This window comes from Kribbella sp. VKM Ac-2569, assembly GCF_004216905.1.
In the GTDB taxonomy this organism is placed as follows: Bacteria; Actinomycetota; Actinomycetes; order Propionibacteriales; family Kribbellaceae; genus Kribbella.
Genome location: NZ_SGXJ01000001.1, coordinates 1,371,476 through 1,428,531 on the forward strand (window position 1 = coordinate 1,371,476; position 57,056 = coordinate 1,428,531).

The following is a 57,056-nucleotide window of genomic DNA, read 5'->3' on the forward strand; positions in this document are numbered from 1 at the left end:
TCTCGGCCCTGTTCGACGCAGCGGGCACCAATCTCATCCAAGGCGAGTACACCTTCGGCGGCCGCGACCGGATGGACGAGCAGCGCGACTCGTCGCGTACCGTCCGGGACGCACGTTTCCGTTACGTCCGGCACCGGCACCCGGACCGGTCTCCGTTCCAGTACCAGCACTACGCGGACCAGTTCCCGACGTGGAAAGAACTGCGCCGAGCCGTCAACGACGAGGCACGCCAGCGCGCCGCCGGCCAAGCACCCGACGCCTTGTCCACACTGCAGCGCCGAGTAACCGCCGAGCGAAAGCCCCGCCACGAGCTGTACGACGTACAAGCAGATCCCCACGAGACGACCGATCTGGCCGCCGACCCTCGGTATGCCGACACCCTGCACAGACTCGAGGCGGCGTTGGACGACTGGCTCGCGCGGGTGGGAGACCTCGGCACCGTCGACGAGGACCTCCTGATCGAGACCTGGAGGCCCGGCGGCACCTGGCAGGTCACCGCAGATCCCGTCTGCACGATCACTCCGGACGAGACCGTGACCGTTTCCTGTTCGACGCCGGGCGCCCTGATCGGGTGGAGTCGCGACGACCCGGCCCCGCATCGGGAACTCACGCTCCAGGAGACCATCACCGGCGATCCCGAACTCGACGGGCAGACCTGGCACATCTACACGGATCCACTGAAAGCCGGCACCGAGGGTCCCCGATGGATCCGCGCCTGGCGCCTCGGCTACGCGCCGAGCTCACTCGTCGAGATCCCTCGGACCACACCATGACGCCGACCGACCCGCCGTCCGCGGAGCCCGCGCACTCCTGCTGCGCCCCATCTCCGACAGACCTCGGCGCCGACCGCAGCGGGCTGCCCTTGGCCGGCCGGAAGGTTGCCTCAAGCATCGGAACCGACCGTCACCGGATCGAGCAATCCTTGGTCCCGGCAGGCGACTACCTGATGGGCGACGGGTTCGGAGACGGATTCCCCGGTGACGGCGAAGCCCCGGTCCACCAGGTCGAAGTGTCCGCGTTCTCCATCGATGCGACCAGCGTCACAAACACGGACTTCGCGCGCTTCGCGGACGACACCGGCTACCTGACAGAGGCCGAGCGCTTCGGCTTCTCGGCGGTCTTCCATCTCGCGGTCGAGGCACCCCCGAAGGACATCATGCGCGCGGCCCCCGGCAGTCCCTGGTGGCTCGGAGTCCGCGGCGCGGACTGGCGACACCCGGGCGGCAGCCGCTCCGACCTCGAAGGGCGCGACGATCACCCCGTCGTCCACATCAGCTGGAACGACGCCACCGCCTACTGCGAGTGGGCCGGACGCCGCCTCCCCGCCGAAGCCGAGTGGGAGTACGCCGCACGTGGCGGCCTCGAAGGACGCCGCTACCCCTGGGGCGACGAACCTCTCGACCCGCACACCGACGCCTGGCGGTGCAACATCTGGCAAGGCAGATTCCCGACGGCCAACGACCTGTCCGACGGCTATCTCACCACCGCTCCGGTACGAACCTACGCGCCCAATGCGCACGGTCTCTGGCAGACAGTCGGCAACGTCTGGGAATGGTGCAAGGACTGGTTCAGCCCACGCACCTACGAACTGGACGCCCGACAAGGCACAGTCACCAACCCACAAGGCCCACGATTCGGCACCACCCGAGTGATGCGAGGCGGCTCCTACCTCTGCCACGACTCCTACTGCAACCGCTACCGCAACGCGGCCAGAACCGCCAACACCCCTGACTCCTCCATGGGCAACACCGGCTTCCGCACAGTCTCGCTGCGGTTCCCCGCCGCAGATGCCACGTGATCGGCGAGTGTCTCGGTCAGCCAGCCACTGCCTTCCGGGACCCCGCCTCGCCACAACCAGAACAACTAGTCGCCAGAGCGCCCGGCGTGGATCATGTCGAGCAGCCAGCGGCGCGCACTGCGCAGGTGGGGCAACTCGACGTCGGGCCGCAGGTGGGCGCGGGCGTCGGCATGAGCGTGAAGGCGAAACGACGGTCAACTGCAGCTTGCCCCAATTGGGAGCAGGCTGACGACGTCAGCAGCCGCGACGATCACCGAGAGACGCATCATGGGCGCCGTCGCCGGCGCCGCCATCCAGCGACTCAACACACCTCTTTACGCACCTCAATCATCGCGTGAGGATGGTTGCCGATGAGAACTTACGTGCAACAAGAAGCCTCGGAATCCTTTACCTGTAAGGGATCCCGAGCATCGTTGACAACTGATGATTCAGTCTCAGCTGGAATTCAGCGGGTTCGGGGTTCGAGTCCCTGGCGGCGCACAAAAGCCCAGGTCACCAAGCAAGGTGCCCTGGGTTTCTTTGTGCCCGTCGCGCACCACTTACGCACCACTTTCCCCGGATCTCCGCACCGATCTGACCCGTCGGCACTCACCCCAGCTCTTCCTTGCGGGCTTCATCTGATCGTGACTGTGCGTCACATCACATCGCTTCGCATCGTTGCCGACTTCTCGGATTCTCCAAGCCGACAAGCGTTGAGCAGCCAACCGTCGTACCGGTTGGAGGCCTGACATGCCGAGAGCACCACTGCCCATCGGAACCTGGGGTGCGATATCGACCTGGGTCGTGCAGACCGACGACAAAGGCCGCGCCGTCAAGCACAAGTCACAAGCCAGATTCCGCGACCACGACGGCCACGTCCGACCGGTCTCCGCCTACGGCAAGACCAAGACCGCCGCCGAGCGCGCCCTACTGAAGAAGCTTCAGGACCGCTCGAAGACAGGCCACCACGCCGGCGAACTGACCGCGATGCACAAGATGAACGACCTCATCGACCTGTTCGAGGAGAAGTTCAAGGAATGGGTCAAAGACGGCAGGCGCTCACCCACCACGATCGACAACTACCAAGGCGCGATCAAGAACCACATCCGCCCCGCCCTGGGCGAACTCCGCATCGGCGAAGCCACCACCCCCCGCATCGACACCGTCGTCGCGCAGATCAAGCAACGCGCCGGCGCCCCAAGAGCGAAGACCTGCCGCGCCGTCTTGTCCGGGATGATGAAGCTCGCCGTCCGCTACGGCGCCATCACGGTCAACCCGATCCGCGAGATCGAGACCATCGAGGCCCAGCCGAAGAGCCCTCCACGAGCCCTGAGCAACGACGAAGTCAACCTGCTCAGAAGAAGCCTCGCCGCCGACGAACGCGCCGCCGAAGCCGACCTCCCCGACCTGGTCGCGTTCATGCTCGGCACCGGCGTCCGCATCGGCGAATCCCTCGCCGTCCTCTGGTCCCAAGTCGACCTCGAAGCCGGCACCGTCGGGATCACCCACACCATCGTCCGGGTCAGAGGCGAAGGTCTGATCCGCAAGAGCACGAAGTCAAGAGCCGGCGTACGCCTCCTCCACCTCCCGAACTGGGCCCTGGCCGTACTCCGCGCCCGCCACGCCGCAGGCATCCGCCTCGACAACCCCATCTTCGCCGACACCCACAGTGGCGCACGGTGGTTGAGATGCTCGCCAACAAGTGGGCTCTGTACATCCTCGGGGCCCTTCGCCGACATGACCGACCGATGCGGTTCAGCGAGCTTCGGCGACTCCTCGACGGGATCACGCAGAAGATGCTGACCCAAACCCTCCGGGCGCTGGAACGGGACGGACTCGTGAAGCGCAGCGTCTACCCCACCGTTCCGCCGCGCGTGGAGTACGGACTCTCCGAGCTCGGGATCGAGGCCGGCCGGTTGACCAGCGCCATCGCCGAATGGTCCGTGCAACACGCAGGCGAGGTCCTGTCAGCTCGTCACGATTTCGACGATCGCGCCAGCCAGGGCCCCGCAGCCCGTTCAATGACCACCCGCCGTCCAAGACCCTCATCCGGCGACCAGTAACCCGGTGAACCAGAGCCGCTCAACAGGCCACCGACAAGCCCGCGGTGCACGTCGTTCATCGTCCAGCGGTTGACTCCGCTACCCGGCCCGCATGGACAGCAACGTCGACTGGAAGTCAGATCTCGAGAAGCAGTGGCCGGTGGTCGGAAACCTCTGGCTGGGCAACGATCGTGAAGCTCTTGACGGCTGCCGGGTCGGAGACCAGGAGATAATTGGCGTGGCGGCCGGGTTTCTCGTACGCCGACGTGCGAGTGTCGGCCGTGCCGACCAGGTCGGTCAGCCCGAGTTTGGCCAGTACGGCGAAGGTTTCGCTGTCCGGCAGGAGATTGAGGTCGCCGCCAACCACGGTGAGATCGCCTTGAGAGCGGGCTCGTTCGATCAGGTCGGCGAGGCGTTCGGCCTGGGTACGTCGGGCTGGCGTGTCATGCTTGCCGGCTGGGTCGCGGAGGCCGTGGAGCTGGACGACTGTCACGCGGCGAGGCCCGTCGATGACACTGACCGCCAAGGCCGCTCTTGGGCGCACCTCGATCGCCCAGTCGTCATGATCGACGTATTCGCCGTGCACGAACGCGGTCTGTACGCCGACCACCGGCACGTCCTCGGTGACGAAGGTGGCGATGCCAAAGTCCTGGCGTCGCCGTACACCGGACTCGTCGGCGACCGGGCCTGCGTTGCTGACGACCATGACGCTCTGATCGGTGAGTCGCAGTGATCGCACGTCCTGGAAGAGGTTCGCACGTTGTGGGAGGGATCGCTCGCCTCTTCGAAGCGCGTCCAGCCGGAGGTGCCCGGCGTACGGGTGACTTCTTGCAGGCAAAGAACGTCTGCGTCGACCGTCGTGAGCCAGGGGGCGAGCTGGTCGAACATCGCACCGCCCCACGCATTCAGGGAGACGATTCGCATGACGGGCACCCTAGCTGGTTGAACCTGGCGAGGCGTCCGGTGGCTGCAGCCGGTGCGCCGGTGATCGGGGCCCATTTAGCCATGGTCGGTGGCACGGCGCGCCAGTACGCCGCTGACTCGTACAGCTCATCGTCGGCGCTGGTCGCTGTGCCAGGACCAGTTCACCGCGCTGCCCGGCGGTTGGGTGCGGGCGCGCCCAGGATGTCTCCGACGACGACGGGGAGTTCGACGCGTCGCGGCTTCTTGGTGATCTTGGCGCCGTCGAGTCTTTCGAACAGCATGCGTGCAGCTTGAGCGCCGAGCTCTTTCGGATCATGGGAGACAACGAGGAGAGGTACCTGCATGAGGTGAGCGAGTTCTACGTCGTCGAAGGCTATGAGGGTGGGTGGCGGCGGGGCTGCAGACCGCAGGCGACGCTGGCCGATGGCTTCCAGCGCTCCGATGGTGTTGCGGTTGTTCGTGCTGAACACGGCCGTGGGCGGATCCGCGAGATCCAGCAGGGCCTCCATGGCCTTCTGCGCGTCGGCCGCGTCCTGCTGACCTCGCATGATGAGCTCTGGATCCGGCTCGAGGCCGAACTCGGAGAGCGCCTGGCAGAACCCTTCGTAGCGCCGGCTCGCGGTGGCAACGGAGATGACGTTGCCCAGAAACGCGACTCTGGTGTGCCCGGCTTCCAGGATCCGCTTCGTGCTCTCATAGGCTCCGCTGATGTCGTCGATGAGGACGGTGTCGGCCTTCAGCCCGCGCACGGTTCGCGACGCGAGAACCAAGGGGATGTCTCCCAGGCGTGCGGGTCTGAGGTGATCGGCTGCAGCGCCGGTCGGTACGACGATCAGCCCTTCTACCTGCCGTCCGACGAAGTCCTGGACGAGCTGCTTCTCCCTGGCGACCTGCTCGCCCGTGTTCCCCAGGAGCATTCGGCGGCCGTGCTGAGCGGCCACCTCCTCGACACCTAACGCGAAATTGCCGTAGTAGGGGTTTGCCAGGTTGGTGATGGCAACACCGATGAGGTCCGATCGGTGCCCGGGCCGGATACTGCGGGCGTTCTCGTTGCGGTGGTAGCCCAAGGTGGCAACAGCATCCATCACCCGCTGCTGTACCTCGGGACGTACGTACTTTCCGCCGGACAATGTCCGGGAGACCGTCATCGGGCTGACCCCGGCGAGCTCGGCGACCTCGCGCACGGTCGGAACAACATTCCTCTCAGGACCCGAGTTCACCAACGCACTCCTGACCAGCGCAATCCAGTGTCACCACCTCGGCCACCAGATGTCGGACCTTTCGCTCACAGTATCAAGTCGAACTCTTTCCACGGTTCGTCTCCGTGCCGCGGACGGATGCCTTCACAGTTCCCAGCCGCTTTCCGATGCCGGCACCGTGAGGGCGGATGCGGTACGGGCCCACGCCGGCGGGGACGATGAACGTCTCCGCGTAATGGACCACGAAGGGCCCGAAGGCACCGGTGGGGCTCTCGACAACTGCTTCCGGTCCTTCGACGAGGTTGAGCACGTTGACGGTGCCGCAGGTGTCGTGATCGACAGCCTCGGTGAACCAGTGGCGACGTACCTCGATGAATTCAAAGCTGTGCAAACCGGTTCGTTCCTCCACCCATCCAGGTCCGGCGGCCAGTCGCTCTACCTGACCGACGAGATTCTCCCGGGTCCATTCGGTGTCGCGGTTCCACTGGATGTTGCGTCGGGCATGATCGAGGTGAACAGGTCGTGGGACTCCGTCCAGGCCCACCCGGCCCCAGTCCCACATCTTGAAGGTGAACAGGTACGGCGTCGCCGAGATCTCCAGGACCATGGAGTTCGCGCCGGAGCAGTGCACGGTCCCGGCCGGGATCGAGAAATGATCGTGCTTCTTCGCCGGGAAGGCGTTCACGAACTGCTCGACGGGGAACGTCGACTCGCCGCGCGAAGCCGATTCCAGCGCCTTGACCATCTCGGCCGGATCTGTCCCCGTCTTCAGGCCGAGATAGACAACGGCATCCTCGGCCGCGTCGAGCAGGTAGTAGCTCTCGTCCTGGGTGTAGTGCATACCGAAGGTGTCGTTGATGTAGTCGGTCAACGGATGGACCTGTAGCGACAGGTTGCCGCCGCCAACAGTGTCGAGGAAGTCGAACCGGATCGGGAACTCGGCGCCGAAGCGCGCGTAGACCAGCTCACCGAGCAGATTCCGAGGTTGCGTGAAAACCACATCGATGGAAGGCAACTCGACGATGTCGCCGCCGAAGTCGAGCAGGATGCTGTTCTCCTCCGGGACACAGTCGAAACACCACGCATAGTTCTCGACGTCGGGATCGAGGTCGAAGGCCTGCTGCATCCAACGACCGCCCCAGACGCCCGGGTCGAAGAACGGCACCACCCGAAAGGGCGTGCTCACGGCCGCGGCCATACCCGCTCTGAAAGCGTCCGCCGAGATCAGCTTGGCGTCGCGTGCAGACCTGTTCGTATCAAGGACATAGTCGATGGACGGGAACAGCGAGCGCTTGTGCCGGTCCGCGATCCGCCACTCCACGAAGAAGCCCCGCTTGACCTTGCGGAGGTTGTCCTCGTCGCCGTTGTTGCATCTCCAGTTCGGTGCGCCACGCCGTTGCCGTTGCTGGATCTCCCACCGCGCCAGATCCGCCAGGACGCGGGTCGACCGATGCAAGGGCACGAGCGCGGCGCCCCAGCCGATCAGCACGGTCGGCTGCGTGGACTCCAGCACCCGGTCCGCGAGGCCTGCCAGCCGGTCCGTCTCGTAGAACTCCTCGAGGCTGTGGTGGCTGATCACGCCGAACACTCGATCGTTGGTCAGGTTGGCCCTGATCAGCGCGTCGATGTCGTCGATGGGCTTGGCAGCAGCATCCTCGACGTTGATCACGACATACTCGGGCAGGGCGCCATGAACGGCCGCCGTGAGTTCCACCAGATCCGTGCCGGGATAGGTGTCGACGACGATCAACGGCGTCCGTCGCCCGCCGTTGCGAGCATGCCGGTCGACCTCCGCCCAGGCCGCGGCGCCGTCGAAGACCTGATGCCCTTCAACCCGGACAGCCGGCTGCTTGTCGTAACGATGCGACGGCCCAACGATCATCCCCGAACTCCCTATTCCCCTCATCGAACAAGGCTGATAACGTTACCAGATCTACGGCCCCGTGGAGGAGAAACGTATGAAGAACCCGAAGAACTCCGTTGAACGAACGGTGTCGCGGCGTAGCTTTCTGAACTCGGCAGCCCTCGCGAGTCTCGGCGTGGCAGCGTCCAGCACGTTGCTGTCGGCATGCGCCGGAGGAAGCAGCGGCGCCCCCGCCGGCGGGGGCGGGGGCGGCGGCAAGGGCAGCGGTTCGGTGACCTGGGCCAGTTGGGTCGCGACACCGGGCGAGGTCGGTCTGCTGAAGAAGTTCTCCTCCGACTATCAGGAGAAGACCAAGGTCAAAACGACCTATCAGACCGTCACCGGCGACTACCTCGCCAAGATGCTCACCCAATTGCAGGGCGGCAAGGCGCCGGACGCCTTCTACGCCGACCCGGCCTGGCTGAACAAGTTCGTCGACACCAAACAGGTGATGGACCTGGAGCCGTACCTGACGTCGGCTGACGCACCGGTCAAGTTCGACGACTTCTTCCCCGGACTGGTGGCCTGGGCGAAAGGGGCCGACGGCAAGGGAGTGTACGGCCTGCCTGTCGACTGCAATCCATCCGTGTTCTGGTTCAACAAGAAGCTGCTGTCGGACGCCGGTGTGACACAGGATCCTGCGAGCGCCTTCGAGGCCGGCGCGTGGAACCTCGACGCGGTCACCGACCTGCTCGCCAAGGTCAAGGCGACCGGCAGGCGCGGCATGGTGTTCGAAGCCAGTTGGGGACAGCTCTTCAGCTGGGTGACTTCACTCGGCGGCAAAGCGTTCGACGACGCGGGCAAGGCGATCTTCGACACCGACCCGAAAGCTCAGCAGGCGATCGAGTGGTTGTTCGATCAGATGGGCTCGGGCACCATCGCGTACGGCGGCTCGCTGCCGAAAGGGCAAGGCGTCGATGCCCTGTTCTATGGTGGCCAGCTCGCAACGGTTCCCGGCTATGGGCGTTGGTTGTTGCCCAACCTGAAGAAGCTCAAGGGCAAAGTCGAGTACGACATCGCGCCCTACCCCTCCGAGGACGGCAAGACGGTCGGACCCGTGGCCGTGTACACCGCGGCGATGGCGGTCAACGCCAAGGCGAGCAACGCGGACGCGGCACGAGCATTCGCCGGGTACTACGTCAGCCCGGACGGTGTGAAGGCCCGCCTGGCGGGTGGAGGTAACGCCGTGCCGGTCCTGTCCGGACTCGAGGAGATCGTCACCGAGAACAACGACCCGCCCCACGGCAAGTGGTTCATCGACATCGCGAAGAACGGCTACGCCCTGCCGAACGCGATGGCGCGTGATGCGAAGAAGAACACCGACTTTCCCTTGCAGATGGACACGCTGCTGAAGTCCAAGAAGGAATCGCCCAAGTCGTTCAGCACGAAGCTCGCGAATCTGCTGAACGGGTGATGCGGTGACCACCGCGACGCGACATCGGGCGCGAGGGACGGCTCAGCCGAGACTCGACGAGGCGGCGCGAGCGCGGGCGAAGCTGGGACAACGCCGGGACAACGTCGCCGGGTATCTCTTCCTGGCGCCTCAACTGATCGGCCTGCTCGCGTTCATGCTCGGGCCGCTGATCTTCGCCCTCATACTCAGCCTGTCGCACTGGGACGGCTTCGGCACACGGTCCTGGGCCGGCTTGTCCAACTTCACCGCCGTACTCAGGGATCCGCAGCTGCGGACATCCGCGAAAAACACCGTCTGGTACACCGTGGTGTCGGTGCCCGCGACGATGGTCTCGGCGTTCGCCGTCGCGTACATGATGCAGAAGGTGAAGCACAGGTCCTTCTACAGGACGTTCTACTTCGCGCCGGTCGTGACCTCGACGGTGGCGGTGGCTGCCATCTGGCTGTGGCTGTTCAATCCGGAGATCAGCCCGCTCAACTCGCTGCTCCGGCGCGTCGGGCTGCCGGCTCCGGACTGGCTTCAGGACGCGCGTTTCGTGATTCCGGCCTTCGCGCTCGTCGGTATCTGGCAGGGCCTCGGCTACCAGGTGGTCATCATGCTGGCCGGTCTGGAGAACGTTCCCAGAACACTGCTCGAGGCCGCCGACATCGACGGCGCCTCGGAGTGGCAGAAGATGCGGCGGATCACGATCCCGCTGTTGTCGCCGACCATTCTGTTCCTGTCGATCACGTCGATCATCGGGTCGTTCCAGATCTTCGACTACATCTACGTCTTCATGGGCTCGAACGCGCCGTCGGCATCTCGCACCGTGGTGTACGAGATCTACCAGAAGGCCTTCGTCGAGTTCAACTTCGGACTCGGTTCAGCCATTGCTGTCCTCTTGTTCGTCGCTCTGCTAGCCCTCACCGGCCTGCAACTCCTGGCCCAGAAGAGATGGGTGCACTACACAGAATGACCACCTCACAGCTGGACGACAACAGAGCCGCCACGGCCGCTCGGCCCGACCCGCCGTCCCGACGACCTCGGCTTCGCTGGCAGCGGGTGGTGCTACATCTCCTGCTCCTGGCCGGAGCTGTCGTCATGGCGCTGCCCTTCGCCTGGATGGTGCTGAGTTCGTTCAAGCCGTTGGACGAGATCTTCGTCCAACCGCCGAAGTTGTTCCCGCAGGTCTGGCAGCCGCAGAACTACCGCGACGCCCTCGAAGCTGCCGACTTCCTCCGGGGCTTCCTCAACAGTCTGTACATCGCCGTGATCGTCGTCGTCGTGTCGGTCTTCACCTCGGCCATGGCGGCCTATTCCTTCGCCCGGATCAAGTTCACCGGGCGAGGTCCGCTGTTCATGGTGTTCCTTGCGACCCTGATGGTGCCCGTGCAGTTGACGGTGATTCCGCTGTACATCATTCTGGGCTGGCTCAGATGGGTCGACACACACCTGGCCCTGATCGTGCCGGCGGCGTTGTTCAACGCGTTCGGCGTCTTCCTCCTGAGACAGTACGTTCGCGGGATCCCGATCGAGCTGGAGGAAGCCGCGGCCATCGACGGAGCCAGCAGGGTGCGGATCTTCCTGACCATCGTCCTTCCGCTCCTGCGCACACCGATGGTGGCCTTGGGCATCTTCACGTTCCTCGGCCAGTGGAACAGCTTCTTCTACCCGCTCATCTTCCTCAACTCCGACAGCAATTTCACGCTGCCGCTGATCGTCAACCAGTTCAAGGGAACCTACTCGAGCGACTGGACCGCGCTGATGGCCGCGGCGACCCTTGCCGCCGCTCCCCTGCTGATTCTCTTCGTGATCGCCCAACGGCAGATCGTCGAAGGCATCGCGCTGTCCGGCTCGAAGACGTAGTACGCCCTCACCCCCACCGCCCAGACGCAAGCCTCTGGGATCCCCCTTCCCGAAGGAGCGAGACCATGCATTCTGACCGTACTGCGCTGTCGCGCCGTGCATTCACCATCGGCCTCGGCGGACTCGGACTGTCCGCACTGTTGCCGACGACAACCGGATTGGCCGCCGCCGCTCCCGGCAAGACTCAGTGGGACAGCCGTGCACGGGCCAGCTACGCCGCACTCCAGCGGTACCTGTACCTGCCGGACAGTGGCCTGTACAAGGAGAACCACCCCACGCAGCCAGGAGAGAACCCGTTTTCCTACGTCTGGCCGCTCCGCGAAGCCACCGCGGCGACCATCGACGTGAACCAGCTCCCGCCGGCCGGAGCGACGTACGACGACGATGTGAACCGTCGGTTCCAAGCTCTCGCGCTGTACTGGGACAGCGAGCGAGGCGCCTACGACTCCTACCCGCCGGAACCTCTGGGCACCAGAGGTGACCCGTTCTACGACGACAACGCCGTCATCGGCCTCGAGTTCGTCCGCCGCTACCGGCTGTCCGGTGACCGACGCATGCTGACGCAGGCCGGGCGGGTGTTCGACTTCGTCGCCGAGGCCTGGGACACCGACCCCAACCGGCCGATCCCAGGAGGTATGCACTGGGTCGACGCATCCTGGAACCCTTACCGGGGTGCCGCCAACGTCACCAGTCTCGCATCGGAACTCGCCGCGCACCTCTACGAGGAGACAGGAGAGCAGCGCTATCTGGACTGGGCGCTTCGTACCTACAACTGGGTCCGGGCTGCCCTGAGCCGCGGGCCAGGCCTGTACGCGAACGGTATCCGATTCGACGAGACCGTCGAAGAGACGCTGTGGACCTACAATTCCGGTTCGATGATCGGTGCGGCGGCCCTGCTGTACCGATCGACGAAGCAGGAGGCCCATCTGGTCAGGGCGGCGCAGGACGCCGAAGGTGCCATGGCCCACTGGACCCAGAGCGACCGCCTCTACAACCAGCCGGCCATCTTCAACGCGATCCTGTTCGCGAACCTTGTGCTACTGGAGTCGGTCAAGCCCTCATTGACCTATCGCGACGTCATCACCGAGTACGCCGATCGCATCTGGCGGTCGAACCGCGATCAGGACACCGGGCTCTTCCGATTCCAAGGTTCTGGTGGTGGTGCACCGGATCCGGCACTGCGTCCTCAGACACTGCACCAGTCGGCAGCAATCCAGATCTTCTCGCTGCTGGCATGGCGCCCGAGCGACTACAAGCACGCCGCCTGACTGTTGATCATCAGGCAAAACCGTACTCGGCGATGGTGGTAGGTACGACGACTCGCCGCATGGGGCCCTGATAGCCGTGCTCGCCCGGTCGAAGCCGATCCAGGAGAAGCTGGGCAGCGCGGCGCCCCAGCTCGTCGGCGTCGTAGTCGACGATGAGCGTCGGCACGCTGAGCATGTCGGACAGTTCGAAGTCGTCGAATCCGGCCAGTGCGACGGACGCCGAGGCCCGATGCACTGCGCGATAGGCACCGAGCGTGTTGCGGTTCGTCGTACAGAAGATGGCATCGGGCGGTTCTCGCAGCGCGAGAAGCCGCACCGTTGCCTGTTCTGCGGACGAAGGGTCGCGGGCGCGCTTGACGTAGCTGTCGCGCACCGGCAAGCCGAAGGATTCGAGCGCGGCGCAGTACCCCCGAAAGCGTTCCGAGCCGGTGTACACCGATGGCGGGTTCCCCACGAACGCCACCCGCGTCCGGCCGCGCAGGACCATCTGTCGAGTTGCCTCGTACGCACCACCGAAGTCGTCGACAAGCACACAGTCCGCGTCAACGCCCGACGGTGGCCGAGCCACCATCGTGACCGGTATGTGCTGCGGCACGTCCGCAGCCAGGTAGGAGTGGTTCGTCCCCGACGGTACGACGACAATGGCGTCGACCTGCCGCGAGACGAAGTCACGCACCGCCTCACGCTCACTCTCGGGGTCCTCGTTGCTGCTCGTCACCATCAATCTGATGCCATGTTGCGTGATGACCGATTCGATGCCCAGCGCAAGGCGGGCGTAGAACGGGTTGGCGAGACTGGTGACACTCAGCCCCACGGCGCCCAGCCGACGTCCCTGGCTCAGCACCCGCGCTACATCGTTGCGGCGATATCCAAGCTCCTTGACCGCCGCCAGAACGCGTTCGCGATTCTCCGCCGACACCGTCGGGTGGTCCTGCAGAACGCGGGAAACAGTCATCGGACTGACCTTCGCGAGCGACGCGACGTCGCGCATGGTGGGGACCGAACTGTCCGCGGATCGTCGGCGGGGCATGGGAATCAGCCTAGGCCTTCGGTACGGCGCAACTCGTGGACGGCACCGACCAACGCCGCACTGGCCGGGTGCGCGGCACGAGCCAGCACCCCCGGGGTCGCGCACGGCCCACTGAGCCCGGACCAGATCGCAGGCTCGACGAGATCCCACGAACCGATCATCGAACCACCGACGACGACGGTCGTCGGCGCGAAACGGAGCAGCCATGGCTCCAGTGCCCTGCCGAGCGCGTGGAAGGCGTGATCGAGAATCGTCCTTGCCACAGGCTCGCCGCCGCGGGCGCGCGCCGCGATGTCGTGAACATCCAGCGCGACGCCGGTACGGTCCCGGTAAGCACGCATGATGGCTCGTCGGCTGACGGTCTCCTCCAGCGGACGCCGATCGTAGGACAGCAGATCCACGCAACCCTGCGGTGGCACCAGAGGACCGTCCGCGACGATCTCACCGTCGGCAAGGAACGCACTTCCGACACCGGTGCCCAGCGTGATGCCGATCGCGCGGCGATGCCCGGACGCTGCTCCGTCACTCCACTCGCCCAACAGGAAGGCTTCAGCGTCGTTCACGAACGTGAGCGTACTGGGCCACGCCCGGATACGCGCACGCAGTTCTTCTCCCACCGCGACACCTCGCAGTGAGTCGAACTTGCCGACGGACTCGTACAGCGCCACGCCGCGAGCATGATCGAACGGTCCCGGGACCGCGACTCCCCAATCCAGCCCAGCAGGGCAGGCAAGGGAGTCGGCGCACGACGCGATGGCCGACAGCAGATGTTCGGCGGGGCCATCCGCGCGAAGAGAGGTCCTCACCATCTCCCGAACGACGGGGCGGTGGTCACCGAACTCGACCAACGCCCCGGTCACATGGGTGCCGCCGATGTCCAGGGCGCCGTACAAGCCGGCCCTGCTCAGATTCTTGTCAGCTGTCATCGCCACAATCCAGGACTTGGTGGTACCGGTACCTTACTGTGGATTCTCACACTTCGGACGTCAAGAGCGTTGATTACAAGCGTATTCGGCAATCGAGCGCTGCGGAACGTTGTGGCGCAGATCAAGTTAGCGGTACCTTCACGCCATGAGAGGCTCAACTCGATCGTCCTGGTGGGACAGCACGATCGCCCGGGACGGCTTGACAGACCGCACAGCCGAGACGGCTCGGGACAGCAACGGCGGATCGATCCGCTTCTGGCTGGAACCGCTGTTTCGCGCCGCGACCTCCGGCGGTCTACTGCAGGCGGTCCGCGTCGAGACTCCAGGCAGTCTGAGGCCTGATGCCGTCACCGTACGGACCGAAGGCGGGACCAGCCTGCCGTGCAGCGTCGAAGCCGCGCCGGCCGGGACCGTGAGGCTGCTGCTCCCGGCGGTCGACGAGGACACAACCGTCCTGGTCGCGTTCCCCGAGATCGATCCGGACACGGAGTTCACCGTGCGCATCCGGCCGCAGCGACGGTGGACGCTCCATCTCGTGCAGCACTCCCATCTCGACATCGGCTACACCGACCCCCAAGGCACAGTCCTGGCCGAGGGGAGGTCGTACCTCGACGCCTGCCTCGAGCTGGCACGGGCGACCGACGACTGGCCGGAGGAGGCTCAGTTCCGGTGGTCCGTCGAAGGCCTGTCGTCCTTCGAGCAGTGGGCTGCCTCCCGGACCCCGCGCCAGGTCGAAGACTTTGTCCGCCGCGTCCGAGAAGGACGGCTGGAACTCACCGCGCTGCCGTTCAACCTGCACACAGAGACTTGCTCGACCGACGAACTGCATGAACTCCTCCGGTCCGCACGTGATGTGAGCGCGCGGTACGACCTGCCGATCGTCACCGCGATGCAGACAGATGTCCCGGGCCAGGTGGTCGGACTGCCGGATGTGCTTGTTGCGAACGGCATCAAGTACCTTTCAGTCGCTCACAACTGGGCCGGACGCGCGGTACCGCACCTGGTCGGCGGAGCCAACCTGCCCCGGCTCTTCCGTTGGCGTGCGTCGGACGGCCGCAGCGTGCTGGTATGGCGGACCGACACACCCCACGGCCTTGCCTACATGGAAGGTTCGATCATCGGTTTCGACGAGTCGTACGCACAAGTGGACGAACTGCTCCCCGCCTACCTCACCTCGCTGGCCGCCAATCCGTACCCGCATGCGGGCAAGGGGATCCCCGGGTTCCCGATTCTCGATGCGCAGTTCGACCGCGAGCCCTACCCGTGGGACATCCTGCACCTGCGGGTACTGGGCACCTTCGCGGACAACGGGCCGCCTCGTCACGTGGCCGCGGAGACCGTACGGCAATGGAACGAGACCTGGGCCTATCCCCGGATGCGGCTGTCTCGGCACGAGGACTTCTTCCACGATGCCGAGGAGCGGATCGGCGGTGCGTTGGAGACGTTCGAAGGCGACTGGACCGACTGGTGGGTCGACGGAGTCGGCGCCGGCGTGGTTCCGATGGCGCTGAACCGGGATGCCCAGTCGACGCTCGCCGATGCCCAGACAGTCAGCACCCTGAGCGGAATCCTCGGCGCGGACGACGTCCAGGACGACACGGAGTACGCCGGTCCGGTGTACCGCAGGATCTCGCTGTTCAACGAGCACACCTGGGGAGCCGGCGACCCCTGGACGCACGGTTGCCAGGCGCACCAGTCCGGCGAACGTCAATGGATCTGGAAGTACAGCCAAGCCGTCGAAGCCTACGATCAAGCCAACCTGCTTCTCGAGCGCGCGTGCGCCAAGTTGTCCGAGCGCATGCCCGCGACTGCGGACGCGCTCGCCACCTATGCGGTGGTGAACACCACGAGCTGGGCCCGGACCGACCGAGTAGAGATCTTCCTGCCCGACAGCGTGGTCCACCTCGACGAGCAAGTCCAGATCGTCGACAGTCGCAACGCGGAGGCGATCCCCTTCGTCGAACGGCCCCAGACCAACCCATTACATCGGTCGGCCGGTCGCTTCGTGGAGTGCGTCGTTCCCGACATTCCCGCGATGAGCACGGTCCGGCTCGACGTGCGGCGAGCGGCTGAGCAGGCACAGGTCTCGACCGACTACGAAGCGACCTCCAAGGTTCTGGAGAACGAGTTTCTCGTCGTCCGAATCGACCTCGCACGCGCCTGCATCAGTTCCATCCGGGACAAGGCCACCGGCCGGGAGCTGGTCTCGGAGACGTCTGCCTTCGGGTTCAACAGCTACATCTATGACCAGTACGCGACGGCGGGCGGATTCAACCATCAGTCGAGCAAGACAGTCGCCGACGAATCGATGCACCTCCTGGCAGGTCGATGGGAAGCACCACCGGCGGCGCTGCTCGGCCGCGAGTCCACGGCTGTCGGCGAAACGATCTCCTACGAATGCGTACCAGCCGGCACCAGCAAGCTGCGAACCACGATCACGCTGCCGCGAGGAATCGCCCGCGTGGACATCGTGAACCGCATCGTGAAGCCGGCCACGCTGGTCAAGGAAAGCGCCTACTTCGCCTTCCCGTTCAACACCGACAACCCGAGAGTTCGTACCGAGACAACCGGGGGCATGCTGGGAAGCGACCTGCCGGTGGTTCCCGGATCCGCGACGCATATGCGAGCTGTACGGCGGTGGGCCGCCCTCGACGACGCCCACGGAACGATCGCTTGGGCCACGCACGATGCGGCCCTGGTCCAACTGGCCCGCATCAGCATTCCTTACGTTCCTTATCCGTCCTCGATGACGATCGATGAGCCAGGGACCATCTACTCCTGGGTGCACAACAACATCTGGGACACCAATTTCCCGAGCGAGCAGGCCTTCGACCAGGAGTTCCGCTACAGCATCGCCTTCGATCCGGCTGCGTCCGGGACCGATCCAGCCACCCACGGAATGAGACTTGCCGCGACAGGCAGCCGTCCGCTGCGCGCAGTACGGTGCACTGGCCAGCCCGGGGCGGCAGCGGCGACCCAACCGCTGCTGGAACTCAACGACCCCCGGGTCCGCGTTGTCGGTCTGACCTCGCCGGACGACCGAACCGTCCTGGTCCGGCTACAGTCATTCGCCGACGAGCGGATCGACTGCAGGATCCGTCCGTCCTTCGACTGGACGAACGCGTTCTCGGCTACCTACCTGGGCGAACGCCTCCAGCAGTTGCCGTCGATGCCAGACAATTCGGCTGCCATCTCATTGGCCCCGCGGGGCACAGCCGCGCTGGCACTGACACGGTGACCGCCTGCCCACACAGACAACATCGATGGCGCCTGGCGTGCCCTCGGGCGAGAGATAGTGACGACCTGGTGACTTCCTCCTAGCGAACATGACCGACTCGGAGAACCGGCATCCGGTGCGCGACGGGATGAGCTGCGTCCAGCTGCTGCCCTACGACTGGCGATCGTGACTCTCCGGCAAAACAACCCGCAGGCCGAGGACGTGCTGCGAGACAACCGGCAGCTGCTCACCACACGGGCTACGCCCCTGGTGGAATGGCGCGACTGCCCGCCTGGCATCTGGTGGGCCCGTTCACGCGCGAGGCTTCGACGATTGCCGGGGCAGCGCGCGGGCACTCCGAGCTAGCGAGTTGCCATTACATGATCGTGGCCGGTTGCACGAACGACGGAAAGCGTGTGGTGAACTCGTCCGATGCTGTGAGGAGGTCGCGGGCGTAGCCGGGTGCGTTTGAGGCAGATGCGTCGACGTCGAGTTCGAGGATCGTGCGGACATCGGCGGGTCCTTCGATCAAGGACGCTTCTACGCGGAGCCCGTCTTGGTGGATCTCGTCGACGAGGTCGCGGGTCAGTTCGCGGAAGGGCATCAGGACTGTGGACGCGCCGATTCTGTTGACCTCATCGCGCCAGTTGCTGTCTGTGTTTGGAACATGCAGCCCAACTCCTCGCTGCAGGCCCGGGTTTGCCGCGACGAAGTCGGCGAGTGAGAGCGAGCTGAAGCTGGTCACGATGCATCGTGCTTGATCGTGCTCAGGGCGCTGACTCAGCAAGGCGGCAAGGGGCCGTGCCGCGGCGAGCGCCTTGATCTCGACCCGGAGCAAGGCGGTCGTGGAGTCGAGTACCTCATCCAGCGTTGGGATCCGCTGGCTCTGGCCCAGGTCGATACTGCGGATCTGTTCGAGTGTCAGGTCCTCGATTGGCGTTCGCAGATGGGGCGTCGAGGTGGCGGCGGTGCGTTCGACAGTGCGGTCATGGATGACGACCAGGGCATCATCTCGTGTGAGCTGAACGTCGAGTTCGATCTCGTCGACGCCGACGCTTTCCGCACTTGCGAATGAGAGCAGCGTGTTCTCCGGCGCAGCAGCCATGTTTCCGCGATGCCCGGCGAGGACGAAGGTCCGTGGTGTGGTCAAGATATCTCCTTGAGATGCGGCGTGATCGTGTCTGCGAGCAGCGGATGGGCGGCCAGGAGGAGGGGTGTTCGTGGTGAGTCCCTCCCACCTTGGACTCGGGCGCCGGCGCGGGTGGCGATGAGTGCGGCTGCCGCGTAGTCCCAGATGGGAAGGTCCCAGAGGAAGACGGCGTTGAGCCGCCCGTCGGCGACTGCGCAGATCTCCAGAGAGGCGGCGCCGTTGAGCCTGAAGTCGCGAATCTTCGGTGCGAGCCCTGACATGGCGGCAAGGACTCGGTCTCGCCTGCCGTGGTCATAGGGGAAGCCGGTCGCGACCAGGGCGTTGTCGAGGGTGACTTGGTCATCGACGTACAGTTCGCGTCCGTTGAGGAGGGCAGGCTGATCGGTGGTCGCGGTGTACTCGGCGTCGAGTTCGGGTGCGAAGACGCAGCCGGCCAATGTACGGCGGCGGCCGTCAGGCTCGAGGATCGTTGCGGCGATCGAGACCGCGTAGTACGGCGATCCGTACAGATAGTTCACCGTCCCGTCGATCGGGTCGACGACCCAGGTAATTCCGGAGGTTCCATCACTCGGGTCGCCCTCCTCGCCGAGAAATCCGTCGTCGGGGCGGGCGACCGCGAGGCCCTTCCGGATCAGCGACTCGACGGCGGTGTCTGCCTGGGTGACGATGTCCAGCCGATTCGATTTCGTCGACTCGACGCTGATTCCATCAGCGCGCATCTCGGCGGCCAGCTGGCCGGCCCGTTGGGCGCTGCTTCGGGCGATGTCCAGGAGGTGTTGGGTGTCGAAGTTCGTCAAGTCGGCTACCGTTTTCGCATAGTTGATCGTGCGGACTTGTTGCGGGGATGGCGAAGCAGACCGGTGGTCACCACACCGGCGAGCACCGCGGGATTGCGCTGTCAGGCTTGGACATGTACTCAGCGCTGGACAGTTACATGCCAGCACGCATCGCGAACGGGGCTAGCGTGCGGGCGCCGGTCCCGTTGTGCGGCTGATGAGCAGTTCACCAGGAATGAACACGCCGCCGCGTTCCACTTCCTCGTCCCGGATCAGCTTGTGCACGAGATCCACTGCCGCGGCCGCCAGGCCGGCTGTCGGGACGCGAAAGGTCGTGAGCCCGACCGCCACATGGTCAAACGGCGGGAGCCCGTCGAAGCCCGCGACCGATAGATCGCCGGGAACCGAAAGCCCGAGGTGCGCGGCGGCGGCCAGCACATCAAGCGCGGCGAAATCGTTGTTGCACAGCACCGCGGTCACAGCCGCCTTGTGCAGTTCGGAGACCAGGTCGACGAAGTTCGTCTCGGGTCCGATGGTGACGATGCGGTTGCGGATGCCTCGGTCTTCGAGGTGGCTGCGCATCCGTTGGATCCGGACCCACTGCGTCGGAGAATGTTCAGGCGAGACTGCGGTCAGGGCCACGGACGTGTGTCCGAGAGCGGCGACATGCTCGATGAGCACGACCCCGTCGTCGGGGTCTGGGGCAACGAACGGTACGTCGGGGTTGGATGCCTGGCCCATCTGACCCACGAGCACCAGCGGGACCCGTGCTGCGACCCGACGTATCGTCAACGGGTCGACAACCGGCGAGGCAACAACGATTCCTGCTGCCCGAAGACCGGCGAGAACCATCAGCGACTGGTAGTTGGCGTCGTCCGGCTGATCGAACGAGGACACGGACAACACCTCGTAGCCGCGTACGCCGGCCTCAGCGGCGAACCCTTTGGCGAGGTGGCCGTAGAACGGGTACTCCGCGCTTCGCAGGAAGAGACCCAGCGTTGCCGGCGACGGCACGGACAGGCTGCGGGCAATCTGGTTCGGAACGAAGTCGAGCTGCTCAATTGCCCGCTGCACCTTTTCGAGGTTCGCCCGGCTGACCCCTGGCTGCCCCAGCAATGCCCGGGACGCCGTCGACTTCGATACCCCAGCCGCCAAGGCGACGTCTCGGATCGTGCTCGCCTTCTGAGGGTCCCCCTGAGAACCGCCGCTCGGGGAAACGCCGTCCGGCGAATCGGCGCTGCTGGGCATGGGACTCATGTTATCGGCCCCCGACCTGTTCACACTCAAGAGCTGCGGACGTCATGCGGAAGTCCCTTCTGTCGTCGATCACTTCAGCCCGCTGCGGGCGACGCTGGCGATGAACCGCTTCTGGAGGATGAGGAAGATGACGATCATCGGCAGAGCGGCGAGCACGCCGGCGGACATCAAGACGTTGTAGTCGGTGGTGTAGGAGCCGCGGAGCAGGGCGATCCCTGGTCCCAGGGTCAGCTTGTCGATCGACCTGTTGACCACGATCGGCCACAGCAGCTCCTTCCACTCCGAGAGCACCGTCAAGATCGCCAGCGTGATGAGTCCACCCCGAGCGATCGGCGCGACGATCGTGGTCAGGATCCGCAGGTGTGATGCGCCGTCCATCCGGGCCGCCTCGACCAGCTCCCGCGGGATCCCCCGGAAGAACTGATAGAGCAGGAACACCCCGAAGACGTCGAAGATCGACGGCAGGAACAAGGCCACGAGGGTGTCGGTGAGACCGAACGCGGAGATGATCGCGAAGTTCGGGACGATGAAGATGTCGCCGGGGACCATGATCAGGGCCAGAACGGTGACCAGGATGACCCGGGCTCCGGGGACTTTGATGACGGCGAGCGCATACGCGGCGAGCGTGCAGATGACCAGTGTTCCGATCACCCGGCCGATCGAAGCGACGACCGTGTTCCCCAACAGGGTCAGGTACGGGATCCGGTCGAACACGCCCCGCGCCCCGTCGAGAGTCGCCGGGTTCGGGATCACCTTCGGTGGGACCAGGAGGGTCTGGCCCGGGGTCATCAAGGCCGTGGCGACCATCCATGCGAAGGGCACCAGGATCAGGAGCGCGACCGCGGCGATGACGGCGAAGGTCCACCAGCGGAGGCGATATTGGTGCAGCATCAGCCGTCCTCCCCGTAGTGGACGAAACGCCGTTGCAGCCTGAACAAGACGATCGAGACGGCGAGGATGAGCACGAACAACAGCAGGGAGACCGCCGAGGCGTATCCGCGGTCACCGACGTTGAGGAATGCCAGTTGGTAGTAGTAGTACACGGCCGTGAGTCCGTAGTTCACCGAAGCGGACTGCTCGGGCGGCAGCAAGACGTAGGCCACGTCGAACAGTTTCAGTGTGCTGATCGTCGTCGTCAGGATCACGAAGAACAGCGACGGGCTGAGTAGCGGCAGGGTGAGCGAGAAGTACCGGCGCACGGGCCCGGCGCCGTCGAGGGTGGCCGACTCGTAGATGTCGGACGGGATCTCCTGCATGCCGGCGTACAGAATGATCGTCGGGACGCTGAAGGACAGGAAGACGACGATCACCGTGATGACGACGGTCACGCCGGCCGACGATCCGAACCAGCTGACAGACGAGCCACCGACAGCTTGGATCACGGCGTTGACGAGGCCGTACCGGGTCTGGAACAGCCACCCGAACAACAAGATGGCCGCGGTCGGGAGACACACCGCGGGCAGGAACACGATCGCTCGGAACGCCGACTGCCCGCGGAACTTGTACTGCATCAATGTGGCGCACAGCAGCGCCACCACGACCACACCAGGGACGACGATCGCGGTGAACTTGAACGTGTTGACCAGCGAAATCCGCAACTGGCTGTCGGAGAACAACCGCTCGTAGTTCTCGAGTCCGGTGAACCTTGCTCGGCCGAAGGCGCCCGCCTTGTTGAACGACAGCCACACGTTGTAGCCGAAGCCGTAGAAGCGGAAGACGAGGAGTCCGGCAAAGAGGGGAAGCAGGAACAGGAAGCCGATCCGGGCGTCGCGCCGACCCGGTTTGCGCCGCACCACTGGGCGGCGCAGGCCCTCCTCAACGCCCGCGGTGCGTCGTAGCGTGACGTTGGTCATTGCTTCAGAGACCTCGTGAGGATGGCGTCGGCCTTGCTCGCCGCCTCCGCCGCGGACATCGATCCGGCGTAGTACGGACCGGCCACCGTGCTCTCGATCTCCGGCATCACCGCACGGATCTTCGGGAATTCGGTGGTAGTGCGCAGGTAGTTCTCTTTCAGCGTCACATCGAACGCTTCCTGCATCCCGTCGATCTTGCTGTTCGCCTTGTAGTACGCCGCTTTGACGTCGGGAGAGACGTTCGCCGGCATGCTCGCGCCACCTTCGGCATGCAGCCTGGCGCCCTCAGCCGAGGTGAGGTACTTGATGAGCTTCCACGCCGCATCCTTCCTCTTGGAGTTGGCGTTCATGACGTAGGACAGCCCGTTGGTGTCGGTCGCCCGCGACCCGTTGACCGAGGGCTGCGGGACCATGTGGAACGTGCCGCTCGGGACGTTGGCCTGCGCGAGCAAGGACAGCTCCCAGGAGGGAACCTTCGCCATGGCGATGCTTCCCGAGAGCAGGGACTGCGTGCCCTTGAAGTCCGCCGAGTCCTTGACCGGTGGGATCAGCTTCTTGTCCTGCAGGTCCTTGATCATCTCGAACGCCTTGATGCCCTGCGGCGAGGACACGGTGCCGTTGCCGTCCTTCACGACGGTGCCTCCGAGGGAGTGGATGAGGCTGCCCACTCCACGGTTGAAGTCGTAGTTGTAGTACATCGGCACATCCGCAGACGAGGTCTGCTTCGCCTTGATCTCCCCGGCGATCCGGAGCATGTCCTCCCACGTCCATCCGGCCGTGGGTACGTCGGTCACCCCGAGCTTCTTGAACACCGCGGCGTTGTAGACGACCGACCAGACGTCCTGGTCCTTGGGCATGCCGTACTGCTTGCCGTCGAACTTGTACAAGTTGACGAGCTTGTCCGGGTAGGCGTCCATCGACACCTTGTCCTTCTCGATGTACCCGTCCAACGGCTCCAGGGCACCGCCCTCGACATACACGGGAGCCCGCGAGCTCTGCCACATCACATCCGGGCCCTCGCCGGCGCCCAGCGATGCATCAAGCTTCGTGTAGTACTGGTCCTCCGGAACCTGCTCCAGCGAGACCTTGACGTCCGGGTTGGCGGCCTGGAATCCGTCCACGGCCTTCTGCACACCCGCCTTCTGCGCCGGATCCCAGATCATCAAACTCACGGTGGCGGCGCCACCGCCCGAGGAGCCTGAGGAGTCCGCCGAGCAACCGGCAAGGGTTACAGCGACAGCCGCTACGACCGCTGCCAGGGCAAGGGGCCGGCGAGAGCGTTTGAAACGGTGCATCTTCGTGCCTTCCGACGAGATATGGTTCGGAATGTCCGAAACTGGGACCGGTCCCGGGATCGGTCCCAGTCGTGGACGCTACCACTATGAGAACCGATCGAGAAGAGGGAGCATGCGACGTTCATCGTTGCTTCACCACACCCACACCGGCTGGATCCAGCGCCGTACTCCGGCCTCCGGCGGTGCTCCGACGCAGACCGTGCGAAGGGGTTGAGCATGGGATGGGCCTGGACCGAAACAACGACGACCGAGCTTCAGTTGCTCGGACTCGCCTTCGTGCTGTGCGCGATCATCGGCCTTGAACGCCAGTACCACCAGAAGGCCGCCGGCCTGCGCACCCACACACTCGTCGGCATGGGCTCCGCGGTCTTCACCCTCGTCTCTGCCTACGGCTTCTCGGGCGTGGTCGGAACCGACGTCGTCGTCGACCCATCACGCATCGCCGCGCAGATCGTCTCAGGAATCGGCTTCCTCGGAGCCGGGGTGATCTTCACGCGCCGCGACATCGTCCGCGGCCTGACCACGGCCGCGACGATCTGGGTGTCCGCGGGCGTCGGCATGGCGTGCGCCGCCGGGATGCCTGTCGTCGCGACGGCGGTCACCGGTCTGCATCTGGTGACGATTCTCCTGCTCGCGCCTCTCGGGCGCATACTGCCGACACCGGACCGACGCCGAGTCCTCGCCGTCCGGTACCACGACGGCGAGGGCGTGCTCCGCACCGTTCTCGCGACGGCGACCGGCATGGGATTCCATGCCGCGATCCTGTCGACCTCGCTGGACGAAAAGCCTGACGGCGACCGCATCGTCGCGGTCAACACCCGGTTCCGCGGCAAAGCACCGCTGCGCGACCTCGTGACCGCGCTCACGGCCGTACCCGGCGTCGTCGGCATCCAACCCCAGGACGACAACACCGACGACGACTAGCTCACCCGCACTGCGGCAGTCTTACTGGTCGCCGGGCACCGTTGCGCGCGGGGTTGCAGGTTGCTGGTCATAGGTGGCGAACCGACCTGGACGGAACGGCGCCAACTGCTCGACAGGGTTTCCTTGGATGATCTCTTGGACCGCGTAGTCGGCCAGCAAGGGCGCGAGGGTCACGCCGCTGTGGGTGGCGATGGCGTAGAGCCATGCGCCTTCGCCGGTGAAGCCGCTGACCGTCTTCCCGTCGGCCGGGATGGATCGTCGTCCGATCTGTAGGCGTTCGATCTCCGCAGGGCTGTCCAGCCTGACGACCTCTGCAAGCCGTTCCAGCAGGTCGGCTGCCAGTGACCCATCTGCGTCGACGGTGCCAGCGGGGTCGACGACACCATCCAGGTCGAGCGCGTGCAGCACCATGCCACCGTCGGGTTGTGGTCGCACGTTGAGCCGCGAGGTGGTCACAATCCGAGTAAGTCGTGGCGGACGTGGGCGTGTGTAAGCCAGCAGACCGATCGTCGGCAGACCTTTCGCCTCGGTGGGAGCCATCGGCACTTGGTCGACGCCGGCGGAAGCGAGCACCTTCCCGGTCCACCGACCTGCACAGGTCACCACTACGTCCGCGTCGAGAACTGTCCCGTCGGCGAGGCGGACATAGGCTCGATCACCGTGTTCGATGTTGGTGACTTCGGAACCTGTGAGTACCTCAGCCCCCAGGGCGCGGGCCGCCTGCAGCGTGACCGAGATCAGCAGCTCCGGAACACAGAACGCCTCTTGCGGATAGGACACCACACGGTCTACGCCCTCTCCGAGACGCAAGGCCGGCTCCACTGCCAAGGCTTCACGTGGTTCCAGAACGTCCGCCGGATAACCCCAGTCCGCCATCCGCTCGAGCTTCTCGTCGAGACGAGTTGAGTGGGTCGGATCTGTGCTCCATTCGAGGTGGCCGGTGTGCCAGAGCCATTGGCCCAGCGCACCCGCGCTCTCCGCGAGGTCTCGGTGCCAGCGGTCGTGCGCTCGCATGCCGTCGACGTTGAGGTCGAAGTACTCTCGGGGCTCCTTGCGATTGGCGTTGATCCACGCGTAGGACTCCCCCGATGTACCGGCCCCTGGGTACTTCGCCTCGCACACGGTGACCCGGGCCCCGGCTTTGGCCAGGGCGTACGCCGTCGCGCTTCCGACGACTCCCGCACCAATGACGATCACCTTCATCTGTTCACCTTTCAGTCCTCGTCTCCGGCCATGCCTTTGCGTCGCAAACGCATCCCGAAGAGCACCGATACCACGGTGAGGGCAGCGAAGGCGATGAAGATCGGTCGCTCCAGGAAGAACGTAGGCGACAGCGCGAACGACTGCTGCGCTGCGACCTCCAGCAAGGGCCCCAGGATCATTCCCATCACCAACGGAGCGAGCGGGACGCCCCATTCGGTGAGGAGCCAACCGACGACGCCGAACACCAGAGCGGCAGCTGGCTCGACAAACTCCTGGGCCGCTGACAACACCGGCGGAGCCGGCATCCGGACGCCGCCATACTGGGGTGATCATGATGCGAGCCAAGGACGCGCTCTACAGAGCCTTCACCACGCTGCACGGGGCCGTGTTCTTCCGGTCGAAGGGCCGGGTGTTCGGCCGGGCCGCGGGTATGACGGTGGTCGGGCTCGTCACCATCGGCCGGAAGACAGGGCAGCGACGGACCACAATCCTGACAGCGCCGATTGCCGATGACGACCGCGTCGTGCTGGTGGCGTCATTCGGCGGCGATGACCGGCATCCCGCGTGGTACCACAACCTGCGCGCCACTCCCGCAGTCCAGGTCACACTGCGCGGGACGACCCGCACCCTGATCGCGCGCATCGCGACCGGCCCAGAGCGAGTGGCGCTGTGGGAACAGATCGTCAAGATCCACGGAGGGTACGGGCGCTACCAGCAACGCACCGACCGTCTGATCCCCGTCGTCGTCCTCGAACCGGCGTCAGAAGACCGTTGTGCCGATCAGGCCGCCGACGCCGTACATCACCGCGACGACCACGACCTACCGGAGGCCTGAACGGTGCCCGTAAGAGACGCGTCACCAGTGGCAAACGAGGGGAACCAGGGCACATCAGCAGCGCGTCTGCCGTCTACTCGCCGTTGAGCGGCGGGGTCAGATCCGGGCGGCCGGTCATCCGGAAGTAGACCGGGTCGGCGAACTCACCGTCGACCCAATGGAGTTCGTTGATGACGGTCGCTGTGCCGTTAACGTGGCCGATCGCGAACATCTCGGCGTTCTGGCCGTTGCGGTCGATGCCGAGCAGCAAGGTGCCGTACTGGCCGCAGCGCTCCGCGACCAGGTTGATGGGCTTCTCCCACCGGCTCCCCGCCGCCCCCACCAGCTTCACCACCGGCTTGAACGCGCCGGTCGTCGGCACGCGGACCGAATACAGGGCGCCACCGCGGGTCGTGGCCAGGAACGTGTCGTACGCGGAGGTCTGGCTGATCAGGGCCATCGCCCGGACCGACGAGAAGCCAGGGGCGCTGACCTTCGCAGCCCACGTGCCGCCGCTCATCGTCCACCGCAACAGCGTGCCGTCCGAGCGGAGTGCGTACTGATTCGTCCGCGTGGTGGTGCGAGAGGTCTCGAAATAGCTGTACCCGTCCCAGCCGCCGCCGACCCGGGCCGTCTTGGTCGTACCCGCGATCGGCTTGTTCTGTGCGTCGATCTCGTAGCTCACGGCCCACATGACGTTGCCGAAGACCATCCAGCCGGAGTACCGCGAACCCGCGGCCACCGGCTCCTTCACCATAGAACCAGCCATCCCGGCATCCAGGAATGTCGCCAGGAGACCGCGCGTCTCACCGGTCATCGACGGTGGACTGGTCGCCGTGTACTCGCGGATGTAGTGATCGCCCGCAGCGGTCACCGAACCGACCGGCATCTTGCACGCGGCGGTCACCTGCTGAGCCCCGGTCGGCGCCACCACCGGCGAGGCGCTCGCCGGGCCGGCGCCGAGGCCTGCCGCCAGCAGTGCGGCCAGTGGCAGTACGCCGGCCCACCGCGACCTCGAGTCCTTCATAGTCATCACCGTCCAGATCGTGTCGAAAGTATCCGCACGATGTGATGCAAGAAGAGGTCGCGAAGTTATCGCGATCGCGCTGGTGCTCGTCGAGGGCGGGGAGGAGGCGCTGCGGACCCTCACCCGGCTTGAGGGCTGCACCGGGCCACTTCCGACGTACGGTCAAGTAACTCTTGACATCGGGGGGCGATGCCATGAATCTGTGAGGACAAGACGTCTATACCTCATAGTTTCTCTCCCTTTGGAGTCGCCATGTCTACCGTCGCTGGAGTTCGGTCCCGCTCGATGCGCCGACTGGTTGCGGCCACGGTGGTTGGCAATACCATCGAGTTCTATGACTTCGCCGTCTACGGCACGCTGACGGCGATTGTCTTCTCGAAGATCTTCTTCCCGCAGTCGGATCCGTCGGTGGCGACGTTGCTGGTGCTTGCCACCTTCGCGGTGGGCTTCCTGTCACGGCCGCTCGGCGGTGTGATCTTCGGGCACCTCGGGGACCGCATCGGCCGCAAGCCGACCCTGATTCTCTCGATGCTCCTGATGGGTGGTGCGACGGCGCTGATGGGCGTGCTGCCGAGCTACGAGAGTGCCGGGATCGCCGCGCCGATGATGCTGGTGGGTCTGCGGTTCCTCCAGGGCTTCGGCATCGGCGGCGAGTGGGGAGGAGCGGTCAGCCTGATGATCGAGAGCGCGCCGAGGCATCGTCGCGGTATCTACGGTGCGGCCGTCCAGACCGGCAGCGGGCTGGGCATCATCCTGTCGACGCTGACTGTCACGATTCTCACCACCACCCTGACGTCGGAGCAGTTGCTGGCCTGGGGTTGGCGGATTCCGCTGTTGCTCAGCGTGGTCCTCATCGTCGTCGGCTTGGTGATCCGCTCCAGCATCGACGAGTCGCCGGAGTTCGCGCGGGTGCTTGCAGGCCAGAAGGTCGTGCGCGTCCCTGTCTGGGAGACGCTGTGCCGGCACTGGCGTACGGTGCTGCTCGCCATCGCGATGTACATCGGGGTCGCGGCCTTCGGGTTCACCCAGGGCGTGTTCTTCGTCGGACACCTGGTGAACGAGATCGGCCTGCCACGACCCACCGCCACCGAGGCGAATCTCATCGCCGCCGTCTTCTACCTGCTCGCCACCCTTGTCGGCGGTCTGCTGTCCGACCGGCTCGGCCGAATCCGGGCCTACGTCCTGGGCGGCGTGGCGCTGATCCCGGCGCCGTACCTGATGTTCTGGGCCGGCGACACGGCGTCGGTGCCGTTGATCTTCGCGGCGATGGGTGTCGTGGGTGTCCTGTCCGGCGTGGCGTACGGCGCTCAGGCGGCCCTCTTCTTCGAACTGTTCCCCGCCAAGCTCCGCTACACAGGGATCTCGCTGGCTTCCAGACGGCAGCGGCACTGGGCGGTGGGCTCACGCCGATCTTCGCGGCGCTGCTGTTCCGATCCAGTGGATCGACGGTCCCGGTGTCGCTGTACCTGACGGCTTTGGCGGGCCTGATGATCGTGTCCTCTCTCGTCGCACGCCCGGTACTGCGCGAGGAGGCGAGCCGCGCCGACGACGCGAGCGACGTCGCCCAGGCGGCGACCTGACCATCCGACCATCACACAAAGGAGAAGCGCCGGTGCCGATCCCGTCGCGGTCGCCCCGCACCATCGTCCTCGTCATGGTCGATCAACTCGCCGCGAAGTGGCTGGAGGTTGCCCGGACGCACGATGTGGTGGACCTGCCGAACTTCGACGCCCTGCAGGCCGAAGGGGTGACGTTCACCCGCGCCTTCACGCCCAACCCGGTGTGCAGTCCGGCCCGGGCGAGCCTGGCGACGGGAATGCCGACGCCGAGCCACGGGCTGACCGAGTGCGGCTACCGGCTCGATCCGTCGGTGCCGACCTTCATGCACGGCCTGCAGTCGCAGGGATGGCGAACAGGTGCCTTCGGCAAGCTTCACCTCGTCCCGCAGATCGAGGTGCTGCGGCCGGAGTACGGCGAGTACGGGTTCGACGTCACGCACATCACGGAGGACTCGCGGGCGGGTGAGTGGACGGACTGGGTACGTGCCACCTATCCCGAGTACTACGACGCCGTACTCGCGACAGTCTGGATGACGATGATCGAGGAGCTCGCGGAGTACGGGCCCGAGAAGGAAGACCTGCGGTCGCGGATCTTGGACGCGCAGAAGCGGTACCCCGAGTGCACCGAGGAGGCGTACGTCCTGCCGTACCCTGCGGAGGTCTCGCAGACGGCCTGGATCACCGACCGCGCGATGGAGTACCTCGAGTCGGGTGGCGAGCGCGACCTGTTCGCCCAGGTGAGCTACGTGCAGCCGCACAACCCGTTCACGCCGCCGCCGGAGTACGTCGACAGGGTCCGGGTGCACAACATCCCCGAGCCGATCCACGCCGAATGGCTCGACGCAGCCATCCCGTACTACCGGCAGGACCGCTACGCGATTCCCAGCTACGAGCAGCGGGACTGGAAGCGGGACCGTCACCTGTACTTCGCCGACCTGGCTCACCTCGACCACGAGCTCGGCCGCCTCCGGGAGACGCTCGTGCGCACCGGCCGCGCCGACGACGCGTTGGTCGTGTTCACCTCCGACCACGGGGAACTGCTCCACGACCACGGCCTGCTCGGCAAGTGGGAGCGTCACTACGACTCGTGCATCCGCGTGCCGCTCATCGCGAGCGCACCCGGCGCGCGGCCCGGCGAGTGCGACGCCCTGGTCGAGCTCACCGACATCGCCACCACGGTGTACGACTGGGCCGGCGTGCCGCACCCCAGCGTGCCGTCGCGCGACAACAAGACCCGCACCGTGGCTCAGGCCGATCTGCTCACCGGTAGGTCCCTTCTGCCCTTCGTCACGGGCGCCGGCGTGGCGGACCAGCGTGACCACCTGCTGGTGCAGTCCAACAACTCACATGTCGAGGCCACCCCACGCAGCTGGGCCCGCACCGTGCGAACCGACTGCTACCGGTACTCCCGGCACCTCGCCGGCGGTGGCGAGCAGCTCTTCGACCTGCGCACCGACCCGTACGAGCAGCACAACCTCGCGTACGACAAGGTCCTCGAGGGCACGCGTACCGAGCTCCTCGAGCTGCTCTACGAGGCATCGGTCACCGACGCGTTCCCCAGCTCGCCACGCCAGCTCTACCAGCTCGGGTCATGGTGATGACGGGGATCGGACACCAGGGACGCCAGAATGGGCGCATGCCGCAAGCCAACCGAGTCCACCAAGTCGAGGCGGCCTGCCGCGAGCTCATCCTCGCGGGGCGCCCCGGAGATCGCCTGCCCGGCGAGAGCGAGCTCGCGGCTCAGCTGTCGACGAGCCGGGTCACTGTCCGCCAAGCCCTGTCCCGCCTGTGGCACGCGGGACTGGTGGTGCGCCGCTGGGGCGTCGGCACCTTCATCGCCGATGCAAGCCGGTTGACCTCCGCCGGCAGCATCTACCTGGGCATGGAGCAAGTCGGCTCACTCCCGCGGCGCCTGGCCGACGCCGGGCACGAGGTCGGGCTGAGCCACTTCGCCACCTCGCGCGGCCGGTGGCCCGAATGGGCGGCGCTCGAGGACACGTACGCCGCCCCGTGGCGAGTGGAGCGGTGCATGACGATCGACGGCGCACCGGCCATCCTGCTCCACGACTACCTACCAACCACCGTGGGCGACATCGAACTCCCCGATCCCCATCGGCTGGCCGACATTCGCAACGACCTCCCCGGCATGCTCCGCACGGCCGGAGTACGCATCGTCAAGGACGAGGCCACGCTGCACGGCGTGTCCCTGACCGCCGCGCAGGCCCGTCACCTGGGCCTGCGCCAAGGGAGCGCCACCCTGCACGCCCAGCAGCGCAGCCTCTCGGAGAACGGCGAGGTCGTCGCCTGCGCCGAGGCCTACTACCGCACCGATGTCTTCACCACCACCCTCGTCCGTACGGTCTCCGACTGACCGGCGCGCGGGGCGCCCACCAATTCAGTCGTTCCAGGACGACAGGCCTGGCCCCTGCGGCAACGGGTAGCACCCGTCGACCAGTTCGACGTTGCCGTTGAGCAGACCGCTCTCGACGTAGATCGTGTTCGGCAGTGCGGCCAGCACGTGGATGTGCGCGCCGCCGCCGTGCGACGCGTACGGTACGCCGAACCCGGCCGCCATCAACCCGATCTCGAGGCAGTCGGTGAGCCCGCCGGCCCGCCGCAGATCAGGCTGTACGACGCCCACGCCGCCGCGCGCGATCAGGTCCCGGAACGCGGCCTGCCCGTAGCGGTTCTCGCCGGTCGCGATCGGGATGTCCAGCTTCTCCGCCAGCCGGACATGACCGTCGGTATCCCCTGCCGGCAGTGGCTCCTCGAACCACCGGCAGTCCAGGTCTTCGTACACCCGGCCGCGCCGCAGCGCCTCGGCGTACCCGAAGGCCTGGTTGGCGTCGACCATCAGCGGCGCGTCCGGCCCGATCACGTTCCGGACCGCCTTGATCCGCTGCACGTCCTCGGTTAGCGGCCCGCCGCCGACCTTCATCTTCACGCCGCGGAAGCCCTGCTCCATCGCCCGCGCGGACACCTGCTCCAGACCGGCGACGTCGAGCTCCAGCCAGCCGACCATCGCGTACGACGGGATCGCCGTGCGCTGCGCACCGAGCAGCTTCCACACCGGCACGTCGAGCGACTTGCCGAGGAGATCCCACAGCGCCAGGTCGATCGCCGAGATCCCGTACGACGAGAGCCCGACCGTCCCCTGGTAGTCGGTCAGCGTCTGCAGCTTATGCCGGATCCCCCGGATCAGCGTGGGGTCCTCCCCCACGATCGCCGGCGCCAGCTGCTCGCTGATCAGCTTCCCGAGGACGGCGGGTGAGCTCTCGACGCGACCGAAGTACGTCGAGCTGACGCCGCTCACCCCCTCGTCGGTGTCGATCCGGACCCTGGTGTGCCCGTTGCGGTCGAGCAGCTGGATCGCGTCCCGGACCGCGTGCTCCTTGGGCTCGGACGTGACGTCGACGGTGATGTCAGTGATCTTCATCCGGTCATCCCTTGCCTGCGAGAACGTCTTCGACCTTCTGCTTGACGCTGCCGAGCGCCGCTTCCGCGGTCTTCTTGCCGCTCCAGACGTCGTCGAGCACCGGCCGGTAGATGGTCCGGGCCCGCTCGATGTAGCGGCTGAAGTTCTCGTTCACCGCGTTGCCGAGCGCCTGGGTGACCATCGCGAGGTTCGCCGGCGCCTTGTCGTCGGCGACGAACAGCGACGACGAGCTCTTCGCGACAGGCATGAAGCCCCGCGACTGCGCCAGCAGCTTGGCCGCGTCGGCGCCCGCGCAGTACTTCAGGAAGTCCCACGCGGCGTCGGGATCCTTGGAGGCCTTCGGGACCGCGAGCACGGTGAGCGTGTTGACCGTGGTCCGCTTCACCTTCATCGGCGTCGGGAAGATGTCCCACTTCACCTTGGCGTTCTTGCGCAGGTAGGGGATGCCGCTGGTGAGCGATAGCAGCATCGCAACCTTGCCGGTGCCGAGCTGGGACAGCGCCCAGTTCGGCGTCTGGCGGCCGGCCGTGACGGTGGCGAAGTCCGGGTGCACCTTGTGCTTCAGCGCCAGGTCCGCCACCCATTGGATCGCCTCGGCGCCCTGCGGCTCGGCCAGCGCGAACCGGGTGGCGTCCTTGGAGTAGATGCCGTCACCGCCGTTGCTGACCGGGAAGACGGTCTCGAGCGAGGTGTCGGGGAAGACCAGCGCACCCCAGCGCTCGCCGTTCGGCTTGGTCAGTTTCTTCGCCGCCTCGACGAAGTCGTCCCAGGTCCAGCCGCTGTTCGCCCAGTCCTTCGGCGGCAGCTCGACACCGGCCTCCGCGAAGGCGTCGGTGTTGCAGATCAGGATGCCGGGGTTGGTCATGATCGGCCAGGCGGCGTGGGCGCCGTCGGGCTGCTTTGCGAAGTTGTACGCGACCGGGAAGTAGTCGTCCGGCTTGATCCCGTCCTTCTCCAGGTACGGACGGAGGTCGAGCAGCGATCCTTCCGCGTAGTAGCCGCGGACGTAGTCGTCGTTGATCCGGATGACGGTCGGCGCGGCCCCGGATGACAGCACCGTCCGCAGCTTGGTGTCGTAGTCGTCGCCGGGAACCGACTGGATGTCGATGGTCTTGCCTGCGCCCTTGGCCCAGTTCTCCGCGACGTTGTAGAGCGGCGTACCGCTGGTGGTGTCCCAGGTCATGAAGGAGGCGTTCTTGCTGCCGCCACCACCGCCACCGGTGCCGTTGCCGCCGCACGCTGCGAGCGGGAGTCCGGTGGCCAGCGCGCCACCGGTGATGCCGAGCGCCCGAAGCACCGACCGGCGAGAGATCTCTGTCATGGTCGTTCCTGTTCTGGTCTCGAAAACTCAGGGGAAACTCAGGGATGGTCAGTTGGTGCGGAGCTTGGCGATCGCGTCCTCGTCCAGCTCGATGCCCAGACCGGGCAGGTCCCACGGCGTGATCTCGCCGTTCACCGGGACGAGCGGGTTCTTCCAGATCGGTACGTCGTCGAGGATCGGGTTGTGCTCGATGTTGTACTCCTGCGGGTAGACGCAGGCCGGCGTACTGACCCAGACGTGTGCGTGGGCCGAGGTGCCGATCGTCTGCTGGGTGTTGTGCACCGTGATCGGCCTCGTGTAGGTGTCCGCGAGGACGGCGATCTTCTTCAGCTCGGTGATGCCGCCGCACTTGATCACGTCGGGCTGCAGGATGTCGACCTTGCCGGTCTGGATCAGGTCGCGGAACTGCCAGATGCTGTACTCCTGCTCGCCCGCGGCGATCGGGATGTCGACCGCGTCGGCAAGCCGTCCGTACGCCGCGTAGTCGTGAGCGGCGAGCGGTTCCTCGAAGTGCCACACGCCGAGGTCCTCCAGCGCGTGCGCCATCTTGACTGCCGTGTGTTCGTAGTACGCGTTGTTGACGTCGACCAGGATCGGGAAGTCGTCCCCGACGAGCTCCCGGACCGCGGTGACGGTCGCGATGGTCTGGTCGAAGCCGTCGTCGTGCATCCACGGCGTCGACGAGTGGATCTTGTAGCCGTGGAAGCCCTTCTCCTGAAAGGATTTCGCCCGCTCGGCCTCCTCCTGCGGGGTCATCCTGCGCGACATCGAGCTCGCGTAGACCTTCGCGCTGGGGCGGTACTTGCCGCCGAGCAGCTTGTACACGGGCAGCCCGGCGGCCTTGCCGAGCAGGTCCCAGAGCGCGATGTCGATACCGGCGATCGCGTTCAGCTGGACGCCGCCGGGACCGAGCTTGTACGGCTTGGTGTACATCCGGCGCCACAGCCGCTCGATGTCGGTCGCCTCCTCGCCGACCAGCAGCGGCGCCATGGCCTGCTCGACCACGCTGTGGCTGACGTGTGCGTTCATCGGGCTGATCTCGCCGACACCGACCAGGCCCTCGTCGGTGTGCACCTTCACGATGTGCAGCTTGTCGAGCAGGATGATGGACTCGATCCGGGTGATCCGCATGACTATCCTTTCAGGCCGGACATCGTGATGCCCTGGACGAAGTACTTCTGCGCCACCAGGAAGAGCAGCAGCGGCGGCAGGATGGTCAGCGTCGCGGCCGCCATCATCAGGTTGGTCTGGGTGAAGAACTCACCCTTGAACAGCGCGAGCGCGATCGGCATCGTCTGCAACCGCGTCGAGTTGAGGAAGATCAGCGGCCCGAACAGGTCGTTCCACGAGCCCATGAAGGTCAGCGCGCCGACCGCGGCCAGGGCCGGTTTCACCTGCGGCAGCATGATCCGCCAGAAGGTGCCGAAGATCGACGCGCCGTCGAGCTTGGCGGCCTCCTCGAGCTCGATCGGTACGCCGCGGAACGCCTGCCGGAGCAGGAACGTGCCGAACACCGGCGTCAGCACGTTCGGGACCCAGAGCGGGTAGTGGGTGTCGATCCACCCCATCTCGCGGAACAGCATGTATTGCGGGACGAGGTACACCATGCTCGGGATCATCGCCGTCGACAGCAGCAGCGCGAACGCGAGGTTCTTGAAGGCGAAGTTCAGCCGGGCGAACCCGTACCCGGCCATCGAGGCGAACACCAGCAGGAAGCCGACGTTCAGCGCGGCCAGCTTGCAGCTGTTCAGGAAGAACGGCAGCAGCCCGTGGCCGGCCTGCGAGTAGTTCGCCCACTGCGCCGTCGACGGAATGAACGTCGGCGGGCTCTTGAGTACCTCGTTCTCCGGTTTCAGCGAAGCGCTGACCATCCAGAGCAGCGGCATCGCGAAGACGGCCGCGAGCACGATCAGCACCGCGAAGATCACGACCCTGCGCGGAATGTGCCGTGGTGGGCGGTTGTACACCCTGATGGCTTCAGTTGTCATAGTGCACCCACCGCTTCTCCAGCCGCCACTGGACCGCCGTGACGACGCCGACGATGACGAACAGCACCCAGCCCATCGCCGAGGCGTACCCGAGCCGGCCGTGCCCGAACGCGGCCTCGTAGATGTGGAAGATGAACACCGAGGTGGCGTTGTTCGGGCCGCCCGACGTCATCACGTAGATGATTCCGAACACCTGGAACGAGGTGATGAACTGCGTGATCGTGAGGAAGAACAGGCTCGGGGTGAGCAACGGCACGACGACCGACCAGAACCGCCGCCACGCGGAGGCCCCGTCGACGGTCGCTGCCTCGAGCAACGACTGGTCGATGCTCTGCAGCCCGGCCAGCAGGATCACCATCGGATAGCCGACGCCCTGCCAGATCGCCACGATGATCACCGCGATCAACGCGGTCTTCGCGTCGGACAGCCAGGCCGGTCCGTGGATCCCGATCGTCTTCAGCGTCGAGTTGAACAGCCCGTTGTCCGGGTCGTACAGCCAGAACCACACGAACCCGATCGCGACCACGTTGGTCACCGCGGGCGAGTAGTACAGGGTCCGGAAGATCCCGATCCCCTTCACCTTCTGGTTGCACAGCACGGCCAGTGCGAGCCCGATGCCGATCGTCAGCACGACAACCGCCAGGGTGAAGATCACCGTGTTCTTCAGCGACGGCCAGAACGTGTCGTCGGCGGTGAACAGCTCCTTGTAGTTGTCCAGCCCGAGGAACGTCGGCTTGTTCAGGCCCGACCAGTTGGTCAGCGACACCACCAGGCTCGCCGCGACCGGGGCCAGCTGGAAGAACAGCACCCCGAGGATGACCGGGCCGACGAACAGCCAGCCGGCCAGGTTCTGCCGCTTGGGCTTCACCTTGGTGCGCCGCTTCGGCTTCGGGCGGTCCACGTCGGCTGGTGGTGACACGGTAGGAAGGACGGCATTGGTCATCGGTCACACCTCGATCCCGATGTACTTCTCCTCCAGGAACTCGAGAATTCCCTCGGAGCTGCCTTCCCGGCCGAGGCCGGACTGCTTGGTACCGCCGAACGGTGCGGCCGGGTCGCTGAGTACGCCGCGGTTGACGGCGACCATGCCGGCGTCCAGCCGCTGCGCCACGGACAGCGCCCGCGTCGGGTCGCCGTACACGTAGGCGATCAGGCCGTAGACAGTGTCGTTGGCCATCCGCACCGCTTCGTCCACGTTGGTGAACTCGACGATCGCGGTCACCGGGCCGAAGATCTCGGTCTGGTTGATCTCGCTGCCGTGCTTCACGTCGGTGAGCACGGTCGGCGGGTAGAACGCGCCGACCGCCGTCGGCTCGCCGCCGAGAGTCAAGGTGGCGCCCTCGCCGACGGCGCGGTCGACCAGCCCGGCGACCTTGTCGCGCTCCTCGGGTGAGACCAGCGCGCCGAGCTCGTTGCGGTGATCCTTGCCGGGTCCCATCGTGACGGACTTCATCGCCTGCGCGATCCGGCTGGTGAAGTCGTCGATCAGCGAGGAGTGCACGTAGAACCGATTGGCCGCCGTACAGGCCGAGCCGCCGTTGCGCATCTTCGCGACCATCGCGCCCTCCACCGCGGCGACGACGTCCGCGCCGGGCAGCACGACGAACGGCGCGTTGCCGCCGAGCTCCATCGACGGGCTGATCACCTGGTCGGCCGCCTCGCGCAGCAGCAGCCGGCCGACCTCGGTCGACCCGGTGAAGGAGAGCTTGCGTACGGCGGGGTGGTGCAGCATCGCCCGTACAGCAGGGCCGGCGTGCACCGGGGTGACCAGGTTGACCACACCCGCCGGTACGCCGACCCGGTGCAGGACCTCGACGACGTACGCCGCGGTGAGCGGGGTCTGGCCGGCGGGTTTGAGGACAACCGAGCAACCGGCCGCCAGCGCGGGCGCGATCTTGCGGGTCGCCATCGCGGCCGGGAAGTTCCACGGCGTGACCAGGATCGAGACCCCGATCGGCTCCCGGCGGACGACGATCGTCTTGTCACCGGACGGCGAGAGCCGGAAGTCGCCGCCGATCCGGACCGCCTCCTCGGCGAACCAGCGGAAGAACTCGGCCGCGTACGCCGCCTCGCCGAGCGCGTCGGCGTACGCCTTGCCGTTCTCGGCGGTGATGAGCGCCGCGAAGGTCTCGCGCTCGGCGGTGAGGATCTCGAAGCAGGCGCGCAGCAGCTCGGAGCGCTGCCGTGGTGGTGTCGCGGCCCAGCCGGCCAGTGCGTCGGCGGCCGCGTCGACCGCATCCAGGCAGTCGGCCTCGGTCGCGGCGGCGAACTGGGCCAGCTCGGAGCCGTCGGCGGGGTCGTGGACGGGGAATCGACGTCCGTCGGATGCCGGTCGCCATTGTCCGTCGATGAACAGGTCGTGCGGAGAAGTCATCTGCTGGCTCCAAATGGCCGGTCTCAGAAGGGGTTGCCGCGGTCGCCGGCGTACGCGGCCCGGGTGATCTCGAGCAGCGCCGCGGTGTCGAGCGGACGCGGGTTGTTGTCGACCAGGCGGGCGGACCGCATACCCATCTCGGCGACGTACGGGAGCTGATCCTCGGTGAGGCCGAGCTCTTTGAGCGTGGGTGGGATGCCGATCCGGTCGAGCAGCGCCTCGACGGCCTCGAGCCCCTCGAGCGCCTGGGCCTCGCGGCTGTCGGCGGCCGGCTTGCCGAAGATCGTGGCGATCTCGGCGAACTCGTCGATCCGGGCCGGGGCGTTGTAGCGCATCACGTACGGGAGCAGGACGCCGACGCCGACGCCGTGAGGGGTGTGGGTCAGCGCGCCGAGCGGGTACTGCAGGGCATGGGCGGCCGCCGTGCCGGCGACGCCCAGCGCGTAACCGCCGGCGTTGGCGGCGAGCATCACATCGGAGCGCGCCTGCCGGTCGGTCGGGTTCTCGAACGCTGCCGGGAGCGCGCGCTGCAGCAACTCGAGGCCCCAGCGACCGTAGAAGTCGCTGATCACGTTCTTGCCGATGAAGACCCGGCCCTCGGCGATCGCGGTCGCGGGCCGCTGGATCGCGGTGAACGACTCGACCAGGTGCGAGACGGCATCGGCGCCGGCACTCGCGGTCAGGCTCGGCGGGCAGGTGTAGGTGAGCTCGGGGTCGCAGATCGCGACGGCCGGGACCAGGTGTAGCGAGGAGATCCCGGCCTTGAGCTCGCGGCGGCTGTCGCTGAGGACGCAGACCGGTGTCACCTCGGAGCCGGTGCCGCCGGTGGTCGGCACGGCGATGACCGGCAGCACAGGCCCGGGTACGGCGTTCTCCCCGTAGTACTGGTCGATCGGGCCGCCGTGGGTCAGCAGCAGCGCCTCGGCCTTGGCGAGGTCCAGGCAGCTGCCGCCGCCGATACCGATCACGACGTCGATCCCGACGTCCTCCATCGCGTCGTAGCACGCGTCGATGTCGGCCATCGGCAGCTCGGGAGCGGTGTCGCTCCAGACGTGCACGGTGAGGCCGTGGTCTTCGAGGTCGGCGCGCAGACCGGCGAACTCGGGTGACTCGGCGAGGCGCTGGTCGGTGCAGACCAGCGCGGTACTGCCGTGGGCGGCGGCATGCAGGCCGAGCAGCGAGCGCTGGCCGGCCCCGAAGACAACCGTGCGGGGTGCCCGCTGCACGCCGAAGCCGGCGGCGGTCATGATCATAGGGTGGTCCTTGTCCGGTCGAGGGCGGGATCAATCGGCCAGGACTGCTTCCCGCGCCGTGTCGAGAGCGGTGAGCTCGCGCCACAGGCTGTCGGCAATCTCGATGCCTTGAGCAACAGAGTTCTGGTAGCGGTCGCGGGCGCCGTCGCCCGGGACCGCGACGGGTGTGTCCGGGTCCGCGGGCCGGCTGCGGCGTACCTGGTCCAGGTACTCCGACGCCTCTGCGACACGGTGCCGGCCGCCGCCGAGCAGGATGAACAGGTCACCCTTGTTGCTCGGGTGGTGGTCGTCGAGGGTGCCGCCGACGTCCGTGCCGTAGGCCGCGCCGGTCAGGAACGTGACCATCGCACCCAGGCCGAGCCCGAGGCCGTAGCCCTTCGCTCCCCCGAACGGCGCGATCGAGCCGTTCTTCGCGGCGCACGGATCGACGGTTTCGTTGCCCTCGGCGTCCAGCGCCCAGCCGGGCTCCAGCGGTACGCCGCGGATCGCGTGGTCGTGGACCTTGCCCATCGAGATCTTCGACGTGGCCATGTCCAGCACCAGCGGCGCCGGCCTGGCCGGGACCGCGAGCGCGAGCGGGTTGGTGCCGACCATCGCCTCGGTACCGCCCCACGGGTGCACGAGCGCCTCGCTCGTGGTCATCCCGAGGCAGGCGAGCCCGCGGTCGGCCATCCGGGCGGCGTAGTACCCGAGCATGCCGAGGTGGTTGTTGTTGGTGATCGCGCAGACCGCGACGCCGAACTGCTCGGCCCGGGGTGCGATCGCGTCCAGCGCGCGCAGGGCGACGACCGGGCCGAGGCCCTGCTCGCCGTCCACGCTCAGGTAGCAGGGGCTCTGCCACTCGTGCCGGCCGGTGCTGGTCGGGCTCGCCGTACCGTTTCCCAGGCGGCGGAGCAGGCGCGGCAGCCGGAGCAGACCGTGCGACGGGAGCCCTTTGGCCTCGGCGACGACCAGGAGCTCAGCTTGTTCGGCGGCGGCCGGGGCGGGCACACCTGCGGTGATCAGGAGACGTTCGGCCAGTGCTTGGGCCGTGAGCAGATCTGTGTGCACGTCGACCATCCCAGAGGTGGTGCATTCGTATACAGCGCTCGATTTCTTGGGAGGTTAGATCAGATCGGATACGATTTGCAATGGTCTGAGAATACGAATCCACAAGATTCTGCCGACTGGATGGACAACAGATGAGCCAGCGCCGCACGGAGCGTCCCGGGAAGGCCCGGATGAGTGATGTCGTCTACGAGCGGCTGCAGGGATTCCTGCTGGACGGGGAGATCCAGCCGGGTGAGCGGATCCGGGTGGACGAACTGGCCCGCCGGCTCGGAGTGTCGCAGACCCCGGTCCGCGAGTCGCTGAACCGGCTGGAGGCGGAAGATCTGGTCACCAAGACACATCTGATCGGATATTCCGCGACCCCGAAGCTGACACCGGAGCGGTTCGAGGACCTCTTCGAGGCGCGCTTCCTGATCGAGCCGTATTGCTCGGGCCTCGCGGCCGGCCGGCACCGCGGCGGCGAGGCGGAGCGGATCGCCGCCATCGCCGCCGAGATGCGCACCCGGTACCAGGCGGGCACGATGTCGTACGCCGCGTTCGCGCGGGCCGACGCGGAGTTCCACGAGGCGGTGCTCGCCGCGACCGGGAACAGCTACTTCGGCGAGATCTTCGCGAAGCTGCACTGCCACCTGCAGCTCTTCCGGCTGCTGCGCGACAGCAGGGTCACCGAGGACGCGCTCGACGAGCACGACCAGATCGTGACCGCTATCCGCCAGCGCTCGCAGGAGTCCGCGACCGACGCGATGCGCGCACACCTCACCGCGTCACGGACGCGGCTCCGCACCGCGTTCGCCTCGCCCCCCGAGGAGGCAACCGCCTCAGCGTCCGGAGCCGGAGACTGACAGCGGGTGGTTCCTCGGCTGCCTGCCGGATTCAGACCGTTGTCACGCGGACTCCGGTTCGGCGGAGGGCGTCCAGCTGGTCAGGCTGGGCGCCTCGGTCGGTGATGATGTCCGTGACGCCGGAGAGCAGGCTGATGCGGGCGAAGGTCACCCGGCCGATCTTCGAGCTGTCGGCGATCACGACGCTGCGGCGAGCCCGGCGCAGGAACGCCAGGTCAGTCTGTGCCTCCATCTCGTCGTACGTCGTGCAGCCTTCTTCCGGCGTCAGGCCGTCCACGCCGATGAAGGCGATGTCGAGGTGGTACTTGGCGAGCATCGCCTCCGCGGCCGGGCCGACCAGCTCGTAGGTCGAACGCGCAATACCGCCGATCAGGACGAGCCGGATCCCGGCGTGGCCGACGAGCTCGGACGCGATGTTGATCGCGTTCGTCACGACGGTGATCCCGCGCCGCTGGGCCAGGGCGCGGGACAGCTCGAGGGCGGTGGTGCCGCCGGTCATGCCGACGACCGCGCCGTCCTCGACCAGCGCGGCGGCCGCCCTGCCGATGCCGCGCTTCTCCAGCTGCCGCATCGCAGCCTTCACGCGGGTCGGCTTCTCGTCGCCCGTTTCGTTGGACACCGCTCCGCCATGGGTGCGAACCAGCAGCTGGTTGCGGCTGAGCGCCTGGAGATCGCGGCGAATGGTCGCGCCGGAGACACCGAGCGCCGCAGCCAGCGCGGCGACGTCCACCGTGCCTTGCCGGCCGACCTGATCGAGGATCTCGCTCAACCGCTCCGACTTCCGCACAGCGGCACTGTACAAGATGCGCACGAACTGCGCGTTTGCTCAAGTTCCTGCGCGTGTATACGAAATCCTTGACCGTTAGTTTTCTTTCGAACTAACTTCGCATCACATTCGCGCACGGATCAGTGCGCAACTGCGCATCGCGCAAGACCCTTGGAGCAAGCATGCTGAGGAGCACACGACTGCTGGCCGGAATCGCGAGTCTGACCCTTGTCCTCGCGGGCTGCGGCGGATCGGGGAACAAGCAGAGCAGTGGCGGATCGACCCAGACCTCCGGCGTCACCATCACCGTCGCACTCGCCTCGGACGCCCCGCCGAAGGCGGCGCTGGACGCGTTCACCCAGCAGACCGGCATCACCGTCAACTGGGTGAACATCGACTGGGACAGCCTGCAGAACAAGATCTCGGCGGCAGCCACCGCGAAGACGTACTTCGCCGATGCCACGAACGTCGACTGGTCCCGGGTCGGGCAGCTCGGCAAGCTCGGCTGGTTCTACCCGGTGGACTCCTACGTCGACACGAAGGCGATGCAGGCCGACGTACCGCAGCTCGCCTCGTTCACCGTCGACGGGCATGTCGTCGGCATCCCGTACGACGCCTCCTTCATGGTCACGACCGTGAACACGGAGCTGTTCCAGAAAGCCGGCGTCAACCCGGCCCCGCGGACCATGGACGAGTACACGTCCGCGTTGAAGACCATCAAGGCCAAGGGCGTCGCGGACCACCCGCTGAACATCCCGTTCGCCGCGGCGGAAGGACTGTCGACCTACTGGTACGAGACGACCGGCGCCTTCGGCGGAACGGTCCTCGACAAGGACGGCAAGCCGCAGTTCACCAGCCCCGACTCGGCCGGCTACAAGGCCGCCGACTGGATGGTGAACGCGCTGAAGTCCGGGCTCGTCCCGCCCGGCAACATCAACGTCAGCGACTCGCAGGGCATGCAGAACCTGATGGCCAGGGGCCAGGTCGCGAGTACCTTCTCGGACTACTCCGGCAACGTCGGCACGCTGTACAACATCAAAAAGTCTTCCTCGGTGGTCGGCAAGGTGAAGTACATCGCCACTCCGGGCGCCTCGGGCCCGGCCGCGAACCTCAGCAACCCCGACGGCATCGGGATCCCGAAGCAGGCCAAGTACCCGAACGCCGCGGCGAAGTTCATCGAGTGGTTCACCGCCACCGAGCAGCAGGCCGACTTCGCCGGCGTGAACGGTCCGGAGAAGACGTTCGCGACGTACCCGATCCCGTCGCACCTGTCGGCGGTCAAGCAGATGACCGCGAAGGGCAACCTGATCGGCGGCGCGGAGCTGGTGCCGATGCTGCAGGGATCGAAGCCGGTCTTCGAGGGCGGCGCTCCGTCCTGGTACCCGAAGTTCTCCAACGCCGTCTACACCAACCTGCACGCCGCGGCCACCGGCTCGATGTCGGTCGAGCAGGCGATGAAGACGATCGGCGACACCGCCAACCAGTTGGCGTCCGGGTCGTGACGGTGACCTCCACCACGGCCGAAGTCACGACGGCCGGACCGGCGCCTGGCACCGATCCGGTACGGCGGTCCCGCGTCGATCTGCTGCCCTACCTGCTGGTCGCGCCGGTGATGATCTTCATCGCCTGCCTGGCGCTGGTTCCGGCGGTGTTCACGATCGTGCAGTCCTTCTACAAGGTCGATGCCCTGGACCCGCCGACCAGGTTCGACGGACTGGGCAATTTCGTCCGGCTCGCCAAGGACCACGCCGTCATCGGCAGCCTCGGGAACACCGCGTTGTACGTCGTGATCGGCGTGACCCTGTCCACCCTGATCGGCATCGCGGCCGCGGTGGTGCTGCAGCGGCCGTTCCGGGGCCGGAGCCTGGTGATCGCCATCCTGATCCTGCCCTGGGCCATGCCCGGCGTGGTCGAGGGCATCCTCTGGACCGGCATCTTCGATCCGAACGCGGGCCTGATCAACAGCGTCCTGTCATCGTTGCACCTCAGTGACGGCAACGCCGTACTGCTCGGCCAGAACCGGCTGCTCACGATCGCCCTGATCGAGCTGGTCCAGGTCTGGCAGATCGCGCCGCTGTCCGTCCTGCTGATACTGGCCGTCCTGCAGCTCATCCCGAGCGAGCTCTACGAGGCCGCCCAGATCGACGGGTGTTCGGCGTGGGGCGCGTTCCGCCGGATCACGCTGCCACTGGCCAGGCCCGGGATCGCGGTCACCATGGTGCAGGCAGTGATCGCCACGCTCAACGTCTTCGACCAGCCCTACGTGCTGAACGGCGCGGCCAACACCGGCGCCTCGGTGACCATGCAGACCTACTTCATCAGCTTCCAGGACCTCGACTTCGGCAAGGGGTACGCGCTGTCCCTGCTGATCACCATCGTCACCCTGCTCGTCTCGCTGGTCGTCGTCCGCCTCGTCTACCGGAGGGTCGAACTATGACGAAGCGACGTACCGGCCTGCGCGGCCTCGGGGTCGCACTCCTGCTCATCTGGTCGCTCGGACCGGTGTACTGGGCGATCAAGACCAGTCTGCAGACCGAGACCGACGCCCGCGCACGGCCCGCGCACTACCTCCCGACGAACGCCACGCTGCAGAACTACAGCACCCTCCTCTCCGGAGACAGCGACATACCGGCGCAGGTCCGGCGGTCGGCCGTGAACATCGTCGTCGAGTGCGGCGCGGCGACCATCGTGACCGTGGTGCTCGCCACGCTCGCGGCGTACGCGTTCGCCCGGATGCGGTTCCGCGGCCGGAACGTTCTCTTCTACGCGGTGCTGGCCACGATGGCGTTCCCGGCGTACACGACGCTGATCCCGCTGTACCGGATCATGAGCACCTTCGGTCTGGTGAACACCTATACCGGCATCGTGCTCGTCTACGTCTCCGGATTCTTGCCGTTGGCAACATGGATTCTGCACAACTACTTCGCCAGTCTGCCCGACGGGATCGAGGAGGCCGGACTCGTCGACGGCGCCCGGCGGCTCCAGGTGCTGTGGCACCTGCTGCTGCCGCTGGCCCGGCCGGGCATCATCTCGACCGCGCTGATCACGTTCCTGTTCGCGTGGGGTCAGTTCCTGTTCCCGCTCGTGTTGTCCAGTGACCTGTCGACTCAGCCACTGACCGTCGTCATCGCTGCTCTCCAAGGCCGCCACGTGGTGCCGTCGACGCTGCTGAACGCCGCCGGCGTCCTCGCGATCGTCGTCCCCGCGGTCCTGGCCCTGGCATTCAACCGCTACATCGTCAACGGCCTGCTGGCCGGCAGTACCAAGTGAAGGGGAAATCCGTGAGCGACAACTCCATCGTTCTGATCGGCGCCGGCAGCACCGTGTTCACTCCCGGCCTGATGACCGACCTCGCGGCGTCGCGGACGTTCGACGGCTGGACGGTTCATCTCGTCGATCTGAACGGCGAGGCCGCGGAGACCATGGCCAAGGTCGGACGCCGGATCGCGACGGAGCGCCGCGCCGACCTCACGTTCGTTCCGCACGTCGACCGGCGGGAGGCCCTGCCGCACGCAAGGTTCGTCACCACGACGATCGCCGTTGGTGCCGCAGCCGGCTGGCGGGCCGACGTCGAGGTACCGGCCAAGTACGGCATCGCCCAGACCGTCGGCGACAGCGTCGGACCGGGCGGCGTACTGCGCGCGTTGCGGCACGTGCCCGAACTCGTGGCGATCGCCCGCGACGTCGCCGACCTCGCGCCCGACGCACAGCTGATCAACTACTCGAACCCACTCACCGCGAACGTCCGCGCGATCACGGCCGAAACCGAACTCCAAGCGGTCGGCCTGTGTCACGGCACCATGCACACCCTCGCCAAGCTGACCGCCGACCTGGGCTACGCCCGCGGCGAGCTCAGCGCGATCTTTGCCGGTTTGAACCACCTCTGCTGGCTACTCGACCTGCGCCGTGGCACCGAGGACGTGTACCCGAAGCTCCGCCGTCTCGTCGCAGAACGCGCCGGGGACATCCACGCGCCGTCGACCGGCGAGGAAGGTGTCCACCTCGCGGTCTCGGCAGATCTGCTGAGGACGTTCGGCCGCTACCCCGCACCGGGCGACCGGCACGTCGCCGAGTTCTTCGGCGGGTACCTGCGAGCCGCCGACGGCAGCCCGGCCGACGAGACCAACCTGCCCTGGGGCCTGCAGGGCGGTCGAGACGCGACGATGCGGTACATCGGCCAGAAGGACGACCTGTGGGAGCAGCTGCACGCGCAGGCGGACGGCAAGGCCCCGCTCCCCCGTACCGACAACCAGGAAGCTGAACGCCTGGTGGGAATCGCCGAAGCAATCGTCACCGGCAAGGACCACGTCGAGTTGGCGGTCAACGTGCCGAACGAGGGCAAGATCCCGAACCTCCCGTCGACAGCCGTCGTCGAGGTGCCGGCGGTCGTCGGCGCCGCCGGCATCATCGGCCTCGGCGTCGGACCGCTGCCCGACGGCATCGCCGCCGTACTGTCCGCACGCGCGCAGCAGCAGGAGATCACCGTCCAGGCGGCGCTGACCGGCGACCGCGCGCTCGCTCTGCAGGCCCTGGCCCTCGACCCACTCGTCAACGGCCTCACCGTTGCCACCAGCATCCTCGACGACGCGATCGACGCGCACGGTCCGCTGCTCGATCGCTTCGCCTCGGCAGAGAAGTCCGCATGACCGGCACGACCACCCACCAGGAGGTTCTGCAGCAACCCTCGGTCTGGCGTGAAGCGGCCGCGATGCTGGCGGCCAGATCGACCCAGGTGAACGAGTTCCTCGGGCCGGTGCTCGCACTGCCGGACCTGCGGATCGTCCTGACCGGTGCCGGCACCTCGGCGTTCGCCGGCCAGATCCTGGCTCCGGCGCTGTCGAGAGACCTGCGCCGCCGGGTCGAGGCGATCGCCACGACCGACATCGTGTCGAGCCCGCGCGAGATCTTCGCCGAGGACGTACCGACCCTGCTGGTCTCGTTCGCCAGATCCGGCGACAGCCCCGAGAGCGTGGCGGCCACGGAGCTGGCGGCCACCTGCCTGCGATCGGTGCATCAACTGGTCATCACGTGCAACGCCGACGGGCAGCTCGCGCGGACGCACGCGGACGACCCGTCGTCGCTCGTGCTGTTGATGCCTCCGGCAACCAATGACCGGGGTTTCGCCATGACGTCGAGCTTCACCTCGATGCTGCTGACCGCCTGGTTGGTGCTGTCGCCCGATCCGGATCTCGTGCTCGCCGACCGGCTCGCCGCCACCGCCGAACAGATCCTCGCCCGCGCCGGCGAACTGACGACGTACACCACCCGCCGCTACGACCGGATCGTCTATCTCGGCAGTGGCGCGCTGGCAGGTCTCGCCCGCGAGTCGGCCCTGAAGCTTCTCGAGCTCACCGCCGGGAAGATCGTCAGCTACTACGACACCCCGCTCGGCTTCCGGCACGGTCCGAAGGCGGTGCTGGAGGAGCGCACCCTCGCGGTCGTCTACCTGTCCAACGATCCCTACACCCGGCAGTACGACCAGGACATCGCGAGCGAGCTCCGCACCGCGATCGGCGCCGGCAACGTGCTGGTCGTCGACGCCCAACCGAGCGACCGGGACACCGTCCTGCAGATCGACGGCGTGGCCGACGTAAGCGACGCAGTACTCGCTCTGCCGTACGTCGTGATCGCGCAGTTGCTCGCACTCCGCTTCTCGGTGGCTCTCGGCCGGACACCCGACAACCCGTTCCCTGACGGCGAGGTGAACCGCGTCGTCCAGGGCGTGACCATCCACCCGCTGCAGCCGTGAACATCTACCTCGGAGTCGACGGCGGCGGCTCGGGTACGGCGTTGTGCCTGGTCAGTGCCGCCGGCGAGGTCCTGGCCGAGACCCGCGCGCCGAGCTGCTACTACCTCGACGCCGGCTGCGAGGAGGGCGTCTCCCTGGTGGAGCGCGTCCTGGCCGATGCCGTCGCCGAGATCTGTACGTCGGCCGGCATCGGGCCCGCCGCCATCACGTCGGCCTTCTTCGGACTTCCGGCGTACGGCGAGGTGAGCGCCGACGTACCGGTGCTGGACGCGGCCCCACGCGCCTCGCTCCAGCACGACCGGTATCGCTGCGACAACGACATGGTCTGCGGCTGGGCAGGCTCGCTCGGACTCGCCGACGGGATCAACGTGATCAGCGGGACCGGGTCGATGACGTACGGGCGTTCGGGAGACGTCGGCGTCCGCGTCGGCGGTTGGGGAGAACTGTTCGGCGACGAAGGCTCGGGCTACTGGATCGGTGTGCGCGGGCTGCAGGCGTTCGCGCAGATGAGCGACGGGCGGCTGGCGCCCGGTCCGCTCCTCGCCGTACTCCGGGAGCACCTCGATCTCGCCGCCGATCTCGACCTGATCGACGTGGTGCTCAATCGCTGGCGTCAAAGTCGGCGGAAGGTGGCTGCGTTGTCGCGAGTCGTCGTACAGGCTGCACGACTCGGGGACACCGCGGCCGGCCAGATCCTCGATGATGCAGCCGCCGAGCTTGTCCGGCTGGTGGAGACCACCCGCACCCGTCTGGCCTTCACGGGAACGGTGCCGGTGTCGTACTCGGGCGGCGTACTCACAGCGCCCGAGGTGCTGCAGGCGTTCACAGCACGGCTCGCAGGCAGCACCTACGAGCTACGCGAACCGCAGTACAGCCCGGTTGTCGGCGCAGCCCTCTACGCGGCGGCCCTGACTGGTGAACCGCTGAGCCCGACGGCCCAGGAAACACTTCGTCGCAGTCAGGAGACCACTCGAGTGAGGTGATCGTCATGGGTACGGCAACGCCCTCTGCCGTGCGCTCTTGGCAAACGTCGCCGCGGCGCGCTCAGCGGCTGGTGGAGATTCTCGACCTGCTGGGTGAGCGCGGCCTGATGTCTGTCGATTGCTTGTGCCGTGAGCTTCGTGTGTCGTCCGCGACGCTGCGCCGCGACATGACCCACCTCGAGGAGCAGGGCCTGATCAGCAGGACACACGGCGGTGCCCGGCCGGCCACCGGTCCGGAGCTCCCCGTCCGGCTGCGGGACACCAAGAGGCCGCGAGCCAAGCACGCCATCGGCGTCACGGCCGCCGCGCTGCTGCCGTCCAACCGGCCGCTGGCGGTGGCGATCGGCGGTGGCTCGACGGCCGCCGAGGTCGCTCGTGAGCTCGGCACCCGGCGACGGCTGACGATCGTGACGAACGCGCTGACGACCGCGGCTGCGGTCGCCGCCCGGCCGAATCTTCAGGTGATCATGACTGGTGGCGTGATCCGGGCGAACTCGTTCGAACTCGTCGGCAGCCTGGCCGAGAGCGCCTTCAACGGGATCAGCGTGCACGTGGCCATCCTCGGCGCCGACGGTGTGAGTGTTGCCCACGGTGTGACCACCCACGACCCGACCGAGGCGCGCACCAACCACGCCATGGTGTCGCACGCACACCGGCTGATGGTGGTCGCGGACGGGTCGAAGATCGGTCGGGCCACCGTGGCGAAGGTCGCCGACGCATCGGCCATCGACATTTTGGTCACCGATGCGTCGGCGGACCCGCGTGAGCTCGCCGGGCTGAAGGAGCTGGGTGTCAGGGTGCGGCTGGCCCGGGTCCCCCGCTGAGTCAGCCCTTCACCCCGGAGAACGCGATACCGCTCATCAACTGTCGCTGGAAGACGACGAACACGACGATGACGGGCAGGCTCGCCACGAGGGAGCCGGCCATCAGCACCGGGAAGTTCGTGGTGTACTGCCCCTGCAAGCTGGCCAACCCGGCAGAGACCGGCATCTGCCGGGGATCCGAGTTCACCACGAGTGGCCAGAGCAGGTCGTTCCAGGACCAGATGACGACCAGAACGCCGAGCGCGATCATGCCGGGTGCCGCCATCGGCAGCATGATCCGCGAGAAGATCTGGAAGATGTTCGCACCGTCGATCCGCGCCGCCTCCTCGATCTCCATCGGCAGCTGCCGGAAGAACTGCCGCATCAGGAAGGTGCCGAAGGCACTGAACATGCCGGGCAGGAACAGCGCGACCAGTGTGTTCAGCAGCCCAAGCTTCTGCATGATCTGGTACTGCGGCAGCAGGAACACCTGGTACGGAACCATCGTCACCGAGAGGAAGATCGCGAAGAGCACGCCGCGCCCGCGGAACTGCATCCGGGCGAACGCGAAACCCGCGAGGGCACTGAACAGGACCTGACCGACGGTCCGCGCGATCGTCATGACGGTGGTGTTGAGCAGCTCGCGGCCGAACGGCAAGGCGCCGAAGACGGTCGACAGGTTCGACCACTGCGGCGAGGTCGGTACGAACGTCGGAGGCACGCTGACCGACTCACCGAAGGTCTGCAGCGAGGTCGAGAGCTGCCAGAGGAACGGGCCGACCATGAAGATCGCGCCGATGCACAGGACCAGGTGTGCGATCGGGTGCCTGAAGCGCCGCTTGGCCGACTCAGCCATAGTGGACCCACCTCCGCTGCAGCCGGAACTGGGCCGCGGTAAGGATCAGGGTCGCGAGGAGCAGCAGTACGCCGATCGCGGCCGCATAGCCGCCGTCGTGCTCGGCGAACCCACGTTGGTAGAAGAGGTAGACCAGGGTCTCTGTCCTGGTGATCGCGGGACTCGTCTGACCCACCATCAGATACACGAGATCGAAGGCCTGCAACGAGTTGATCACCGTGATCACGGTGACGAAGAAGATCGACGGCGTGAGCAGCGGGACCGTGATGTGGAAGAACTGCGCCACTCGCCCGGCACCGTCCAGCTCGGCCGCCTCGTAGTAGTCGGTCGGGATGCCGCGGATGCCGGACAGGAAGATCACCATGTTGTACCCGATCGATCCCCAGACCCCGACGATGCTGATGGCAAAGATCGCGGTGGCCGGATCGGACAGCCAGTGCGGGCCGTCGATGCCGACCTTGGACAGCAGCCAGTTGATCAGGCCGTAGTCGCCGTTGAACAAGTACTTCCAGGTCAGCGCCACCGCCGCCGGGAGGGTGACCACGGGCAGGAAGTACAGCGTCCGGTAGATCGTGACCCCGCGCATGCCGGGCAGGCTCAGCAGCGCCGCGACGACGGCCGACAGCGGTACGGCGAGCAGCGAGATCGCGCTGATGATCGCCGTGTTGACGATCGCGTGGAAGACGTCGGAGTCGGCGATCAGCGTCCGGTAGTTCTCCAGCCCGGACCACGCGTGCCCGCCGAAGGCTCCCCAGCTGGTGAACGAGTAGTAGATCGTCTGGAAGGTCGGCCAGATCTCGAACACCAGGAGCCCGACAGCGGCCGGCAGCAGCAGTACCGCTGCCCACCAGCCACTGTCCCGGGTCGGCGGTCGCGGCCGGCCTGCCGTTCTGGCGCGCTGACCGGCCGGCTTGTCGGTGAGCGGGTCGGCCGGCACGGTGGCTGTGCCTTGGCCGCTCACTTCTTCTCCTTCGCCAAGGCCTGGTTCATCGTCTCCGCGACGCGCCGGGACACGTCGGCGACCGGTGCCTTGCCGGTCCAGGCGTCGGCGAACTGCTTCGTGGCCGCGTCCCGCCAGGCGGCGGTGTCGGTGGACGCCGGGAACGGCTGCGCGTACTTCAGGTGGTCGACGAAGACCTGCAGGTCGAACTCCGGCATCGCCTTGGCGTAAGCGTCGGCGTGGCCCTGGTACGCCGGGATCACCGTGCCGGTCTTCGCCTGGATCTCGGCGGCGCGGTCGGACCCGAGGAACTGCAGGAACTCCCACGCCTGGTCGGGGTGCTTCGTCTTGGCGGACATGCTGTTCGCGAGGCCGTTGCTGTAGTAGTTCCGGTTCCCGTCGGGTCCGGCCGGCAGTGGTGCGATCCCGATGTTGGCCTTGCCGTACGGCACGGCGGCGATCTCCTCGGGCTCCCATGAACCGCAGTACCGCATCGCGACCTTCCCCGAGGTGAGCATCGCGAGCGGATCGGTGTCGGTCGTCTGCTGCAACGTCGGTGAGACGTGGTACTTGGTGATCATGTCGGTCCAGAACTGGATGCCCTTGATCGTCGCGTCCTGGTCGTAACCGGAGCTCGTGCTGTCGGGCGAGATCACCTGGCCGCCGACCTGGGGAACGGTCAGGTACCAACTCAGCTCGTCGGCCTCGGGAGCGACGAATCCGTAGACGCCCTTCTGCGGGTCGGTCAGCTTCTGCGCCGCCGCGACCACGTCGTTCCAGGTCCAGGAATCGTCCGGGTGCTTCAGCTTCGCGGCGTCGAAGAGCAGCTTGTTGTAGCAGAGTCCGAACCCGTTGACGTCTTTCGGTACGCCGTACACCTTGCCGCCGAACGTGTACGCCTTGGTGACCGCGGGCACGTACGCGCTCATGTCGAGCTTCGACTTCTTGATCTGGTCGTCGAGCGGTGCGATGCCGCCGCCGGCGGCGTAGTACTTCGCGTACACCATCGTCATCCAGAACAGATCCGGTCCGGTGCCGGCGGTGACGCTGGTCTGGAGCTTCGTCCAGTAGCTCTCCCAGGGCGTCACCTGAACCTGTACGTCGATGTTCGGGTGCTTGCCGTGGAACTCCTGGATGATCTGCTTCATCGCGGCGGCCTGGGCCTGGTCCCAGATGGCGTAGGTGAGCGTGACGTGCTCGTCGTCGCCACCCGACCCGGAGTTGCCCGAGCAGGCCGCCGCGGCGACCAAAGGTGCCACCAGCAACAAGCTCAGCAGGCGCCGGCGAATTCGTCGTACCGTGTTCATGCGGACTCCTTCGTGAGGGGACGGCCGGGGCTGAGGAAGTCGAGCCGTTCCGGTAGTTGTTCGCCGAGCGCGTGCCGCGCCGCGAGCTCGCCGAGCAGAGGGCCGAGGGTCAGCCCCCACGCACCGAGCCCGGTCGCGACATGGACCGCCGGCGCCACCGCTCCGACCAGGGGCAGGCCGTCGCTGGTCGCGGGCCGGAGGCCGACTCTGGTCTCCAGCACGGTGGCGGCGGACAGGCCAGGCGCCAGGTCGAGAGCGGCTTGCAGTACGGCGTGCTGGCCGCCGGCGGTGACGCGCGCATCGAATCCGACGTCCTCGTGCGTCGCCCCCGCAACGATGCGGTCGTCGAATCCGAGCAGGTAGCCGGCGCCCGGGGTGTTCACCACTGGTCGCATGCCGGTTTGCTGACCGTCGAGACGCAGGTGCACGAGCTGGCCGCGGATCGGCCGGACCGGGATCTGGACGCCGTACGGGACGAGGTCTGCTGTCGCCCAGGCACCGGTCGCGAACAGAACGGCTCGGCCGTCGAGCACGCGGTGCCCGACGCGGACCCGCGGGGACCCCGCATCCAAGATCCCGGCACCGGGAATGATCTCCAGTACTGCGCCATCAGACTGCGCATGTGCCCGCCGGCGCGCCGCTGTCAGCAACCGGTCGTGCAAGCGAGAACCGACGACTCGGCCGACCTCGGTGATGAACAGGCCGCGAAGGTCGCGCCGCAGTTCAGGCCAGTACGTGCGAACGTCCTCGACGATCTCCACCGGTTTGGTGACGCCGTGGGCCCGGCGACCCTCCGGGGTAGAGAGGCGCTCGGCAACAACGTCGAGCGCTGCCTGCTCACCTGGATCGTCGCCGGCAACGACCAGTTCACCGACCTGCTCGTACGTCGCCGACCCGGCGCCGGCTGGGTCGACCGCGTCCAGCTCGGCCAGAAGGCTCTCGTAGTAGCCGACGCATTCGGTGATGAGCGCCGTCCACTCGGGACGTTGCTCGCCGCGGTCGAGTGCGACCGGCGACACGATGCCCGCTCCCGCGTCGGTCGCACGACCTGCCAGTCCGGCATCGATCAGCACGACCCGCGCGCCTTTGCGGACGCCGGCCAGGGCGGCACTCGCTCCGACGATGCCGCCGCCGATGATGATCAGGTCATAGTCAGCCATCGTTCGTCCTCACCGCGAGGGACGGGATGAAGGCACGGGCGTTGTCGCCCTCGACCCGCGCGGCCAGGTCGTCAGGCAGGCCGAGGCCCGAGATCGTCCAGCGGCCGGTCGGCGGTGGTTGCTCCGTCGAGTAGGCAAAGGCTTCGTCGCAGCTCGCCAGGAAACGCAGGTACAGCTGGTAGTCGGCGGCTTCCGGCGGCGCGCAGTCTGTGCCAAGCAGGACCCGGTCCGGGTGATGCTCGATGAGTGCCCTGGTACGTCGCGGTTGCCGGCCGAGCTCGGCGAGCCGCGCGGCGATGTCGACGCGGTAGTTCGGGTACCGGTCGAGCATCTGCTCAACCCAGTCGAGGTTCTCCGCCAGGCAGCCGACGTGGGCACCGATGAACCGCACCCGCGGGTGCGCAGCGACGACGGCCTCGAACGCGTCCAGGAGGCGCTGCAACGGCGGGAACTCGGGTCCGTAGAAGTGCCAGTCGGGATGCCGCAGCAGCTCCTCGAGCCTTTCGTTGTTGGCATCGAGCGGCTGGAAGAACGCCGCCGGATCGGCGGTGTGGATCAGCGCGGGGACACCGGTCTCGGCGAGTGCGTCCCACAACGGCTCCAGCCGCTCGTCGTCGAGGAAGATCAGCTCGTCCCGCTCATCGCGTACGCGGAGCCCGATGTCCTTCCAGAGCTTGAGCCCGGCGGCTCCACGGCGTACCGAGTCGGCCAGTGAGGCGGCCATCCGGTCACCCCAGCCGGGTGTGGACGTGTCGTTCCAGTCCACCCGTGCGAACGTGACGAACCGCCCGGGGTACTTACGGTCGTAGCGCTCGAGGTTTGCCTCGAGCTCGTCGGTCCACTCACCGTCGAGGTTCACGATGGTCGCGACGCCGGCGGCGTCCATCATCGCGATCAACGCGTCCGGGTCCGGCGCTCGCCAGACTCCGGTCAGCCGGCGGCCGAGGTGATTGTGTACGTCGACGATCGGAGCGGCGGGCTCGGTCACGTGCGTTGTCTGGGCGGTCATCATCGACACCGGAGCAAAGTCGCGCAGGCGGACATCGGCGAGTGGCTCGGACATAGATCCCTCAATTCGCGAGTGCGAGATTTCGGGACGACGCTAGGTCCGGCACTTCACCGGCAACAGAAAACGCTCACTCCAACTGATCGGATGGAGCTGAGTCCGAAAGACTTCTGCGCGATGTCGTTTGCTCTCCGTGCCTGGTGGGGCGGGCCGTCGTTTGAACGAGGTTCGGTGCGGGTGTTAGGTGGAGACAACATCAGCTCGGTGGCTCATCGGAAGGACACACCGGATGGAACTCGGTCTGCAGATTCCTGACTTCACCTGGCCGAACGGTGCGACCGCCCTCGGGCCTGAGCTCGCGGCAGTCGCCCGCACGGCCGACCAGGCCGGCTTCGGCTACGTGGCGGTGATGGATCACTTCTTCCAGATCCGTGGTGTGGGGCCGGCAGAGCACGACATGCTGGAGGCGTACACGACGCTCGGATTCCTGGCCGCTCACACCGAACGCGCCAAACTGCTCACCGTCATCACCGGCGTGCACTACCGGCATCCGGCCCTGCTCGCGAAAGCGATGACCACGCTCGACGTGCTGTCCGGCGGCCGCGCCATGATCGGGCTCGGCGCCGGCTGGAACGAGGAGGAATCGCGTGGTCTCGGCTTCCCGTTCCCGCCGGTCGCGGAGCGATTCGAGCGGCTGGAGGAGACGCTCCAGTACCTGCTGCAGATGTGGTCCGACAACGACGGTCCGTTCAACGGGCAGCACTACCAGGCCGAACGGCTGATGAACGTCCCGCAAGCGCTCAGCAAGCCGCATCCGCCGATCATGGTCGGCGGTGGTGGCGAGAAGAAGACGCTGCGCCTGGTGGCCAAGTACGCACAGGCGTGCAACGTGTTCAACACCCCAGATCTCGAACACAAACTCGACGTCCTCAAACAGCACTGCGAGAACGAGGGCCGCGACTACGACGACATCACCAAGACCGTCTACCACCTGATCGACACCGGCGAGAACGGCGAGAAGACCAGCGAACTCATCGACGAACTCGGCCGCCTCCACGGCCTAGGCTTCAGCGCCGCCATCGGCATGGTCCCCCAGGTCCCACGCCTCGACGTACTGGAACGCATCGGCTCGGACGTCATCCCGGTCGCCTCAGCCTTCTGACGCCGCAATACGGGTGGCTAGTGCTCTCGTGCCAGGTACGGAATGGTTTGTGGTCCTTCCGGGAGGACGCACATCGTCGCGCCCGGGCCGGCGGCCGCGAGGGCCTCGGCGGCGGTTGCCGAGATGTCGTGCGTCTGCTCGAGCTGGACGGCGGCGAGGTCCGCGTCGCTCAGGAATCCGGTGTGCATGACGACTCGGTTCGCCGACTGGATCTTGGCCTGGATCTGTATCTGCCATTGATCGGGAACGGTGACCGACCGGGACGCGATCTCAGCCAGCAGCGCTTGTGGTGAGCCGGCCGACTCGAGCGTCTTGCGGTACAGACCATGGTCCGGGAAGCCGTCACGGCACTCCGCCGCACAGATGATCGTTCCACCCGGCCGGACGACTTGATAGGCGGCCGACATGCCCTTGACGGATTGGTACAGGTTCTGGTCGAGCGGGAACCCGGAGTTCGTGGTCACGACGACGTCGAACCGTCTGTCGACGGGCCGCATCGCGATGTGGCGCGCGAAGGACGCCGCGGCCGCGTGCATCGGCAGCAGATCACCACCGAACGCCGCGACGATGTCCTTGTCCCGATTCAGTACGACGTCCAGCGCGAACGTCACTCCGGTCGCCTCGGAGATGGCTCGTACGTCGTCGTGAACCGGGTTG

At 66.7% G+C, this 57,056-nt stretch carries 51 protein-coding genes (2 of these 51 running past the window's edge); 22 read left to right on the top strand and 29 right to left on the bottom strand.

All coding sequences use genetic code 11. From position 1 onward, the window contains the following. The 3 genes from EV649_RS06375 to EV649_RS06385 all read left to right on the top strand — a co-directional run. Nucleotides 1–773: the 3' end of a sulfatase gene (locus EV649_RS06375; protein ID WP_130381410.1), read on the top strand. It extends 889 nt beyond the left edge of the window; only the last 773 of its 1,662 coding nucleotides appear in the window; its start codon lies off the left edge, out of view; the stop codon is at nt 771–773. Beyond that, complete coding sequence (locus EV649_RS06380; RefSeq protein WP_130381412.1) at nt 770–1,798, top strand: formylglycine-generating enzyme family protein; 1,029 nt, start codon at nt 770–772, stop codon at nt 1,796–1,798. The genes EV649_RS06375 and EV649_RS06380 overlap by 4 nt, the downstream gene beginning before the upstream one ends. A 729-nt stretch (nt 1,799–2,527) precedes the next feature. Continuing rightward, complete coding sequence (locus EV649_RS06385; RefSeq protein ID WP_130381414.1) at nt 2,528–3,580, top strand: site-specific integrase; 1,053 nt, start codon at nt 2,528–2,530, stop codon at nt 3,578–3,580. Nucleotides 3,581–3,955: 375 nt separating this feature from the next. On the opposite strand, the gene EV649_RS06395 is transcribed toward EV649_RS06385, so the two are convergent. The 3 genes from EV649_RS06395 to EV649_RS06405 all read right to left on the bottom strand — a co-directional run bounded on the left by EV649_RS06395 (nt 3,956) and on the right by EV649_RS06405 (nt 7,824). Continuing rightward, the gene (locus tag EV649_RS06395) at nt 3,956–4,558 is read right to left on the bottom strand and encodes an endonuclease/exonuclease/phosphatase family protein (RefSeq protein WP_241997787.1); all 603 of its coding nucleotides are present in this window, start codon (nt 4,556–4,558) and stop codon (nt 3,956–3,958) included. Between the two features lie 346 nt (nt 4,559–4,904). Beyond that, nucleotides 4,905–5,927 carry a LacI family DNA-binding transcriptional regulator gene (locus EV649_RS06400; RefSeq protein ID WP_241997789.1) on the bottom strand — a complete coding sequence of 341 codons (1,023 nt, stop codon included), beginning with the start codon at nt 5,925–5,927 and terminating at the stop codon, nt 4,905–4,907. A 109-nt stretch (nt 5,928–6,036) separates the two neighbouring features. After that, entirely contained in the window at nt 6,037–7,824 is a 1,788-nt protein-coding gene (locus EV649_RS06405; protein WP_130381418.1) for a class I mannose-6-phosphate isomerase, read from the bottom strand. Between the two features lie 76 nt (nt 7,825–7,900). Here EV649_RS06405 and EV649_RS06410 point away from each other — a divergent pair, with 76 nt between their 5' ends. From EV649_RS06410 to EV649_RS06425, 4 genes are all read left to right on the top strand, one after another. Then, a complete protein-coding gene (locus tag EV649_RS06410) occupies nt 7,901–9,259 on the top strand; it encodes an extracellular solute-binding protein (protein WP_130381420.1) in 1,359 nt (452 codons plus the stop codon). A 4-nt stretch (nt 9,260–9,263) separates the two neighbouring features. Beyond that, nucleotides 9,264–10,214 (top strand): sugar ABC transporter permease, encoded by a 951-nt coding sequence (locus tag EV649_RS06415; protein WP_130381421.1) that lies wholly within the window; start codon nt 9,264–9,266, stop codon nt 10,212–10,214. 86 nt (nt 10,215–10,300) lie between these two features. Next, complete coding sequence (locus EV649_RS06420) at nt 10,301–11,104, top strand: carbohydrate ABC transporter permease (protein ID WP_241997791.1); 804 nt, start codon at nt 10,301–10,303, stop codon at nt 11,102–11,104. Nucleotides 11,105–11,169: 65 nt separating this feature from the next. After that, complete coding sequence (locus EV649_RS06425) at nt 11,170–12,372, top strand: glycoside hydrolase family 76 protein (protein ID WP_130381425.1); 1,203 nt, start codon at nt 11,170–11,172, stop codon at nt 12,370–12,372. Nucleotides 12,373–12,382: 10 nt separating this feature from the next. Here EV649_RS06425 and EV649_RS06430 read toward each other — a convergent pair whose 3' ends face one another. After that, nucleotides 12,383–13,402 (bottom strand): LacI family DNA-binding transcriptional regulator, encoded by a 1,020-nt coding sequence (locus EV649_RS06430; protein WP_130381427.1) that lies wholly within the window; start codon nt 13,400–13,402, stop codon nt 12,383–12,385. Nucleotides 13,403–13,407: 5 nt separating this feature from the next. Next, nucleotides 13,408–14,328 (bottom strand): ROK family protein, encoded by a 921-nt coding sequence (locus tag EV649_RS06435; protein ID WP_130381429.1) that lies wholly within the window; start codon nt 14,326–14,328, stop codon nt 13,408–13,410. 145 nt (nt 14,329–14,473) lie between these two features. Here EV649_RS06435 and EV649_RS06440 point away from each other — a divergent pair, with 145 nt between their 5' ends. Beyond that, entirely contained in the window at nt 14,474–17,566 is a 3,093-nt protein-coding gene (locus tag EV649_RS06440) for a glycoside hydrolase family 38 C-terminal domain-containing protein (protein WP_130381431.1), read from the top strand. Between the two features lie 355 nt (nt 17,567–17,921). Here the strand turns inward: EV649_RS06440 and EV649_RS06445 are convergent, their stop codons facing one another. From EV649_RS06445 to EV649_RS06470, 6 genes are all read right to left on the bottom strand, one after another. Next, complete coding sequence (locus EV649_RS06445) at nt 17,922–18,695, bottom strand: glycerophosphodiester phosphodiesterase family protein (protein WP_130381433.1); 774 nt, start codon at nt 18,693–18,695, stop codon at nt 17,922–17,924. Next, nucleotides 18,692–19,492, bottom strand: coding sequence for an inositol monophosphatase family protein (locus tag EV649_RS06450; protein ID WP_157996189.1), 801 nt, complete (start codon nt 19,490–19,492; stop codon nt 18,692–18,694). Before EV649_RS06450 ends, EV649_RS06445 begins: the two co-directional genes overlap by 4 nt. A 162-nt stretch (nt 19,493–19,654) precedes the next feature. Next, nucleotides 19,655–20,728, bottom strand: a complete 1,074-nt coding sequence (locus EV649_RS06455; RefSeq protein ID WP_130381437.1) for a LacI family DNA-binding transcriptional regulator — start codon at nt 20,726–20,728, stop codon at nt 19,655–19,657. A 69-nt stretch (nt 20,729–20,797) separates the two neighbouring features. Further along, nucleotides 20,798–21,619, bottom strand: coding sequence for a carbohydrate ABC transporter permease (locus EV649_RS06460; RefSeq protein ID WP_130381439.1), 822 nt, complete (start codon nt 21,617–21,619; stop codon nt 20,798–20,800). After that, entirely contained in the window at nt 21,619–22,581 is a 963-nt protein-coding gene (locus tag EV649_RS06465; protein ID WP_130381441.1) for a sugar ABC transporter permease, read from the bottom strand. The genes EV649_RS06460 and EV649_RS06465 overlap by 1 nt, the downstream gene beginning before the upstream one ends. Beyond that, nucleotides 22,578–23,744, bottom strand: coding sequence for a sugar ABC transporter substrate-binding protein (locus tag EV649_RS06470; RefSeq protein WP_157996190.1), 1,167 nt, complete (start codon nt 23,742–23,744; stop codon nt 22,578–22,580). Before EV649_RS06470 ends, EV649_RS06465 begins: the two co-directional genes overlap by 4 nt. A 348-nt stretch (nt 23,745–24,092) precedes the next feature. Here EV649_RS06470 and EV649_RS06475 point away from each other — a divergent pair, with 348 nt between their 5' ends. Continuing rightward, nucleotides 24,093–24,800, top strand: coding sequence for an MgtC/SapB family protein (locus tag EV649_RS06475; RefSeq protein ID WP_130381445.1), 708 nt, complete (start codon nt 24,093–24,095; stop codon nt 24,798–24,800). Between the two features lie 21 nt (nt 24,801–24,821). Here EV649_RS06475 and EV649_RS06480 read toward each other — a convergent pair whose 3' ends face one another. Both EV649_RS06480 and EV649_RS40750 read right to left on the bottom strand, forming a co-directional pair. Next, complete coding sequence (locus EV649_RS06480; protein ID WP_157996191.1) at nt 24,822–26,003, bottom strand: FAD-binding oxidoreductase; 1,182 nt, start codon at nt 26,001–26,003, stop codon at nt 24,822–24,824. Between the two features lie 11 nt (nt 26,004–26,014). Beyond that, a complete protein-coding gene (locus EV649_RS40750) occupies nt 26,015–26,308 on the bottom strand; it encodes a hypothetical protein (RefSeq protein WP_157996192.1) in 294 nt (97 codons plus the stop codon). Nucleotides 26,309–26,334: 26 nt separating this feature from the next. Here EV649_RS40750 and EV649_RS06485 point away from each other — a divergent pair, with 26 nt between their 5' ends. Continuing rightward, nucleotides 26,335–26,838: a nitroreductase family deazaflavin-dependent oxidoreductase gene (locus tag EV649_RS06485; RefSeq protein ID WP_130381449.1), complete on the top strand. Its 504-nt coding sequence runs from the start codon at nt 26,335–26,337 to the stop codon at nt 26,836–26,838. A gap of 73 nt (nt 26,839–26,911) precedes the next feature. On the opposite strand, the gene EV649_RS06490 is transcribed toward EV649_RS06485, so the two are convergent. After that, nucleotides 26,912–27,844 (bottom strand): hypothetical protein, encoded by a 933-nt coding sequence (locus EV649_RS06490; protein WP_130381451.1) that lies wholly within the window; start codon nt 27,842–27,844, stop codon nt 26,912–26,914. 252 nt (nt 27,845–28,096) lie between these two features. Between EV649_RS06490 and EV649_RS06495 the strand changes: the two genes are divergently transcribed. The 3 genes from EV649_RS06495 (at nt 28,097) to EV649_RS06505 (ending at nt 31,774) form a co-directional block, all read left to right on the top strand. Then, nucleotides 28,097–29,314, top strand: coding sequence for an MFS transporter (locus EV649_RS06495; protein WP_130381453.1), 1,218 nt, complete (start codon nt 28,097–28,099; stop codon nt 29,312–29,314). Between the two features lie 142 nt (nt 29,315–29,456). Then, complete coding sequence (locus tag EV649_RS06500) at nt 29,457–31,001, top strand: sulfatase-like hydrolase/transferase (protein WP_130381455.1); 1,545 nt, start codon at nt 29,457–29,459, stop codon at nt 30,999–31,001. 38 nt (nt 31,002–31,039) lie between these two features. After that, nucleotides 31,040–31,774, top strand: a complete 735-nt coding sequence (locus tag EV649_RS06505; protein ID WP_198682332.1) for a GntR family transcriptional regulator — start codon at nt 31,040–31,042, stop codon at nt 31,772–31,774. Nucleotides 31,775–31,798: 24 nt separating this feature from the next. Here EV649_RS06505 and EV649_RS06510 read toward each other — a convergent pair whose 3' ends face one another. From EV649_RS06510 to EV649_RS06545, 8 genes are read right to left on the bottom strand one after another with little or no spacing between them, the layout of a single operon-like run. Beyond that, nucleotides 31,799–32,839: a mandelate racemase/muconate lactonizing enzyme family protein gene (locus tag EV649_RS06510; protein ID WP_130381459.1), complete on the bottom strand. Its 1,041-nt coding sequence runs from the start codon at nt 32,837–32,839 to the stop codon at nt 31,799–31,801. Between the two features lie 4 nt (nt 32,840–32,843). Next, nucleotides 32,844–34,160 (bottom strand): sugar ABC transporter substrate-binding protein, encoded by a 1,317-nt coding sequence (locus tag EV649_RS06515; protein WP_130381461.1) that lies wholly within the window; start codon nt 34,158–34,160, stop codon nt 32,844–32,846. Between the two features lie 48 nt (nt 34,161–34,208). After that, entirely contained in the window at nt 34,209–35,291 is a 1,083-nt protein-coding gene (locus tag EV649_RS06520; protein WP_130381463.1) for a mandelate racemase/muconate lactonizing enzyme family protein, read from the bottom strand. A 2-nt stretch (nt 35,292–35,293) separates the two neighbouring features. Continuing rightward, nucleotides 35,294–36,148, bottom strand: a complete 855-nt coding sequence (locus EV649_RS06525; RefSeq protein WP_130381465.1) for a carbohydrate ABC transporter permease — start codon at nt 36,146–36,148, stop codon at nt 35,294–35,296. Continuing rightward, nucleotides 36,138–37,091: a sugar ABC transporter permease gene (locus EV649_RS06530; protein WP_130381467.1), complete on the bottom strand. Its 954-nt coding sequence runs from the start codon at nt 37,089–37,091 to the stop codon at nt 36,138–36,140. Before EV649_RS06530 ends, EV649_RS06525 begins: the two co-directional genes overlap by 11 nt. Nucleotides 37,092–37,094: 3 nt before the next feature. After that, nucleotides 37,095–38,522, bottom strand: a complete 1,428-nt coding sequence (locus EV649_RS06535) for an NAD-dependent succinate-semialdehyde dehydrogenase (RefSeq protein ID WP_130381469.1) — start codon at nt 38,520–38,522, stop codon at nt 37,095–37,097. Nucleotides 38,523–38,545: 23 nt separating this feature from the next. Next, nucleotides 38,546–39,775: an iron-containing alcohol dehydrogenase gene (locus EV649_RS06540; RefSeq protein ID WP_198682333.1), complete on the bottom strand. Its 1,230-nt coding sequence runs from the start codon at nt 39,773–39,775 to the stop codon at nt 38,546–38,548. A gap of 30 nt (nt 39,776–39,805) precedes the next feature. Then, on the bottom strand, nt 39,806–40,834 hold the full coding sequence (locus EV649_RS06545) for an Ldh family oxidoreductase (RefSeq protein ID WP_130381471.1): 1,029 nt from the start codon (nt 40,832–40,834) through the stop codon (nt 39,806–39,808). Between the two features lie 122 nt (nt 40,835–40,956). Between EV649_RS06545 and EV649_RS06550 the strand changes: the two genes are divergently transcribed. Then, the gene (locus EV649_RS06550) at nt 40,957–41,667 is read left to right on the top strand and encodes a GntR family transcriptional regulator (RefSeq protein WP_130381473.1); all 711 of its coding nucleotides are present in this window, start codon (nt 40,957–40,959) and stop codon (nt 41,665–41,667) included. A 31-nt stretch (nt 41,668–41,698) separates the two neighbouring features. Here EV649_RS06550 and EV649_RS06555 read toward each other — a convergent pair whose 3' ends face one another. Next, entirely contained in the window at nt 41,699–42,454 is a 756-nt protein-coding gene (locus EV649_RS06555) for a DeoR/GlpR family DNA-binding transcription regulator (RefSeq protein ID WP_130381475.1), read from the bottom strand. Nucleotides 42,455–42,615: 161 nt separating this feature from the next. Here EV649_RS06555 and EV649_RS06565 point away from each other — a divergent pair, with 161 nt between their 5' ends. The 7 genes from EV649_RS06565 to EV649_RS06595 are packed head-to-tail and all read left to right on the top strand — an operon-like array spanning nt 42,616 to nt 49,989. Further along, on the top strand, nt 42,616–43,935 hold the full coding sequence (locus tag EV649_RS06565; protein WP_130381479.1) for a sugar ABC transporter substrate-binding protein: 1,320 nt from the start codon (nt 42,616–42,618) through the stop codon (nt 43,933–43,935). Next, nucleotides 43,932–44,870, top strand: a complete 939-nt coding sequence (locus EV649_RS06570; RefSeq protein ID WP_130381481.1) for a sugar ABC transporter permease — start codon at nt 43,932–43,934, stop codon at nt 44,868–44,870. Before EV649_RS06565 ends, EV649_RS06570 begins: the two co-directional genes overlap by 4 nt. Further along, nucleotides 44,867–45,703, top strand: a complete 837-nt coding sequence (locus EV649_RS06575) for a carbohydrate ABC transporter permease (protein WP_130381483.1) — start codon at nt 44,867–44,869, stop codon at nt 45,701–45,703. The genes EV649_RS06570 and EV649_RS06575 overlap by 4 nt, the downstream gene beginning before the upstream one ends. A gap of 11 nt (nt 45,704–45,714) precedes the next feature. After that, a complete protein-coding gene (locus EV649_RS06580) occupies nt 45,715–47,079 on the top strand; it encodes a hypothetical protein (protein ID WP_130381485.1) in 1,365 nt (454 codons plus the stop codon). Next, entirely contained in the window at nt 47,076–48,182 is a 1,107-nt protein-coding gene (locus tag EV649_RS06585; RefSeq protein WP_130381487.1) for an SIS domain-containing protein, read from the top strand. The genes EV649_RS06580 and EV649_RS06585 overlap by 4 nt, the downstream gene beginning before the upstream one ends. After that, a complete protein-coding gene (locus tag EV649_RS06590; protein WP_198682334.1) occupies nt 48,179–49,165 on the top strand; it encodes a BadF/BadG/BcrA/BcrD ATPase family protein in 987 nt (328 codons plus the stop codon). The genes EV649_RS06585 and EV649_RS06590 overlap by 4 nt, the downstream gene beginning before the upstream one ends. A 5-nt stretch (nt 49,166–49,170) precedes the next feature. Beyond that, complete coding sequence (locus tag EV649_RS06595; RefSeq protein WP_130381489.1) at nt 49,171–49,989, top strand: DeoR/GlpR family DNA-binding transcription regulator; 819 nt, start codon at nt 49,171–49,173, stop codon at nt 49,987–49,989. A gap of 1 nt (nt 49,990) precedes the next feature. Here the strand turns inward: EV649_RS06595 and EV649_RS06600 are convergent, their stop codons facing one another. From EV649_RS06600 to EV649_RS06620, 5 genes are read right to left on the bottom strand one after another with little or no spacing between them, the layout of a single operon-like run. Further along, entirely contained in the window at nt 49,991–50,824 is an 834-nt protein-coding gene (locus tag EV649_RS06600; RefSeq protein ID WP_130381491.1) for a carbohydrate ABC transporter permease, read from the bottom strand. After that, nucleotides 50,817–51,785 carry a sugar ABC transporter permease gene (locus tag EV649_RS06605; RefSeq protein ID WP_241997795.1) on the bottom strand — a complete coding sequence of 323 codons (969 nt, stop codon included), beginning with the start codon at nt 51,783–51,785 and terminating at the stop codon, nt 50,817–50,819. The genes EV649_RS06600 and EV649_RS06605 overlap by 8 nt, the downstream gene beginning before the upstream one ends. After that, nucleotides 51,782–53,071 carry a sugar ABC transporter substrate-binding protein gene (locus EV649_RS06610; RefSeq protein WP_130381493.1) on the bottom strand — a complete coding sequence of 430 codons (1,290 nt, stop codon included), beginning with the start codon at nt 53,069–53,071 and terminating at the stop codon, nt 51,782–51,784. Before EV649_RS06610 ends, EV649_RS06605 begins: the two co-directional genes overlap by 4 nt. Then, nucleotides 53,068–54,231 carry an FAD-dependent oxidoreductase gene (locus EV649_RS06615; RefSeq protein ID WP_130381495.1) on the bottom strand — a complete coding sequence of 388 codons (1,164 nt, stop codon included), beginning with the start codon at nt 54,229–54,231 and terminating at the stop codon, nt 53,068–53,070. Before EV649_RS06615 ends, EV649_RS06610 begins: the two co-directional genes overlap by 4 nt. Further along, nucleotides 54,224–55,294: an amidohydrolase family protein gene (locus tag EV649_RS06620; RefSeq protein ID WP_130381497.1), complete on the bottom strand. Its 1,071-nt coding sequence runs from the start codon at nt 55,292–55,294 to the stop codon at nt 54,224–54,226. Before EV649_RS06620 ends, EV649_RS06615 begins: the two co-directional genes overlap by 8 nt. A gap of 232 nt (nt 55,295–55,526) precedes the next feature. On the opposite strand from EV649_RS06620, the gene EV649_RS06625 reads away from it, so the two are divergent. Beyond that, the gene (locus tag EV649_RS06625) at nt 55,527–56,399 is read left to right on the top strand and encodes an LLM class F420-dependent oxidoreductase (protein ID WP_130381499.1); all 873 of its coding nucleotides are present in this window, start codon (nt 55,527–55,529) and stop codon (nt 56,397–56,399) included. A 17-nt stretch (nt 56,400–56,416) separates the two neighbouring features. On the opposite strand, the gene larA is transcribed toward EV649_RS06625, so the two are convergent. Next, on the bottom strand, nt 56,417–57,056 hold the 3' end of the coding sequence (gene larA, locus EV649_RS06630) for a nickel-dependent lactate racemase (RefSeq protein ID WP_130381501.1). It continues 641 nt past the right edge of the window; the window shows 640 of its 1,281 coding nt (coding positions 642–1,281); its start codon lies beyond the right edge, outside the window — the gene reads right to left on this strand; its stop codon occupies nt 56,417–56,419.

What these genes read in the sequence shown, in the direction of transcription:
- EV649_RS06380 (WP_130381412.1), top strand. Translation starts at nt 770, where the DNA reads ATGACGCCGACCGACCCGCCGTCCGCGGAGCCCGCGCACTCCTGCTGC.
- EV649_RS06385 (WP_130381414.1), top strand. Translation starts at nt 2,528, where the DNA reads ATGCCGAGAGCACCACTGCCCATCGGAACCTGGGGTGCGATATCGACC.
- EV649_RS06405 (WP_130381418.1), bottom strand. Translation starts at nt 7,824, where the DNA reads ATGATCGTTGGGCCGTCGCATCGTTACGACAAGCAGCCGGCTGTCCGG.
- EV649_RS06410 (WP_130381420.1), top strand. Translation starts at nt 7,901, where the DNA reads ATGAAGAACCCGAAGAACTCCGTTGAACGAACGGTGTCGCGGCGTAGC.
- EV649_RS06425 (WP_130381425.1), top strand. Translation starts at nt 11,170, where the DNA reads ATGCATTCTGACCGTACTGCGCTGTCGCGCCGTGCATTCACCATCGGC.
- EV649_RS06430 (WP_130381427.1), bottom strand. Translation starts at nt 13,402, where the DNA reads ATGCCCCGCCGACGATCCGCGGACAGTTCGGTCCCCACCATGCGCGAC.
- EV649_RS06435 (WP_130381429.1), bottom strand. Translation starts at nt 14,328, where the DNA reads ATGACAGCTGACAAGAATCTGAGCAGGGCCGGCTTGTACGGCGCCCTG.
- EV649_RS06440 (WP_130381431.1), top strand. Translation starts at nt 14,474, where the DNA reads ATGAGAGGCTCAACTCGATCGTCCTGGTGGGACAGCACGATCGCCCGG.
- EV649_RS06455 (WP_130381437.1), bottom strand. Translation starts at nt 20,728, where the DNA reads ATGAGTCCCATGCCCAGCAGCGCCGATTCGCCGGACGGCGTTTCCCCG.
- EV649_RS06460 (WP_130381439.1), bottom strand. Translation starts at nt 21,619, where the DNA reads ATGCTGCACCAATATCGCCTCCGCTGGTGGACCTTCGCCGTCATCGCC.
- EV649_RS06465 (WP_130381441.1), bottom strand. Translation starts at nt 22,581, where the DNA reads ATGACCAACGTCACGCTACGACGCACCGCGGGCGTTGAGGAGGGCCTG.
- EV649_RS06470 (WP_157996190.1), bottom strand. Translation starts at nt 23,744, where the DNA reads ATGATCTGGGATCCGGCGCAGAAGGCGGGTGTGCAGAAGGCCGTGGAC.
- EV649_RS06475 (WP_130381445.1), top strand. Translation starts at nt 24,093, where the DNA reads ATGGGATGGGCCTGGACCGAAACAACGACGACCGAGCTTCAGTTGCTC.
- EV649_RS06480 (WP_157996191.1), bottom strand. Translation starts at nt 26,003, where the DNA reads ATGAAGGTGATCGTCATTGGTGCGGGAGTCGTCGGAAGCGCGACGGCG.
- EV649_RS40750 (WP_157996192.1), bottom strand. Translation starts at nt 26,308, where the DNA reads ATGCCGGCTCCGCCGGTGTTGTCAGCGGCCCAGGAGTTTGTCGAGCCA.
- EV649_RS06485 (WP_130381449.1), top strand. Translation starts at nt 26,335, where the DNA reads ATGATGCGAGCCAAGGACGCGCTCTACAGAGCCTTCACCACGCTGCAC.
- EV649_RS06490 (WP_130381451.1), bottom strand. Translation starts at nt 27,844, where the DNA reads ATGAAGGACTCGAGGTCGCGGTGGGCCGGCGTACTGCCACTGGCCGCA.
- EV649_RS06495 (WP_130381453.1), top strand. Translation starts at nt 28,097, where the DNA reads ATGTCTACCGTCGCTGGAGTTCGGTCCCGCTCGATGCGCCGACTGGTT.
- EV649_RS06505 (WP_198682332.1), top strand. Translation starts at nt 31,040, where the DNA reads ATGCCGCAAGCCAACCGAGTCCACCAAGTCGAGGCGGCCTGCCGCGAG.
- EV649_RS06510 (WP_130381459.1), bottom strand. Translation starts at nt 32,839, where the DNA reads ATGAAGATCACTGACATCACCGTCGACGTCACGTCCGAGCCCAAGGAG.
- EV649_RS06515 (WP_130381461.1), bottom strand. Translation starts at nt 34,160, where the DNA reads ATGACAGAGATCTCTCGCCGGTCGGTGCTTCGGGCGCTCGGCATCACC.
- EV649_RS06520 (WP_130381463.1), bottom strand. Translation starts at nt 35,291, where the DNA reads ATGCGGATCACCCGGATCGAGTCCATCATCCTGCTCGACAAGCTGCAC.
- EV649_RS06525 (WP_130381465.1), bottom strand. Translation starts at nt 36,148, where the DNA reads ATGACAACTGAAGCCATCAGGGTGTACAACCGCCCACCACGGCACATT.
- EV649_RS06530 (WP_130381467.1), bottom strand. Translation starts at nt 37,091, where the DNA reads ATGACCAATGCCGTCCTTCCTACCGTGTCACCACCAGCCGACGTGGAC.
- EV649_RS06535 (WP_130381469.1), bottom strand. Translation starts at nt 38,522, where the DNA reads ATGACTTCTCCGCACGACCTGTTCATCGACGGACAATGGCGACCGGCA.
- EV649_RS06540 (WP_198682333.1), bottom strand. Translation starts at nt 39,775, where the DNA reads ATGATCATGACCGCCGCCGGCTTCGGCGTGCAGCGGGCACCCCGCACG.
- EV649_RS06545 (WP_130381471.1), bottom strand. Translation starts at nt 40,834, where the DNA reads ATGGTCGACGTGCACACAGATCTGCTCACGGCCCAAGCACTGGCCGAA.
- EV649_RS06550 (WP_130381473.1), top strand. Translation starts at nt 40,957, where the DNA reads ATGAGCCAGCGCCGCACGGAGCGTCCCGGGAAGGCCCGGATGAGTGAT.
- EV649_RS06565 (WP_130381479.1), top strand. Translation starts at nt 42,616, where the DNA reads ATGCTGAGGAGCACACGACTGCTGGCCGGAATCGCGAGTCTGACCCTT.
- EV649_RS06575 (WP_130381483.1), top strand. Translation starts at nt 44,867, where the DNA reads ATGACGAAGCGACGTACCGGCCTGCGCGGCCTCGGGGTCGCACTCCTG.
- EV649_RS06585 (WP_130381487.1), top strand. Translation starts at nt 47,076, where the DNA reads ATGACCGGCACGACCACCCACCAGGAGGTTCTGCAGCAACCCTCGGTC.
- EV649_RS06595 (WP_130381489.1), top strand. Translation starts at nt 49,171, where the DNA reads ATGGGTACGGCAACGCCCTCTGCCGTGCGCTCTTGGCAAACGTCGCCG.
- EV649_RS06600 (WP_130381491.1), bottom strand. Translation starts at nt 50,824, where the DNA reads ATGGCTGAGTCGGCCAAGCGGCGCTTCAGGCACCCGATCGCACACCTG.
- EV649_RS06610 (WP_130381493.1), bottom strand. Translation starts at nt 53,071, where the DNA reads ATGAACACGGTACGACGAATTCGCCGGCGCCTGCTGAGCTTGTTGCTG.
- EV649_RS06615 (WP_130381495.1), bottom strand. Translation starts at nt 54,231, where the DNA reads ATGGCTGACTATGACCTGATCATCATCGGCGGCGGCATCGTCGGAGCG.
- EV649_RS06620 (WP_130381497.1), bottom strand. Translation starts at nt 55,294, where the DNA reads ATGTCCGAGCCACTCGCCGATGTCCGCCTGCGCGACTTTGCTCCGGTG.
- EV649_RS06625 (WP_130381499.1), top strand. Translation starts at nt 55,527, where the DNA reads ATGGAACTCGGTCTGCAGATTCCTGACTTCACCTGGCCGAACGGTGCG.